General features: G+C 48.4%; 63 protein-coding genes, 1 pseudogene and 1 riboswitch (1 of these 65 running past the window's edge). Of the genes and pseudogenes, 51 read left to right on the top strand and 13 right to left on the bottom strand.

The window, feature by feature from the left end; genetic code table 11:
• Nucleotides 1–99: 99 nt before the first annotated feature.
• From ACFPYJ_RS17765 to ACFPYJ_RS17735, 7 genes are all read right to left on the bottom strand, one after another.
• Nucleotides 100–426: a hypothetical protein gene (locus ACFPYJ_RS17765; RefSeq protein ID WP_379189510.1), complete on the bottom strand. Its 327-nt coding sequence runs from the start codon at nucleotides 424–426 to the stop codon at nucleotides 100–102.
• 24 nt (nucleotides 427–450) lie between these two features.
• Nucleotides 451–768, bottom strand: coding sequence for a hypothetical protein (locus tag ACFPYJ_RS17760; protein ID WP_379189509.1), 318 nt, complete (start codon nucleotides 766–768; stop codon nucleotides 451–453).
• A 77-nt stretch (nucleotides 769–845) separates the two neighbouring features.
• Nucleotides 846–1,139: a hypothetical protein gene (locus ACFPYJ_RS17755; RefSeq protein WP_379189508.1), complete on the bottom strand. Its 294-nt coding sequence runs from the start codon at nucleotides 1,137–1,139 to the stop codon at nucleotides 846–848.
• Nucleotides 1,140–1,198: 59 nt separating this feature from the next.
• Nucleotides 1,199–1,807 carry a replication-relaxation family protein gene (locus ACFPYJ_RS17750; RefSeq protein WP_379189507.1) on the bottom strand — a complete coding sequence of 203 codons (609 nt, stop codon included), beginning with the start codon at nucleotides 1,805–1,807 and terminating at the stop codon, nucleotides 1,199–1,201.
• On the bottom strand, nucleotides 1,740–2,828 hold the full coding sequence (locus tag ACFPYJ_RS17745) for an FtsK/SpoIIIE domain-containing protein (protein ID WP_379189506.1): 1,089 nt from the start codon (nucleotides 2,826–2,828) through the stop codon (nucleotides 1,740–1,742). The genes ACFPYJ_RS17750 and ACFPYJ_RS17745 overlap by 68 nt, the downstream gene beginning before the upstream one ends.
• Nucleotides 2,829–3,243: 415 nt before the next feature.
• Nucleotides 3,244–3,432 (bottom strand): hypothetical protein, encoded by a 189-nt coding sequence (locus ACFPYJ_RS17740; RefSeq protein ID WP_379189505.1) that lies wholly within the window; start codon nucleotides 3,430–3,432, stop codon nucleotides 3,244–3,246.
• A 117-nt stretch (nucleotides 3,433–3,549) separates the two neighbouring features.
• On the bottom strand, nucleotides 3,550–3,789 hold the full coding sequence (locus ACFPYJ_RS17735) for a helix-turn-helix domain-containing protein (protein WP_379189504.1): 240 nt from the start codon (nucleotides 3,787–3,789) through the stop codon (nucleotides 3,550–3,552).
• 143 nt (nucleotides 3,790–3,932) lie between these two features.
• Here ACFPYJ_RS17735 and ACFPYJ_RS17730 point away from each other — a divergent pair, with 143 nt between their 5' ends.
• The 16 genes from ACFPYJ_RS17730 to ACFPYJ_RS17655 all read left to right on the top strand — a co-directional run bounded on the left by ACFPYJ_RS17730 (nucleotide 3,933) and on the right by ACFPYJ_RS17655 (nucleotide 13,944).
• On the top strand, nucleotides 3,933–4,265 hold the full coding sequence (locus ACFPYJ_RS17730) for a hypothetical protein (protein WP_379189503.1): 333 nt from the start codon (nucleotides 3,933–3,935) through the stop codon (nucleotides 4,263–4,265).
• A gap of 218 nt (nucleotides 4,266–4,483) precedes the next feature.
• Nucleotides 4,484–4,849: a LytTR family transcriptional regulator DNA-binding domain-containing protein gene (locus ACFPYJ_RS17725; RefSeq protein WP_379189517.1), complete on the top strand. Its 366-nt coding sequence runs from the start codon at nucleotides 4,484–4,486 to the stop codon at nucleotides 4,847–4,849.
• A gap of 325 nt (nucleotides 4,850–5,174) precedes the next feature.
• Complete coding sequence (locus ACFPYJ_RS17720; RefSeq protein ID WP_379189502.1) at nucleotides 5,175–6,041, top strand: hypothetical protein; 867 nt, start codon at nucleotides 5,175–5,177, stop codon at nucleotides 6,039–6,041.
• Between the two features lie 106 nt (nucleotides 6,042–6,147).
• Complete coding sequence (locus ACFPYJ_RS17715) at nucleotides 6,148–6,360, top strand: helix-turn-helix domain-containing protein (RefSeq protein WP_379189501.1); 213 nt, start codon at nucleotides 6,148–6,150, stop codon at nucleotides 6,358–6,360.
• 16 nt (nucleotides 6,361–6,376) lie between these two features.
• Nucleotides 6,377–6,586, top strand: a complete 210-nt coding sequence (locus tag ACFPYJ_RS17710; protein WP_379189500.1) for a hypothetical protein — start codon at nucleotides 6,377–6,379, stop codon at nucleotides 6,584–6,586.
• A gap of 439 nt (nucleotides 6,587–7,025) precedes the next feature.
• Nucleotides 7,026–7,646: a helix-turn-helix domain-containing protein gene (locus tag ACFPYJ_RS17705; RefSeq protein WP_379189499.1), complete on the top strand. Its 621-nt coding sequence runs from the start codon at nucleotides 7,026–7,028 to the stop codon at nucleotides 7,644–7,646.
• A gap of 135 nt (nucleotides 7,647–7,781) precedes the next feature.
• Nucleotides 7,782–8,051 (top strand): hypothetical protein, encoded by a 270-nt coding sequence (locus tag ACFPYJ_RS17700; RefSeq protein ID WP_379189498.1) that lies wholly within the window; start codon nucleotides 7,782–7,784, stop codon nucleotides 8,049–8,051.
• Nucleotides 8,044–8,259 (top strand): hypothetical protein, encoded by a 216-nt coding sequence (locus ACFPYJ_RS17695; RefSeq protein WP_379189497.1) that lies wholly within the window; start codon nucleotides 8,044–8,046, stop codon nucleotides 8,257–8,259. Before ACFPYJ_RS17700 ends, ACFPYJ_RS17695 begins: the two co-directional genes overlap by 8 nt.
• A 335-nt stretch (nucleotides 8,260–8,594) precedes the next feature.
• Nucleotides 8,595–8,948, top strand: coding sequence for a hypothetical protein (locus tag ACFPYJ_RS17690; protein WP_379189496.1), 354 nt, complete (start codon nucleotides 8,595–8,597; stop codon nucleotides 8,946–8,948).
• 45 nt (nucleotides 8,949–8,993) lie between these two features.
• Nucleotides 8,994–9,797: a hypothetical protein gene (locus ACFPYJ_RS17685; RefSeq protein ID WP_379189495.1), complete on the top strand. Its 804-nt coding sequence runs from the start codon at nucleotides 8,994–8,996 to the stop codon at nucleotides 9,795–9,797.
• A 34-nt stretch (nucleotides 9,798–9,831) separates the two neighbouring features.
• Complete coding sequence (locus tag ACFPYJ_RS17680; RefSeq protein ID WP_379189494.1) at nucleotides 9,832–10,131, top strand: hypothetical protein; 300 nt, start codon at nucleotides 9,832–9,834, stop codon at nucleotides 10,129–10,131.
• A gap of 65 nt (nucleotides 10,132–10,196) precedes the next feature.
• Nucleotides 10,197–10,559, top strand: a complete 363-nt coding sequence (locus ACFPYJ_RS17675; protein ID WP_379189493.1) for a hypothetical protein — start codon at nucleotides 10,197–10,199, stop codon at nucleotides 10,557–10,559.
• Nucleotides 10,549–12,090, top strand: a complete 1,542-nt coding sequence (locus tag ACFPYJ_RS17670; RefSeq protein WP_379189492.1) for a tape measure protein — start codon at nucleotides 10,549–10,551, stop codon at nucleotides 12,088–12,090. Before ACFPYJ_RS17675 ends, ACFPYJ_RS17670 begins: the two co-directional genes overlap by 11 nt.
• Nucleotides 12,083–12,481: a hypothetical protein gene (locus ACFPYJ_RS17665; protein ID WP_379189491.1), complete on the top strand. Its 399-nt coding sequence runs from the start codon at nucleotides 12,083–12,085 to the stop codon at nucleotides 12,479–12,481. The genes ACFPYJ_RS17670 and ACFPYJ_RS17665 overlap by 8 nt, the downstream gene beginning before the upstream one ends.
• On the top strand, nucleotides 12,478–12,942 hold the full coding sequence (locus ACFPYJ_RS17660) for a phBC6A51 family helix-turn-helix protein (protein WP_379189490.1): 465 nt from the start codon (nucleotides 12,478–12,480) through the stop codon (nucleotides 12,940–12,942). Before ACFPYJ_RS17665 ends, ACFPYJ_RS17660 begins: the two co-directional genes overlap by 4 nt.
• 744 nt (nucleotides 12,943–13,686) lie before the next feature.
• Nucleotides 13,687–13,944: a hypothetical protein gene (locus ACFPYJ_RS17655; protein WP_379189489.1), complete on the top strand. Its 258-nt coding sequence runs from the start codon at nucleotides 13,687–13,689 to the stop codon at nucleotides 13,942–13,944.
• 255 nt (nucleotides 13,945–14,199) lie between these two features.
• Here the strand turns inward: ACFPYJ_RS17655 and ACFPYJ_RS17650 are convergent, their stop codons facing one another.
• On the bottom strand, nucleotides 14,200–15,231 hold the full coding sequence (locus ACFPYJ_RS17650) for a tyrosine-type recombinase/integrase (protein WP_379189488.1): 1,032 nt from the start codon (nucleotides 15,229–15,231) through the stop codon (nucleotides 14,200–14,202).
• A 1,012-nt stretch (nucleotides 15,232–16,243) separates the two neighbouring features.
• Here ACFPYJ_RS17650 and ACFPYJ_RS17645 point away from each other — a divergent pair.
• Together ACFPYJ_RS17645 and clpP are read left to right on the top strand one after the other, a co-directional pair.
• Nucleotides 16,244–16,978 (top strand): RNA polymerase sigma factor, encoded by a 735-nt coding sequence (locus ACFPYJ_RS17645; RefSeq protein ID WP_379189487.1) that lies wholly within the window; start codon nucleotides 16,244–16,246, stop codon nucleotides 16,976–16,978.
• Nucleotides 16,979–17,010: 32 nt separating this feature from the next.
• On the top strand, nucleotides 17,011–17,589 hold the full coding sequence (gene clpP / locus ACFPYJ_RS17640) for an ATP-dependent Clp endopeptidase proteolytic subunit ClpP (RefSeq protein ID WP_379189486.1): 579 nt from the start codon (nucleotides 17,011–17,013) through the stop codon (nucleotides 17,587–17,589).
• Nucleotides 17,590–17,689: 100 nt separating this feature from the next.
• Here clpP and ACFPYJ_RS17635 read toward each other — a convergent pair whose 3' ends face one another.
• On the bottom strand, nucleotides 17,690–17,986 hold the full coding sequence (locus tag ACFPYJ_RS17635; RefSeq protein ID WP_379189485.1) for a DUF2627 domain-containing protein: 297 nt from the start codon (nucleotides 17,984–17,986) through the stop codon (nucleotides 17,690–17,692).
• A gap of 199 nt (nucleotides 17,987–18,185) precedes the next feature.
• Between ACFPYJ_RS17635 and lpdA the strand changes: the two genes are divergently transcribed.
• The 6 genes from lpdA to ACFPYJ_RS17605 all read left to right on the top strand — a co-directional run bounded on the left by lpdA (nucleotide 18,186) and on the right by ACFPYJ_RS17605 (nucleotide 25,199).
• Complete coding sequence (gene lpdA, locus ACFPYJ_RS17630; RefSeq protein WP_379189484.1) at nucleotides 18,186–19,616, top strand: dihydrolipoyl dehydrogenase; 1,431 nt, start codon at nucleotides 18,186–18,188, stop codon at nucleotides 19,614–19,616.
• A gap of 170 nt (nucleotides 19,617–19,786) precedes the next feature.
• Nucleotides 19,787–20,818 carry a thiamine pyrophosphate-dependent dehydrogenase E1 component subunit alpha gene (locus ACFPYJ_RS17625; protein ID WP_379189482.1) on the top strand — a complete coding sequence of 344 codons (1,032 nt, stop codon included), beginning with the start codon at nucleotides 19,787–19,789 and terminating at the stop codon, nucleotides 20,816–20,818.
• 1 nt (nucleotide 20,819) lies between these two features.
• Nucleotides 20,820–21,803 (top strand): alpha-ketoacid dehydrogenase subunit beta, encoded by a 984-nt coding sequence (locus ACFPYJ_RS17620; protein WP_379189481.1) that lies wholly within the window; start codon nucleotides 20,820–20,822, stop codon nucleotides 21,801–21,803.
• Between the two features lie 16 nt (nucleotides 21,804–21,819).
• Nucleotides 21,820–23,178, top strand: coding sequence for a dihydrolipoamide acetyltransferase family protein (locus ACFPYJ_RS17615; protein WP_379189479.1), 1,359 nt, complete (start codon nucleotides 21,820–21,822; stop codon nucleotides 23,176–23,178).
• A gap of 17 nt (nucleotides 23,179–23,195) precedes the next feature.
• Nucleotides 23,196–23,921, top strand: coding sequence for a lipoyl(octanoyl) transferase LipB (gene lipB, locus ACFPYJ_RS17610; RefSeq protein ID WP_379189478.1), 726 nt, complete (start codon nucleotides 23,196–23,198; stop codon nucleotides 23,919–23,921).
• Between the two features lie 144 nt (nucleotides 23,922–24,065).
• Nucleotides 24,066–25,199 (top strand): M20/M25/M40 family metallo-hydrolase, encoded by a 1,134-nt coding sequence (locus ACFPYJ_RS17605; RefSeq protein ID WP_379189477.1) that lies wholly within the window; start codon nucleotides 24,066–24,068, stop codon nucleotides 25,197–25,199.
• A gap of 179 nt (nucleotides 25,200–25,378) precedes the next feature.
• Here ACFPYJ_RS17605 and mciZ read toward each other — a convergent pair.
• A pseudogene (gene mciZ, locus ACFPYJ_RS17600) lies at nucleotides 25,379–25,465 on the bottom strand (Z-ring formation inhibitor MciZ); the annotation flags it as partial.
• A 151-nt stretch (nucleotides 25,466–25,616) separates the two neighbouring features.
• On the opposite strand from mciZ, the gene ACFPYJ_RS17595 reads away from it, so the two are divergent.
• The 4 genes from ACFPYJ_RS17595 to fur all read left to right on the top strand — a co-directional run bounded on the left by ACFPYJ_RS17595 (nucleotide 25,617) and on the right by fur (nucleotide 28,653).
• On the top strand, nucleotides 25,617–26,174 hold the full coding sequence (locus tag ACFPYJ_RS17595) for an NUDIX domain-containing protein (protein ID WP_379189476.1): 558 nt from the start codon (nucleotides 25,617–25,619) through the stop codon (nucleotides 26,172–26,174).
• 3 nt (nucleotides 26,175–26,177) lie between these two features.
• Nucleotides 26,178–27,407 (top strand): endonuclease Q family protein, encoded by a 1,230-nt coding sequence (locus ACFPYJ_RS17590; protein WP_379189475.1) that lies wholly within the window; start codon nucleotides 26,178–26,180, stop codon nucleotides 27,405–27,407.
• A 51-nt stretch (nucleotides 27,408–27,458) separates the two neighbouring features.
• Nucleotides 27,459–28,103: a stage II sporulation protein M gene (gene spoIIM / locus ACFPYJ_RS17585; protein ID WP_379189474.1), complete on the top strand. Its 645-nt coding sequence runs from the start codon at nucleotides 27,459–27,461 to the stop codon at nucleotides 28,101–28,103.
• A gap of 97 nt (nucleotides 28,104–28,200) precedes the next feature.
• Nucleotides 28,201–28,653, top strand: a complete 453-nt coding sequence (gene fur / locus ACFPYJ_RS17580) for a ferric iron uptake transcriptional regulator (protein ID WP_379189473.1) — start codon at nucleotides 28,201–28,203, stop codon at nucleotides 28,651–28,653.
• A 59-nt stretch (nucleotides 28,654–28,712) separates the two neighbouring features.
• Here fur and ACFPYJ_RS17575 read toward each other — a convergent pair whose 3' ends face one another.
• On the bottom strand, nucleotides 28,713–30,077 hold the full coding sequence (locus ACFPYJ_RS17575) for a S8 family peptidase (RefSeq protein ID WP_379189472.1): 1,365 nt from the start codon (nucleotides 30,075–30,077) through the stop codon (nucleotides 28,713–28,715).
• A gap of 349 nt (nucleotides 30,078–30,426) precedes the next feature.
• Here ACFPYJ_RS17575 and ald point away from each other — a divergent pair, with 349 nt between their 5' ends.
• From ald to ACFPYJ_RS17490, 17 genes are all read left to right on the top strand, one after another.
• A complete protein-coding gene (ald, locus tag ACFPYJ_RS17570) occupies nucleotides 30,427–31,542 on the top strand; it encodes an alanine dehydrogenase (protein WP_379189471.1) in 1,116 nt (371 codons plus the stop codon).
• A 126-nt stretch (nucleotides 31,543–31,668) separates the two neighbouring features.
• Nucleotides 31,669–31,902, top strand: coding sequence for a DUF4227 family protein (locus ACFPYJ_RS17565; RefSeq protein WP_379189470.1), 234 nt, complete (start codon nucleotides 31,669–31,671; stop codon nucleotides 31,900–31,902).
• A gap of 156 nt (nucleotides 31,903–32,058) precedes the next feature.
• Complete coding sequence (gene xerD, locus ACFPYJ_RS17560) at nucleotides 32,059–32,958, top strand: site-specific tyrosine recombinase XerD (protein ID WP_379189469.1); 900 nt, start codon at nucleotides 32,059–32,061, stop codon at nucleotides 32,956–32,958.
• 110 nt (nucleotides 32,959–33,068) lie between these two features.
• A complete protein-coding gene (locus tag ACFPYJ_RS17555) occupies nucleotides 33,069–34,244 on the top strand; it encodes a phosphopentomutase (RefSeq protein ID WP_379189468.1) in 1,176 nt (391 codons plus the stop codon).
• 57 nt (nucleotides 34,245–34,301) lie between these two features.
• Complete coding sequence (locus ACFPYJ_RS17550; RefSeq protein WP_379189467.1) at nucleotides 34,302–35,126, top strand: purine-nucleoside phosphorylase; 825 nt, start codon at nucleotides 34,302–34,304, stop codon at nucleotides 35,124–35,126.
• Nucleotides 35,127–35,248: 122 nt separating this feature from the next.
• Nucleotides 35,249–35,428: an aspartyl-phosphate phosphatase Spo0E family protein gene (locus ACFPYJ_RS17545; protein ID WP_379189466.1), complete on the top strand. Its 180-nt coding sequence runs from the start codon at nucleotides 35,249–35,251 to the stop codon at nucleotides 35,426–35,428.
• Nucleotides 35,429–35,464: 36 nt separating this feature from the next.
• Complete coding sequence (locus ACFPYJ_RS17540; RefSeq protein ID WP_379189465.1) at nucleotides 35,465–36,796, top strand: pyrimidine-nucleoside phosphorylase; 1,332 nt, start codon at nucleotides 35,465–35,467, stop codon at nucleotides 36,794–36,796.
• A gap of 220 nt (nucleotides 36,797–37,016) precedes the next feature.
• Nucleotides 37,017–38,201: a D-alanyl-D-alanine carboxypeptidase family protein gene (locus ACFPYJ_RS17535; protein ID WP_379189464.1), complete on the top strand. Its 1,185-nt coding sequence runs from the start codon at nucleotides 37,017–37,019 to the stop codon at nucleotides 38,199–38,201.
• Between the two features lie 375 nt (nucleotides 38,202–38,576).
• The gene (gene spoIIAA / locus ACFPYJ_RS17530; RefSeq protein WP_379189463.1) at nucleotides 38,577–38,930 is read left to right on the top strand and encodes an anti-sigma F factor antagonist; all 354 of its coding nucleotides are present in this window, start codon (nucleotides 38,577–38,579) and stop codon (nucleotides 38,928–38,930) included.
• On the top strand, nucleotides 38,927–39,373 hold the full coding sequence (gene spoIIAB / locus ACFPYJ_RS17525) for an anti-sigma F factor (RefSeq protein ID WP_379189462.1): 447 nt from the start codon (nucleotides 38,927–38,929) through the stop codon (nucleotides 39,371–39,373). The genes spoIIAA and spoIIAB overlap by 4 nt, the downstream gene beginning before the upstream one ends.
• A 20-nt stretch (nucleotides 39,374–39,393) precedes the next feature.
• Complete coding sequence (gene sigF / locus ACFPYJ_RS17520) at nucleotides 39,394–40,149, top strand: RNA polymerase sporulation sigma factor SigF (protein ID WP_379189461.1); 756 nt, start codon at nucleotides 39,394–39,396, stop codon at nucleotides 40,147–40,149.
• A 144-nt stretch (nucleotides 40,150–40,293) separates the two neighbouring features.
• On the top strand, nucleotides 40,294–41,001 hold the full coding sequence (locus ACFPYJ_RS17515) for a stage V sporulation protein AA (RefSeq protein ID WP_379189460.1): 708 nt from the start codon (nucleotides 40,294–40,296) through the stop codon (nucleotides 40,999–41,001).
• Entirely contained in the window at nucleotides 40,991–41,425 is a 435-nt protein-coding gene (locus ACFPYJ_RS17510; RefSeq protein WP_379189459.1) for a stage V sporulation protein AB, read from the top strand. The genes ACFPYJ_RS17515 and ACFPYJ_RS17510 overlap by 11 nt, the downstream gene beginning before the upstream one ends.
• 18 nt (nucleotides 41,426–41,443) lie before the next feature.
• Complete coding sequence (locus ACFPYJ_RS17505) at nucleotides 41,444–43,084, top strand: spore germination protein (protein ID WP_379189458.1); 1,641 nt, start codon at nucleotides 41,444–41,446, stop codon at nucleotides 43,082–43,084.
• A gap of 131 nt (nucleotides 43,085–43,215) precedes the next feature.
• Nucleotides 43,216–44,547, top strand: a complete 1,332-nt coding sequence (gene lysA, locus ACFPYJ_RS17500; RefSeq protein WP_379189456.1) for a diaminopimelate decarboxylase — start codon at nucleotides 43,216–43,218, stop codon at nucleotides 44,545–44,547.
• A 26-nt stretch (nucleotides 44,548–44,573) separates the two neighbouring features.
• Nucleotides 44,574–45,005 carry a peptidylprolyl isomerase gene (locus ACFPYJ_RS17495; protein ID WP_379189455.1) on the top strand — a complete coding sequence of 144 codons (432 nt, stop codon included), beginning with the start codon at nucleotides 44,574–44,576 and terminating at the stop codon, nucleotides 45,003–45,005.
• A gap of 175 nt (nucleotides 45,006–45,180) precedes the next feature.
• Nucleotides 45,181–45,522 carry a hypothetical protein gene (locus ACFPYJ_RS17490; RefSeq protein ID WP_379189454.1) on the top strand — a complete coding sequence of 114 codons (342 nt, stop codon included), beginning with the start codon at nucleotides 45,181–45,183 and terminating at the stop codon, nucleotides 45,520–45,522.
• A 62-nt stretch (nucleotides 45,523–45,584) separates the two neighbouring features.
• Here ACFPYJ_RS17490 and ACFPYJ_RS17485 read toward each other — a convergent pair whose 3' ends face one another.
• Together ACFPYJ_RS17485 and ACFPYJ_RS17480 are read right to left on the bottom strand one after the other, a co-directional pair.
• Complete coding sequence (locus ACFPYJ_RS17485) at nucleotides 45,585–45,791, bottom strand: DUF4395 family protein (RefSeq protein ID WP_379189453.1); 207 nt, start codon at nucleotides 45,789–45,791, stop codon at nucleotides 45,585–45,587.
• A complete protein-coding gene (locus ACFPYJ_RS17480; protein ID WP_379189452.1) occupies nucleotides 45,769–46,002 on the bottom strand; it encodes a DUF4395 family protein in 234 nt (77 codons plus the stop codon). The genes ACFPYJ_RS17485 and ACFPYJ_RS17480 overlap by 23 nt, the downstream gene beginning before the upstream one ends.
• 146 nt (nucleotides 46,003–46,148) lie before the next feature.
• Nucleotides 46,149–46,355, top strand: a riboswitch (FMN riboswitch).
• 154 nt (nucleotides 46,356–46,509) lie between these two features.
• On the opposite strand from ACFPYJ_RS17480, the gene ribD reads away from it, so the two are divergent.
• The 6 genes in view from ribD to scpB are tightly spaced (at most 59 nt apart) and all read left to right on the top strand, a layout consistent with a single transcriptional unit that may run on beyond the window.
• Complete coding sequence (gene ribD / locus ACFPYJ_RS17475; RefSeq protein WP_379189516.1) at nucleotides 46,510–47,634, top strand: bifunctional diaminohydroxyphosphoribosylaminopyrimidine deaminase/5-amino-6-(5-phosphoribosylamino)uracil reductase RibD; 1,125 nt, start codon at nucleotides 46,510–46,512, stop codon at nucleotides 47,632–47,634.
• 59 nt (nucleotides 47,635–47,693) lie between these two features.
• A complete protein-coding gene (ribE, locus tag ACFPYJ_RS17470) occupies nucleotides 47,694–48,377 on the top strand; it encodes a riboflavin synthase (RefSeq protein WP_379189451.1) in 684 nt (227 codons plus the stop codon).
• 39 nt (nucleotides 48,378–48,416) lie between these two features.
• Nucleotides 48,417–49,682 carry a bifunctional 3,4-dihydroxy-2-butanone-4-phosphate synthase/GTP cyclohydrolase II gene (locus ACFPYJ_RS17465; protein WP_379189449.1) on the top strand — a complete coding sequence of 422 codons (1,266 nt, stop codon included), beginning with the start codon at nucleotides 48,417–48,419 and terminating at the stop codon, nucleotides 49,680–49,682.
• 36 nt (nucleotides 49,683–49,718) lie between these two features.
• Complete coding sequence (gene ribH, locus ACFPYJ_RS17460; protein WP_379189448.1) at nucleotides 49,719–50,189, top strand: 6,7-dimethyl-8-ribityllumazine synthase; 471 nt, start codon at nucleotides 49,719–49,721, stop codon at nucleotides 50,187–50,189.
• Nucleotides 50,190–50,217: 28 nt separating this feature from the next.
• The gene (locus ACFPYJ_RS17455; RefSeq protein WP_379189447.1) at nucleotides 50,218–51,003 is read left to right on the top strand and encodes a segregation and condensation protein A; all 786 of its coding nucleotides are present in this window, start codon (nucleotides 50,218–50,220) and stop codon (nucleotides 51,001–51,003) included.
• Nucleotides 50,972–51,094, top strand: the 5' portion of a protein-coding gene (gene scpB, locus ACFPYJ_RS17450) for an SMC-Scp complex subunit ScpB (protein ID WP_379189445.1). 510 nt of this gene lie beyond the right edge of the window; the window shows 123 of its 633 coding nt (coding positions 1–123); its start codon is at nucleotides 50,972–50,974; its stop codon lies off the right edge, out of view. The genes ACFPYJ_RS17455 and scpB overlap by 32 nt, the downstream gene beginning before the upstream one ends.

Here is a 51,094-nt window from a genome sequence, read left to right as displayed (position 1 = left end):
GATTGAATACCGGTGCGCGCTGGCAGCATAGCTTTTTTCTAATGTCTACTTGACAGGGGTATGACCAAGGTGGCGGTTTTTTAAAAATAACAAAATTGATTAATTCGAAATACTACTCATGTAACTTATCTTTTTGGAGACTTCTTCAATAAATGTCTTTAAGTTCTGTTTTTTATCCTCATGGAGTTGGTAGGATTGACCTTCAATTTCTAAATTAGCAGTAGAAATATCTTGTTCTTTAAAATCGATAAACACATTTTCATTTGAAGTGCCAGTAATTCTTAAATCTTTGTAATCGCAGGTATACATCTTGTGAATTTTCCAATCTACAACTGAAAATTTAGCTGCACCAATGGCAAAAGAAATATCATTCTGCCTAAAGATGATCGTGGAAAAGCCGGCATCAAGTTGGTTCTGTATATCCATATAGGGTTACTCCTTCAATCTCGATTACTGCAATTTTGATAACTTAATTTCAATTGTTTCGATTTCTTTTTTGATCGAAGTCATATCTTTTGCGGTCAAATCTTCAAATTTTTCTTGCATTGAGTAGAGCCTCTCGTGTTTCCTAGTTATCTCATTTCTCTTGTTGTTCAAGGCTTTTTCTAATCTCATTAAGTCGGTGGAAATATCGATATCCATCTCAAGCTCCCAAATCTCTTTTTGTTTTGAATCAATATCATTATAATGTTTATCGAGCAATGAACGCTTCTCTTTTATTAAAGCCTTTAAATAATTTGCTTTTATCTCTAATTCTTCAGTTCTCAATCTAATCGCCTCCCCTCTAGTAATATTTTACCAGTGGCTTTATTCCAAGAGCAAGTTATAAGATTCGACAGAGTGCTTTACGTAGTTCTAGGCTTAGCCGCAGCAATTAACAAGAACACGGCCGTCACTATATGCAATACCATGCCTAGAAACGGTACCACGCCGAAGGCAGACGCAGCTAGACCGAGAATACTACCGGTTTTCGGATGCTTGCTCCGAACGCACAATATTAACGTGATGAGATGGAGTATGAACATAATTCCTAAGATCGACCACTGTGTAGCGATTACGATTATGCCACCAACAAGCGGAATGCCAAGTACCGCTTCTATAATGCCTGTAATAAGTATGAAAACCATTGATATGACCATGTATGACCCCCCAATATAGTTATAAAGTCCCTCAAACGTTATTATAAGGAAATTAATACCTACCGTAAATCACCGACAGTTATAACCCTCGCATTCATTCCGTCCAGCAGTGTAGCCAACCGTTTCTGCCGGTATTCACTCACTGTAACGTACAGTACTTCCGGAAACGGTCCGTTCTTCGCCTGCCAGCGTCCGGTGTCCCGCAGTTCACGATAGAGTCCGATTTTCTTTTCATTTATGGCCATCGGTTGCGTTACGTCAATCTCCAGGAGAGTATATTCCCCGTTTGAGCGATATAAAGCATCCGCGATAATAATACGATCGTCCCATTTTAACGTTTTCTCTTCGTTCCATTGATCCGGCCGATATGCAATATAGACTTCGTTTCGGATGAGCGCGTGCTGCACGTGAAGAGTACGCCGCCGCTGCGTTTGGCTGCCGATTTCCTTCCGGCCGCGGGCATTGAGATAGTATACCGTTTCTCCTTCGCGGAACGACGTTAGAAACTCGCTCATATCGTTCAATACCCGCGTCGTATTCCGGCGGCCTCCGAGGTTATGAAGCCGTTGAATCTGCGACGTTGTAAGATAACCGAACCGATCACAACTCGATAATATCTCCGTCCATCGGGTTAACTTCGCCTGCGTGCGGTTTATCGTTAGTGACATGGCGTATTTCCTCCTCAGTTTGGACGACCGTCTTCTTCGGTAAGTCCGCAATAAGCTTCCGCGCTTCATCCGCCGCCAGATACGGCGCCTGCAACGTTTCATCATACGCTGTCTGATATATAAGGCGTCCTGGCACGTCAGGTAACGAAGCGGCTCCGTCATGATCGAGTACGATGCGGGATTGTATGCCGTCACGCGTACGGAAGCAGATCGATGCTGCGATATTCGTCTTAATTAATCCGTCTATTACGTCCGCTGACGGTCGCTGTGTTGCCAATACGAGTATTATGCCGGCTGCGCGGCCCTTCGCTGATAGGCGCGTCAGAGTCGTCTTAATTTCGTTCTTTAATTTCGCCTCCGGATCGCCTGCGCGCGTCTTAAAGTCCGCCAGTTCGTCGACGACTAATATCGTTTTCTTGCCGGTCCATTGCTGCGAACCATTAGCGGCCATGATCGCATATCGACGTTTCATTTCGACGTCAACTTCGTCAGCTGCGTTCTTCACGTCCGGTAACGTAGAGGCGAAACCTTTTACACACGCTAAATCCCGAAATATGCCGAGTTCGACGCCTTCTTTGAGATCGCATAAGTACATATCCGGAGCTGGACCGGTTGCGAGTTGCGTAAGGATTGAACGCAATAATACTGATTTACCGCCACCGGATATGCCGCCAATTAATAGATGCGGGTAGCTCCCGTCGAAGTCGTAGTACCGTGGCTCGCCGCGCCTGTTAACGCCGGTAAATACACGGTACGTTGACGTCGACGAAGGACCGAACTGATACGCAAGTTTCATCGGCATCTTGAACGTGATGATATCGACGATGAGACCGTCGTTTGTATACCGCATCTCAACGTTATCTGGATCGACCCGTATAGCCTCCGCAATCGCCCGCTGATTGTCGATCATCTTCTGCGATGGTAAGCCGACCGGTAGACCGACGATAAGCCGCACGCCCCAAGGAAACGTATCCGTCTTGTTAACGCTCGGGAGGGCGAGGTCCGCCCCGTACGTTACCACCAGGTTGAGCTTCTTGCAGGCTGCGATGAATCCCTTACTTAAGGAAAAAGATGAAAAGATAGGGAGGGAGTGGAGAGAGGTAAAAAGTGACCCACAAAATAATCCAAATCCAATCTCAATCAACATGGGGCCTTCCTCCTAGAACCATTAGTTCTTTCTCAAAAACGGAAGAGAAGCGGACATCCTTTTTCGCCGGCCTAATGCGGACTTGACGTTTCCGTTTCAACGTTCGGCTGCGGCGTAGTATTCGGAATACTTAGCGGAATGTAGAGGTACGGGCAATTTCCGAATAAGTTCGGAAGAGTGGATGGAATACTGGCGCTTAGCTACACGCCCGGCCGGACTATTACAGGCGGAGAACGCCGGCCTAGCCAAACGGTAACGGTAGTAGTTACGTTTCGACCGGTAGAACCCGTTAAAGGAGAAGCAACGTTAAGATGCCGTGAATCCATTCATACGTTATCCAGGCGCTTGTAGCGAGTAGAAAGTAACGGCCGAAGCGGCGAGCAGCAAGCGCACCGTCTGTATTGCCGGCTTCGCGACTACGTTTTTCGAGTAATGACGTGGTGATGACGATAGCGCCGATCGTTACATACGTTATCAATACGAACAACTCCTTTACGGAATATTCCGTGGTTTATTGCCTCGGTACTATAATGCGTATGAACGTTTAACGATCAATATGAGTAAAATAAAAAGCCCCGATCAAATGAACGTAGGCTTATTTCGTATGTATGACTTTGAAAAGATCACTCGGAGTAACGTCAAGGTATGCACATAACCTGGCGATTAGTTGGGCTGGAATACGTTTAACATCTATGTCCTTATTATTGATTAAGTCATTTATCGTTGAACGCCTATGGTCAATATCTTTTGATAACTGCAATGCGGAAATGTCTTTTTCTTTTAATATATCCTTTAACGTACAATGCAGGCTTACCGGATGTTTTTCCCAATCCACTTACGAGTCACCCCCATAAAAATATTATACGAAAATATTTCCTATTAATCTATTGACCGTTTAACGAACAGATGGTATATTTACCCATAAATGAACGTTTAACGTTCAATTGGACAAGCTAACTTATGAGGAGGCATTATAATATGAAAACTGTGTTTAAAATCGACATTTTCAACGTAAGCACCGGTAACTTCGATCTCGGCTCCGTAAGTATCAACCGCACTCATACGATCGGCTTCGTACGCTGCGGCCGCTCCGGAAACATGATCGTAACATGTAATCTTGCATCAATTTCGCCCCGTCAGCAAATCGTTGTCCTGCCAGGCGCGTTCAATCGTATTCTTCCGGACGTCAGCCGTTACGCGGTTGCCGGTTGCACGCAAGCAACTTCGGACCAACTTCGCGCACTCGGCTTCATTCCAACGTTTGAGGAGGTGACCGAACGTGATTCTTCTCTTATCCTCGCCGCAATCTAACCGCCCAACTTCCGCACGTCGCCGTATTATTATCCAAGTTATCGCTGAACTAGCTGCGGAGTTTACTCGCGCTTTAATTGGCGGTGTTTTTCGATGAGCCAAATTAATAACGTAGCCGCTTTCTTTGTCTTTCTGAGCGTCGCGGATTCGCTTGTCCGGATTTCTATCCGGATAATATTTCGCATCCAATAAAACGAATGGAGTGATTAACGTTGAACATGATGCCCGTTGTTAAGCGCTGTGGCAAGACTTTTGAAATCGTATATATTTCTCTGGATGATGTTCTTTTCACGTTTATGCAGGGCGGTACTATCTGTTATCAGACGGCCTACGATGTTTTTTCCCAGATTTCCACGGTCGAGGAGCAAGAGCGGTTTCTTGCGGATTACGGCTTCAGTCGCATTGAGCGTGGCTACCTTGCGCGACTCGACCGCGCCCAGGAATACGATTCTCAATACGGGTTACTGATGTTTGACGGAGGTTTGAGCGCTCCCGTCTCTAAGCCGAAGGAAACGATTCTGCGTGACCGGTTACTTCGTTTGAAGCGTAATACGGCGGACAAGCCGCGATACATGTTCGCCTGACTCGACGTTTTTTTATTGAATGTGCGCTCGGCTGCGGCTGTAACCGATGGTCGAGCGTTCCTTTTGTTTATAAATACGAACATTTGTACGTATGGTTTCAAAATATTTTAAGAGAATATCCGGGAGATTATTCCGTTCACACAACGTTCACAATTTCGGAGAAATCCACTACCAAAATACCGAAAATAAGTACTTACGTTAAAGAAGCACTGTGCGAAACGTCCCCGGCCAACGACAGTTATTATATAGGCGCAAATATTTTCCGTAGAAGCATGTGCGGTATTACGATTTACTGTTGTCACAGTTTATATAAGGGAGGGTTAACATGAACGTGCTAATTAACGAAGCGATCCGCGCATACCAGGCGGACAGCAACCAAGCTATTCTCGACGAAATCAAAGCGGCAATGCATTACGATTACCTTAATCACGGAGTACACGGTTTACCCGACGTTAACTATATCGCGTTGCGGTGCCTCCGCTTACTCAGCGGCCGCCTATCAACGATAAAATACGGAATGCCGGATACTGGCGGTTATGCCGAGGATAGTCCGCGCTCAACGTTTAATTACTACGTCGGGGAGTATAACAAATTATTCGAACGCAATTGTACGTTGGAAAATTACATCGAACACGCGCCGTATCTCTGCCGATACTACGAAGGCGCATACGGGTACTTGTGGCAGGCGTATAAGGCGCTGACCGGACGCCTACAGTCCGAACGTGCAAAGGCAGCGGCCGCCATTATCGCGGAACACTGGCCGGACATAGAGGCGGCGCTACTATACGCACTCGACCGTGTCGATACGGGACGCACACCGCGCGAAGTGGTCCGTTACATTAACCGCGCGACGAAGACGGCATATATTCGCCAGCAATTCGCTGATAAGCGGAGAGTACGGATAGGCGGTCAGACGCGTTACGTTGATCCATACGTTTATACGGTCGATTACGTCATATTCGGCGTCGGGGAAGCGAAACGGGAGCGCTTATCTAGGCGGCAAACAGCGCTGTTAGGACGTATCGAGGCAGTAGTAACGGCGGATATGGCGGCGGGCTTCGATATGGCGGATTATCGGACGGATATTAATGGAAAGGTTACGATTAAGGTCCGCTATATTGCCGGTAAATTGGGGATACGCGAAGACAGTTTAAGCCGGGCGCTTCGTACGATGACTGCAAAAGTGTCATAGTATGGCGTATTACTATACGTAAGTGAGGAAGAAGGCAGAGGCGAGGTGCTTCGGCCGTCTATTTTTTATCGGCAATAGTTAATTTTTTATAAGGAGGTCGAACCTAGTGAACGGAAGTACAATTAAAGCTATTCGGATTAAAAACCGATTGTCTCAACGTCAACTAGCCGCGCAGCTCGGAATTACGCCGTCATATCTTTGCCAAATAGAGAGAAACAAAAAATCAATCTCCGATACGATCCGAATCAAACTTGCGCAATTATTCGAAGTTAACGACGAACTTATAGAAGCTATTCGACGGTCTAAACTGGCGCTATGAGAAAGGAGGCGTCAATATGGGCGCATTAAAGTATGTAACGGTATCAATCGACCGTATCGCAAAGGATAGCGGCGTTAACGTCATGTCTGTTCGTAAATCATTTGCTAATCTGAAACGCGCTGGACTCGTTGATTTCGATATCGTGGCGGGCAATCGCATTAGGTACGCGGTAATAAACGAAATACACCCGACAATTTGTCTATACACCCCCGACAATTTGTCGTAGTACCCCCGTCAATTTGTCGGTGTATATAAATCTACGTATACAGATTTACGATAAATACTTACTTATTACGGGATCAAAACCGCAAAAGACTTCGTTATTTCACTAACGTTCAATAACGTGATAATAGGATATTCAATTAACATATCTGAGACGTTCAGAGAACTAAACCAAACCTACAAGGATTGCGCCGCAAAAACACCCGACAAATTGTCGGAGGTATACCAACGAGAAGGGGGGCGCTGAGATTGGAAATGAAAATTATCCATAACCAACGGCTCGCGGGATGGCTTATGTTAAATGGGCATAAGTTGGTCCGCACAAATCCGAATAAAGATCGACCGCAGTATAACGTATTCGTGTTTAACGCTTCAGAATCATTAGAGCACGGTATCACGGAATTTCTTTCTAAATACAAAAAAACCTAAGGGGTTGGTTACTAATGAGTTTTACAAAATACGAGCACGATCTTAGACGGTACAGCCGCGCCGGCCTTACATCACCGACGGACATTATCGTTTACCTCACGATCAAAGGTTACTATAACGAGGATTACGGATACGCCTTTCCGACGGTAAAAACGATCGCGTATGATTCGGGAGTGAGCGATAAGACGGTCGAGCGGAGTATTACCAGGTTAAAAACCGTCGGACTATTAAACGTGAAAAAGACACCGCAGGATAATAAGGTAAACAATATATACGTACCGCTCGAGCCGATCGCGGACGAGGGCCGGTTTAACGCGAGATTCAATGGCGCGGAGGATGATGCTAAGAAACGTCTGGAGACGATTGCAGCGCGTAGGAATAAGCCTACGAAGAGTGAACGGGAAGCCCCGCAAATTAGCGCATCTAAGCCGCCCGAACCGCCAGACGTACCAATTATACTGGTAGAGGCTAGCGCGCCTAAAACGCCGCTAAAACCGGCGATAACTGTGACGCGAACCGAACCGCCTGTGGACGGGTTTTATCCGGAGATGGTGACGGAGGCAGACGACGACGAATGCGTTCCGATAATTGACGACGGTACTGACCCATATGAAAACATAAAAGATTGGTTTTAAAGCGCCGACGGCAACCACGCCCGAAGCGCTATTTTTATGTCTTCTATACGTCCTACGAGCTGACGTTAAACGGTCGGGAATACGCGGGAAAACTAATCGGAGGTTACCGCACGCTCCAATAAGAGGACGATACGAATGGAAACGAAGTTTAACCGCTGTATGGTCGTAAATCACACGATCGAGGACGGGGAACACGTAGTAAGAATATACCCGCCGAGCAGTAAATACGAGCATAAAATCGGACGTTGGGCGGTAAGTGACGCCGATACGAGCCTTGAAGCGATGTGGTCGGGGTTCTTCGAAGCGAAGGACGCCTGTGACTTGTTCAACGCGACCGGTATCGCCGTTCATTCTACGGATGCGGAAGCGTTCGCGGCATATTGCGCGGAGGTCGGCGATGAGTAATAACGCACTGTGGCGCCTCAATAGCGATACACTGGCCGCTTACGTAGAAGATCCCGAAGTCATACGAAAGATACGCCGCAGCTATCCGGACTTCGTTGAGACAGCGCAGTATCACCGAGACGGCGTGTTAATAGGACGTCAGTATAACGTGCCGTCTAATCGAAAGCGATCCGCGCGCAATCTGCTCGATGTAGACGTTGCTCGCTAAACGTTAAAATACCGTCATATTAGACGTTCTAAGGTGTGGGAGGTGTATTAACCTTCGAGCTTGTTTAGCGCGCCTAATTTGCGGTAGAAATCAAGGAACCGTACCTAATACGTAGGTAAAAGCGAGGGGGCCGCCGGATTGGTAATCGTTACTGCGATACGGCCGTACGACAACGGTCATAAAAAGCGGGTCCATCTTCTCAATACTGAAACTAACGCGGAATATACGCTCGTTTACGGTGATTCCATTACGGAAGAACAAATCCGTATGCGAGCGCCCAGCATAGTCAATAAAGCGATGAAACAAAAAAAGAAACCAAGGGGAGCCAAATCAATATGAGTAAATTTTTCGAAAGTAAGATGTTCGAGTATCGTCCGGTAGATGCGGAAGCCTACGCGGAGTTAATGGCACGAATTGGTCCGTCTATCTCGCGGTCGCCTCGCCTACCACGTAAAGACCGGGCTCAGCCGGAATTGTTGCCGGTAGCGGATGATATGCTGACCGGGGAAATCTTATTTTACGATTCGGAACGCGGTTTCGGCCGACTCGGTAGCGAGCGCCTCTTCTTCCATATAGCGGACGTTGTGCCGCAGCATAGCGCTTATATCTGCGAGGGCGTAGAGGTAGCGTACCGCGTGGGTAATGGGCGCGATGGACGGACCAAAGCGGTTAATATTCAACTGGTGTAGATATCGACATATCCGAAAAAAAACTAATTTAAAGGGGATCATTCAATGAGTAAACTACAATCTGCAAAAGGATATTTTCAAAAAGCGCGTGAAATCCAAGAAAGCGGCACTAAGTTGATGCTCGAATATCGGCAGCAATATGTCGCAGCGTCCGGTGAAATTAATAGCAACAAGAACCTTTCGGAAGCCGGCAAATTTGAGGCTAAGAAGGAGGTGAAAAGAAAACTCGGCGTGGAGTTTCTGCAAAAATCGCATACGCGAAAACAGGAATTTCTTGTGAACATCAAAAAGGCGATTCGTGACGCTGATTCAGTTGTTTACGGCACCGTTAAGAGACCGGATGACGAGAAGGTACGCCGTTTTGAAGCTGACTTCCGCGCACTCAAGACGGAGCTAACGTTCTCACCGACTGCTAAACGTAGCTTCGAAAAGCTCACCGCATTCGTTGACCGTATCGATGACCCGTACTTGGCCGGTATTGTGCGCGATCAGTTCGGAGATATCACGTCGGGAATCTTAGCAGCACCGGAAGGCGTTCAACTAAAACTGCAGCTAGCGCGGATGTTCGAAGGGCTTAAAACGAACCATGAAACGGACGAGATTCGTGAAGCTAGGGAAATCCTTGAGGTAGCGAAGGCCAACGAGGAGCGTCCGACGCTTTATACTGCTGGGGTTGTCCATGAAACTGCGGTTGATATCTTCGGAGCGGAGTACGGCCGGTTTATTGACAAAACGGAGGTATTCTTCGAGTCCAATGCGGACGTTAAACCAGCTGATTACGATGATCCGGAAAATCCTTCAATGAAAAAAACCGTTTACTACCCATTTGCTGATAAGTCCGCACAATAGGCCGAACAAATTATAAACCAGGGAGGAATATCAAATGAGTGAAGAATCGATTGCGTCAAACTTTTTCAGCGGTACGGGTACGAAAACGTTTGTGTTCCCAATCGTATGCAATGAGCTCGTTATCGTAAATGACGGATACGCGACACTTACGTTCGCAGCCGGAGACAAATTTACACCCAGCCGTTTCGCACTGCCGTTATCGCCTGGTGACGCGTTTGACGAGCGGATTGAGGCGTTCGACCGTGTGACTGTCACGGCGACGGGAGACTATCACGGTTATATTCGAAGATCCCCGAATGAATATCGGTGGAGTTCCGAGTACTTATACAAATAGACGAATAGGTTGCGGGGGCCGGCGAGAAATTGCCGGTCTATTTTATTTGAGGAAGTGATGGACGAATGATAGACGATATTGCGTCCGCCAAGCTCGGGCGCATTGTTCACCTGGTAGCGGAGATTCACGCCGCAATCGAAACGTTGCCGCTCGGAGAATGGGCGATTGAGAGACGTAAAGAATACGCGGAGCTTAAGCAACTAGCGGAATCCCTACGCACACATGCGGATAAGGACGTAGCGGCGCTATCCTTCCGGCTGCGTGCGTACCTAGTCGAATTGGCGGAGTCGGACCGTTTAGTTCGTGAAGATAGGCCGGCACGTTCGATTAGGCGTCAGGCCGATTTGCACCGAAAGACAATGGAGCGGTTCAATGCGCTCCTACTAAAGCTGGTTCATCGAAAGGAGGCGGAGCAAATTGGCGTTTAATCTCGAGGCCATAATTAGTGTAGTCGACAGGTCTTCGGCGAAATTAGGCCGTATTGCGCGCAGCATGGACATTACGGGCCGAAGCGTCTCGGCTTTAGGCGGAACGGTTAGCATGTTAAATGCCGGACTAGCGGCCGTCGGAGGTACGTATGCTGCGGTCGTAAAGCCGTTACAACTCGCTTCAGATGCGGAACAGGCGTCGATAGCGTTCGAAACGATGCTAGGATCAGCGACGAAAGCTCAAAAGTTCCTTACGGAATTAACGGATTATGCAAACTCTACGCCGTTCGAGCTTCCGGAATTACGTGACTCGTCTAAACGGTTATTAGCGTTCGGATTTGCGGCTGATAAGATCCTGCCAATCTTGACGGGCGTAGGTAATGCCGCTGCAGGCCTCGGTCTTGGCGGTGAAGGCGTAGACCGCATTACGATGGCACTCGGTCAGATGCGTGCTAAATCGAAGGTTTCGGGCGAGGAAATGATGCAATTAACGGAAGCCGGTATACCAGCGTGGGAAATATTAGCGAAGAAGATGAACGTATCGACCGCCGAGGTTATGAAAATGTCGGAGAAGGGACTTATTCCCGCGAATGCCGCCATTAACGCGTTAATTGAGGGAATGAATGAAAAGTTTCCCGACATGATGCAAAAGCAAAGTAAATCACTCGCCGGCCTTTACTCCACGATGAAGGATACGTTTAACAGTAAGATCCTGACGAAATGGGGTCAGGGGTTAGCGACCGCTTTGAAGCCGCGGTTTGACCGGCTCGTAACGTGGATCGATAACAACAAAGCGACTATTGACCAATGGGGCGCGAGTCTTAAGTACGCAGCTAATGAAGGTATGGACGCGGTTATCCGTAAGTTCGAGAGCGGATTTTCATACATCAAAACGCATTTTCTCGATAATCCCGCATTTCAGAAGCTCAAAACGTTTGAAAGTAAAATTAACTTCATATTTAACGATGTTATGAAGACGTTTAATACGTGGTGGGCTGCGGAGGGTAAGTCAAAGCTAGAGTCAATTGCCTCGGTTGCTACAAAAACGTTGGTCGACGCTATTTCAACGAAGTCTGACGATTTTGCTGCGGCCGGCCTTAAGATCGGAGCCGCAATCGGATCGGGAATGTGGACCGGTATCTCCGATTCTAAAGCCGGAAAACTTATGCGTAAAATATCTCCGGATTGGGCCGAAAACCTAATGTCGGGGAATACAAATATCGGAGATGCAGCGGTCGACTATCTCGTACCCGATTGGACCCCGTTCATTGGAGACGCGGGCAAGCCGAAGAATAAACACGCCGGCGGCCTATCGAGCGTTCCGTATAACGGTTACGCGGCGGAGCTACACAAAGGCGAACGTGTTCTAACGAAAGCGGAAGCTGACGGATACTCAGGACGTAGCAGTAACGGCGTCACAGTAAACGTATACGGAGGCATGCAAGTTCGCCAGGAGTCGGATATCGCCGCAGTAGCGAAACAATTGGCGCATCTTATTACGGCTAACGAGGGGGCGAGGTCCGTTGGCTAGAACGATGAATAGCGACGATTTAGCAACGTTTATCAACGATTTCAACGCGCAGAAGCGGACCGATCGCGCCGTACCATTCGTCGAGCTGCCGGAATCTATCGAGCTTGCCGAGCGTGTGCGGCCGTTTACACGCATCGCGGTTAAATACTTCGCGTTGGTCGCGGAAGGGACGGTCCCTCCGTTAGATACGTCGAAACTGGCACATTACCGGACCGATTCGGAGTTATTACGGATGTCTGTTAATCCCGCTTATGCGAGAAAAGGCGCTTTCGTTACGACTGTACTTCAGCAAATTGACGATATAAACGCGGGAATGGATGGCGCCGATATTACGCGTATTCTGCGCATATTCCCGTTACTATTAAAGCTAAACGGAGGTCACAACGTATGAGTAGACGAAGAAAGGCGCTTGAGGCGCAACTAACGCCGCAGCAACGTAAGGCAGCGTCACTTATCGTAGATAACGAATGGGGCGAAGTGCTTAACGAAGACGGCAAAAAGAAGACCGGTCAGGAGCTGGCGGATGAAATCGGCATAGCGCGGAGTACCCTATACGAATGGAAATCGCAGGAGGCGTTCAATGATTACGTTAACTATTTGACGGATCTTAACCTCGAAGCCATGCGCACAGAAGCAAACATAGCGTTAATGAAGCTTATACGTGGCGGTAACAACGGAGTGCCGAGCGTTAAGGCACTCGATCTATATTACCGGAGACACGGACTATTAACGAATGTATCGGTAATCGAGGACCGCCGGGAACCCGATGAGTCTAAACGTAAGACGGACGATGAGGTGCGGGACGATATCGCAGCGCTTGACGCGTTGGTGAACGGTACAACGAAGGAATAACGTGTAATACGGGGCGTGATCGCTACTTAACGTAGTGGTTACGCCCCTTTTTTTCGTTTAGAGTGTCCGAATGGTATAAAACGAGGCAATACGTTGGAAATACGATGAAAAGAGGACGATAAACGTACGACTATAGCGGACAAAAGGGCGAAATATCAGCACGCGGCGCCTGGCGTAGGGCTGCCGTTAAACTCACCCGTTGAAATGTCTAGACGTCTGGACATATGCCACGTAGCACAATTTGCTTTATCATAGTAAAGCGAGTTACACGAAATCGAAAATAGTTTCTGCGATACTTTAACGTGGTAAAGCAAACATTATTTTCACGCTGATTTATGAATAATTTACGTATATTTATGCAAAAACGGCTTATATCGTAGTCACACGTACGCATCGATCCGCAGGAATGGCGTACCTATGCGGTTTTGGACGATTTTACTACCGTATAAAATCCGCATTTTGCGCATATGTACTATGCTTTAACGCGGTAAAGTGACGAAGAAACTATTTCCGAAATCTTGTAGCTCATACGTAAATCCTTTAGCGGAGTAAAGCGCGATCGTCGTCGTTTACTTGGCGTATAGCAGCGTGTAAGTACGATCGGCGACCCCCAAGGCGGTACGTCTGCGCTCCGAAATCAGGTCCGCGGAAAATCTGCGTATCAAATTTTATCTCGAGGATTTACGTATAAAGACCGTTATTTCGTAATAATGTACGATTAGGAAAAACGAGGGGGAAGCGCGAATGAAAATCGACGGTGAAGTGAAAACAGAAACGTGGAAAGAACGTAACGAAAGAGAAGACGCAGAATTGGCCGAAAACGCCGAGAGGTCCGCGATAAACTTTTACAGTATTTTCGGAATCGCCATCGTTGTTATCGGTATACTCGTTGGACTATTTGCGGAAATGTACTCGGGAATCAATACGGCAGCACTCGGCGTTATCATTATGGGAATCGGAGAGATACTTCGGTTTTTACGTAAGATTGCGAAACATCGTTAACCTCGTAAAAAAATGAACGAAGACAAATTAAAGTAATTCTGGTAAAATTAATTCGCTGGCTACCTATTAGGATGTGAAGCATACGAATGAAGATTACAAAAAATTCATTCGAAATCACGCCGCGAGCTATCGGGTTAATTCTCGGGTTCGTTGCGTGGGCAATACGCTCCCTTTAAGGGGGCTTTTTGTTTTGAGCGGGCGCCCATAAATAAACGCTATACCCCCCGTATATAGAGGATATAGCGTCGTTCCTAATCAGCTAAAACGTAATTTGCCGCGTTTCTTCTCGTTACCTTGATCGAGTAGACTCGTTACTGGCGATGCTTTATCGTGCTGCTCACGTAAATCCGTTCCGGTATAGCGGACGTAAACTTGCGTCATATTTAACGATGTGTGACCGAGAATGCGCGCTAACGCCATAGGATCGCCGCCACCGCGCAGGAATTTGACGGCCATATAATGACGGAACGTATGCGCTGAAACGCGAGCGCCGGTTACGCCTTTTCTCTTCGCATATAGCTTCAACATCTTCCCAAACGTATCCCCGAAGTAGCGTTCGCCAAACTGCGTAAGCCACAGATAATCGGATTCCTCAATGTTCATATAAGCGATTAGCTTTTCGAGTTCCTTCACAGTGAGTTGAGAGACGGGAATAACACGCGTGGTTCTCGTTTTGGATACTTCCGCTCTAATCGTAATCTGGCGCAGTTTAAAATCGATATCCGATATCTTAAGGCTTGTCAGCTCTTTTATACGTAAGCCGCCGTCACACAAAACGAGCATCATACAGTAATCGCGAAGCCCCGTATAAACACGTTTATTAGGCGCAGAAAGCAGCTTTAAAACGTCGTTGTCCGTGAATACTTCGAAAGTATCCTTATCCTCCGTCTGATAGTTCAACGATTCAACCGGAGAGTGTGTAATGACGCGTTCCTTCACTAAATACTTAAAGAATATCTTTAAATTTCGCGTTACGTTGTTCACGGTGCGTGCGGATAGTCCGACTTTACCGTTTGGACTCGTCGGATGATCGTCCCAACGCGTTTTCTCGAACGTAAGGTATTCGATATACTCGCGCATTAATTCGGCAGACAATTCGCTATCTGGACGTAAGGCGTACCATTTACGGAACTGAGATAAAACTTGCTCGTATGCTCCGACGGTTCTCGGCGACCGTTTCTCAAGGCGTTTTGACTGCAAAAATCGTTCAATTTGGGCCTCTAAATCGATACTGATATTTCGTTTACGTTTAGATACGAACGTGAATTTCGGATTAACTTTTGACATGCTTTATCGGACTCCTCAATAGCGTTAAATTTACGCTAACCGTTCCGACAAATATACGCAAAGTTTATCGCAATTGCGAAATGCTGACGTCTGAATTTCCGCACCATTATGCGGATTCCGACCGAAGTCGAAACCAACCAACTCGGAATTCATCGCGATGGTGGCGGACAAACTGCGGATTGAGCATAAGGTTTCATGAAAAGATCAAGATTAACGATAAAAAAATAATCATGTATTTATAAATGTAAACGCTGCATGTTGTTTGGGAGTTATTAACCAAGCAGCAACTTGCGGCGTTTTTAATTTTCATCTTTTATAAAAAAAGCCAATCTATGAGTAACAGATTGACTTTTGTAGGGATGATTCATGCTATTTTTTAGTTTTTGTATTTCTATTTCTTTTAGCTTTTGCTTTTGTCTTGGTTTTCGGTACACTATTTGTGTTCATGTAAGTCGCAGTGTCATGAGAGTGATTATGTGTTGGCGATTCGAATTCGTCACGAACCGAAAATTGAAAGCAATGTTTGAAAATAGGGACACAGTGATGACGGTTAACAACCTCAATTTGGTGAATGACGTTAACTAACTGAGGGTCAAAGATATCATTTACCACCTGTGTTGGAGGATCATATACAGTAGCTGTCGGACAGTGCGGACGACAATGATGAGGATGACGAGACATTTAGATAACTCCTTCCTAATGTGGTCTACTATATTGTACGGAAAGTTAAGAAAGTTGCGTGTGCATCAGCCTTGCATGACATCTACCTGTTTGCCCAACATTGCTTGCATAAACGTTAAACTTTTTATTTTGGCTGCGTATCTTTTAGAGAGCTCCAATCGTTTACCAAGTATCAAAACAAACATCCAGCTATCTTGCAGAGCTGGCTTATAGCTCAGAGCAGAATCACCAAGAGGTACAGCTAAACACGTAACTTGAGCTTACGAAGGGGCTTATAGCTCAGAGTAGAATCATAAGAGGTTACAGCTAATAACTTTTAGGAGGGAGCCTTTTGAACAAGAGCTTTGTTGGTGAGCACATGGAACAGGCTGTGAGCAATGAGATCGGGGAGTGGCTTAGTGCTCTTAATCGTTATTGTTTGGCGATAACCGGTTCCAAATGGGATGCGGAGGATCTGGTTCAGGAAACATGTCTGCGAGCGCTGCCGGTGCTGACCGGTCTTCAAAAGCATGCCAATCCGACTGCTCTTCTGCTGCGTACAGCTAAAAATTTATCCATTGATCACTCCCGCCGTAAAAAGTCACAAGCAGACGGATTAGACAAATGTGAGCTGCTTCAAAAGCATGAGCACGAGGATTCATCTGGTATGGAGCAGGTGTTGAGCTTGCTTGTACAATATTTGTCGCCGCTTCAATGCTCGATCTTCCTTTTAAGGGAGCTGTACGGATACAGAGCATCTGAAGTAGCCGCCGCGCTTCGTTCCACGGAAGGAGCAGTGAAAGCTGCTTTATTCCGGGCTAGAACAGCTATGAGTCAAATAAAACGCGATATGCTTAAAGAGGACCGGGTGGAGCACGCTCCTTCTGAGCTTCAGCAGCGCTTGCTTCTGGCTTATATGACGGCTATTCGGCAAATAAATCCTCAGGCAATCGTATTGTTGGCCATGTCGCAAAGTGACCAAGTTGATCCTGTTCAGGCAATTGCAACTATCATTCAAATGCCCAATCTGCCGCGCAAGAAAAAGTTACACGCTTCACAATCCTCTTTATTGCGAGCAGCGGCGTAGGCGTAAAATAGCAGAAGGTAGGGGAGAAGGTTATGAATTTAACACCTTATGTTGTTGAACAAACGAATCGAGGGGAAAGAAGCTACGATATTTATTCGAGGCTGCTGAAAGACCGCATCATTATGGTGAGCGGTGAAATTGAGGATCATATGGCAAATTCGATTGTCGCACAGCTTCTCTTTCTGGCAGCTGATGATCCGGAAAAAGATATTCAGCTCTACATCAATAGTCCAGGGGGTTCGGTTACGGCTGGATTCTCCATCTTTGATACGATGCAGTTCATTAAACCTGATGTGTCGACGATATGTACGGGGTTTGCGGCAAGTTTCGGAGCGATCCTATTGACGGGTGGAGCGCGAGGTAAACGATTTGTTCTGCCAAATAGCGAAGTCATGATTCACCAGCCGCTTGGCGGAGCCAGAGGTCAAGCTTCGGACATTGCGATCCATGCGAACTGGATACTGAAAACAAGAGGAAAAATCAATCAACTTCTTGCGAGCAGCACGGGTCAATCGGTCGAACAAATCGAGATTGATTCGGACCGGGACCGGTATATGAGCGCCGAAGAGGCTGTTGCTTACGGGCTTGTAGATAAAATAATTGCTTCTTAACCGATCGTAATGTTCCCGATTATCGAGCATCCAGATAACAAAGAAAGAGCCATGGCATTTATGCTGGGGCTCTTTCTTTGTTATCTGCATACTAAACCGACTACTTGGATTCCGGACGGGCTGGACGAGGGCGTTTCTCGCGAAAACGAGAGGAAACATAATTGCGTTTGCGGTCACGGAAGAAAGTCCAACCTCCGATAAAAGCGACCCCGGCGCCAAATAAAAGAAAACCGCCAAGAAACAACCACCATTCGAATTGATGTGAGGCTTGTTCTTCCCCAAAAGAATAAAAGTAATTGAATGCCGCATCCTTCATCAGCAGAAATCCGTAAGTTGCTGCAAGACCGGGAATAACAAGCAGCAAGACGGCTATAAATCGAGGTATGACCTGTTTCATGTGAAAGAATCCTCCTGTAAAGACAAAGACAAATATATAGTAATCATACCTTTTTCGCGGGGGGCTGTCCATTTGCAGCGGCGATGTTTTCCCAAAGGCAGAAAAAAGGTACAATAGTATTGGGATAGGTAAATCGGAGAAACGCATACATAACCATTTGCCGCCGCAAAGGATTGCTATTCTTGAAAGGGGAAAGACCATGACGACGATACCATGCGATGTGGCCATCATTGGCGGAGGCATCGCAGGATATACAGCGGCAATTAAAGCTGCTCAGGCTGGAAAGAAAGTCATTATTATAGAGAAAGAAAAGCTGGGTGGAACGTGTTTACATAAAGGCTGTATCCCGAGCAAAGCCTTACTGCGCAGTGCTGAGGTATTTGCTGCGCTTAAGAATGCATCGACCTATGGCATAAAGGTTGCGGAAGGCGCGGTTGCCCTTGATTTTGAAGGTGTGCAGAATCGTAAAACGCAAACGGTGGAACAGCTCTACAAAGGCTTGCAGTATTTGATGCGTAAGCATGATATTACAATCATGACTGGCAACGGCCGGGTTATCGGGCCATCTATTTTCTCTCCAAGAAGCGGAAGCGTTGCTGTTGAACTGCCGGATGGTGAAATGGAGACGATCGTTCCGGCCAATTTAATCATTGCCACGGGTTCACGCCCGCGGGTGCTTCAAGGTCTGGAGCCTGATGGGCAGTATATTATGTCAAGTGATGATGCTCTTCGAATGGAAGAGCTCCCAGCTTCTATACTAATTGTAGGGGGTGGCGTCATTGGCGTAGAATGGGCGTCCATGCTTATTGATTTCGGCGTTCAGGTAACACTGGTGGAGACGGCTTCGAGGCTTCTTCCAGGAGAAGATGCTGAATCATCGGCTGAACTGTCCAAGCAGCTTAGGCGCAGAGGGGTTCGCATATTAACGGGGATCCAGCTTAGGGTGGACAGCTTCTTCAAGCAGGATGGACAAATCACCATTGAAGCAGACACAGCAGATGGCAGTGTTATTTTGAATGCTGAACGGATGCTCATATCTGTAGGCCGCCAAGCGAATGTGGAGAATATCGGCTTAGAGAATACGGATGTTCGGGTAGACAAGGGCAATATCCGCGTCAATTCCTTTTATCAGACGACTGAGCCGCATATCTATGCGGTTGGTGATGTCAACGGCGGTCTTCAGCTTGCACATGCCGCAGCGCATGAAGCTATTATTGCAATCCAGCACCTGATCGGAGGCAAACCACATCCTCTTGATGGTGCTCATGTTCCAAGAGCGATCTATTCGCATCCGGAAGTAGCATCGATCGGCTTGACTGAAGATGAAGCCCGCAAGCGCGGACATGATATCAAGATTGGAAAAGTGCCGTTCCAAGCGATAGGCAAAGCATTGGTGCTCGGCCAGCCGGAAGGATTTGCGAAGGTTATAGCCGATGCCAAAACAAGCGATGTTCTTGGCGTACATTTGATTGGTCCCCATGCAACGGACTTGCTCTCAGAAGCATCGCTTGCTATGCTCCTGAATGCCGCTCCATGGGAAGTTGGGCAGCTGATCCATCCACATCCGACTCTCTCGGAGGTCATCGGAGAGGCTATGCTTGCGGTAGACGGGCAATCCACTGTCTTCTAAAATGAATAAAGAGAACATAGAAGCAGTGTTATCCCGGCGCATATCCGATGCGAAAAGAGACATTCATGAGCTCTCTTTTCGCATTTCCTTTTAATCAAAAGTCGGTTATAATAGGTATAGTCAAGTCTTAGTACCAGGTTATAATAGTAGCTAAAAGGAGGGCATCCCTCATGACCAAATCCGAATCTGCCACTCAGCAGTCTAGGCATACTATGCTTGGACTTTCGGACGAACAAGCGATTGAAATTTATGAATTGATGCTGACATCACGCCGTTATGACGAACGCTGTCTGCTGCTTCAACGAGCAGGGAAAATCAATTTTCACGTATCCGGTATCGGCCAAGAAGCGACGCAAGTAGGTGCTGCATTTGCACTAAACCGAGATATCGATTACTACTTACCTTATTACCGTGATTATGCTTTTGTGCTTTCTGTAGGTATGACGCTGCGTGAGTTAATGTTATCGGTATTTGCTAAAGCGGATGATCCGAACAGCGGCGGGCGTCAAATGCCGGGTCACTTTGGATCAAAGCGGCTGCGCATTGTTACGGGCTCAAGTCCGGTAACAACACAGGTCCCTCATGCGGTGGGCATCGCGCTCGCTGCGAAGATGAAGAAGAAGGATTTCGTAACCTTTGTTACTTTTGGCGAAGGCTCCAGCAACCAAGGCGATTTCCATGAAGGCTGCAACTTTGCCGGCGTTCATAAGCTTCCCGTTATTTTTATGTGCGAAAATAATCAATATGCGATTTCCGTCCCTCTGCATAAGCAGGTAGCTGGAAAAATATCCGATCGGGCACTTGGCTATGGATTCCCTGGCGTTCGTGTAGACGGTAATGATCCGCTTGAAGTTTATCAAGCTGTGAAGGAAGCGCGCGCGCGTGCTGCAGCCGGAGAAGGACCGACTCTTATCGAGACCATGACATACCGCCTCTCGCCGCATACGACCTCGGACAATGATCTGGCTTACCGGACGAAAGAAGAGATTGAAGCGAACAGGGATAAAGACGGTATTATGAAATATAAGCAGTATCTGATCGACTGCGGGATTTGGGATGAACAGAAGGAAGAAGCTCTCCTGATCAAGCTCAAAGCGCTGCTGGATGACGCTACCAGCTTCGGCGATAATGCACCTTTCCCTAAGCCGGAAGATATTCTTCTGCATGTCTATGCCGATGATAATGACATAGGAGGACGCTAATATGCCAATGATGGAGTACATTGATGCGATCCGCCTTGCCATGAAAGAGGAAATGGAACGCGATGAAGATGTTTTTGTGCTTGGAGAAGATGTAGGCCTTAAGGGCGGCGTGTTTACGACGACCAAAGGGCTGATAGAGCAGTTTGGCGAGGAACGGGTTATGGATACTCCTTTAGCTGAGTCTGCAATTGTCGGGACGGCTATCGGGGCAGCGATGTACGGGATGAAGCCGATCGCAGAGATGCAGTATTCAGACTTCATGTTCCCTGCAACGAATCAAATCATCAGCGAAGCGGCTAAAATTCGTTATCGCTCGAATAATGACTGGACTTGTCCGCTTGTTATCCGCGCACCTATCGGCGGCGGTATATTCGGCGGCTTGTACCATTCACAATGTCCAGAATCGGTGTTTCTTGGAACGCCCGGGCTGAAGATCGTTGTACCATTCACCGCTTATGACGCAAAGGGTCTGCTGAAAGCCGCAGTCCGTGATCCGGATCCTGTTATTTTCTTTGAGAATAAGAAATGTTATAAACTCGTTGTCGGCGATGTTCCTGAAGAGGATTACACGGTTCCTATCGGTGTGGCTAACGTGCTGCGGGAAGGTGATGATATTACGGTAATCAGCTACAGCTTACCGCTTCACTTTGCTCTGGAAGCAGCGGAAGAGTTGGCTCAAGAAGGCATTAACGCTCATATTCTTGATCTTCGGACGCTCCAGCCGCTGGACAAGGAAGGCGTCCTTGCTGCCGCACGCCGTACCGGCAAAGTGCTGATTATTCACGAAGATAACAAGTTTGGCGGAGTAGGCGCGGAGGTTTCGGCGATTATAGCCGAAGAAATGCTGTTCGAGCTTGATGCGCCGATTATGCGGTTATGTGGTCCTGACGTACCGGCAATGCCAATAAATCCACCGGGTGAGAAGTTCTTCATGCTCAATAAAGAGAAAGTCAAAGAAGCAATGAGGAATCTTGCCCTTTATTAAATGAGGAGTGGTTGGAATGAAAACATTGACGGAAGTCGTCATGCCGCAGCTTGCAGAATCACTTGTTTCTGCAACGATTGAGAAATGGCTTAAGCAGCCGGGCGATGCAGTTGATATGTACGAACCTTTATGCGAGATCATTACGGATAAAGTAAATGCTGAGCTGCCTTCTACTCTGAAGGGAACGCTGGTTAAGATACTGGTCGAGGCTGGTGTGAATGTTCCTGTAGGTACACCGGTTTGTATCGTTGAGATCGAATCTGCCGGTGCCGCTTCACCAAGCGGTATGGGAGCAGCAAGCGGATCCGCGGGCGGTGATGCTCGCTCTGCTGTTAGGGACCAAGGTTCGAATACGGCAAGCGCAGGCGAAGAAGGCGATAACAGCATGAGAAATCGCTTCTCTCCGGCTGTGCAGCAGCTTGCAGCAGAGCACGGTTTGAATCTGTCGAGCATTAACGGCACTGGTCTTGGCGGACGCATCACCCGCAAGGATGTGCTTGCAGCTGTTGCTTCAGGCCAAGCGGGCAAGTCATCCGCTTCATCAGGAGCAGGAGCTGCCGCTGCTCAAGCTGGGAATATGAATACACAGGAAACGGTCCGTTCATCGGGCTTGCATTTGTCCGAGACGCCTCGGATTCCGATTAATATTGAAGTAGAAGGCCAGTCGCTTCCGGGTCGAAGCGAATATTTCGTTGATGTAACGCCTGTTCGCAATGCGATTGCCCGGAATATGAGACAAAGTGTTACTGAAATTCCGCATGCTTGGATGATGATGGAAGTGGATGTGACGAATCTCGTCGTCCTTCGCAACAAGCTGAAAGACGAGTTCAAGAAACGCGAAGGTGTCAACCTCACTTACCTGGCTTTCTGGGTTAAAGCTGTCGTCAACGCAATTAAGGATTTCCCGATCATGAACTCGGTTTGGGCTGTAGACAAAATCATCGTCAAACGAGATATTCATCTTGGCCTGGCAGTCGGTACGGAAGATGCCGTTAAAGTTCCGGTTATCAAGAATGCCGATCAGAAAAACATCGCGGGTCTGGCTCGCGAAATTGAAGATTTGGCCCGTAAGACAAGGGAAGGCAAGCTGACGCTGGCTGATATGGACGGCGGTACATTCACGGTTAATAATACCGGGTCTTTCGGCTCGATTCTGTCCTACCCGATTATTAATTACCCGCAGGCAGCTATCGTAACGTTCGAATCCATCGTTAAACGTCCTGTCGTTATTAACGATATGATTGCGGTGCGTTCAATGGCTAACATCTGTTTGTCGCTTGATCATCGGATACTTGACGGTGTGATTTGCGGTCGATTCCTGCAGCGTGTGAAAGAGAATCTGGAAGGCTTCAATTTAGACACGAAATTGTATTAAGGCGAGGAATGATCGTAATGAGTACAACGAACGTGAATATAATTGACGTAACCTATACACCGATGATCGGATATGCCGAAGCTTGGGATTTGCAAAAACAATATGTGAAGCAAATTGACAAGGAGGAGCGGCAGCAAACGCTGCTCCTCCTTCAGCATCCGCCGACCTATACGATCGGTTCGCAGAAGCATCCCGAACATTTGCTGTATTCGGAGGAAGAGCTGGCTGAGCGTGGGATAGGGGTTTTTCAAATTGACCGCGGCGGAGATATTACGTACCACGGTCCAGGTCAGCTGGTCGGTTACCCGCTGATTTATTTAGATGCGGCAGGTTTGGATTTACACGGTTATTTGCGTCAATTGGAGCAGGTAATTATCGACTGGTTGGCGAATTATGGTATTGAGGGCGGACGCAAGCCGGAGTATACCGGTGTGTGGGTCGGGGATAAGAAGATCGCAGCAATCGGCGTAAAATTCAACAAAGCAAGGACCCGCCGCGGATTCGTGACGAGTCATGGTTTTGCTTTGAATGTGAAAGCGGGTATTGAGCAGGATGGGTTCCGCGGCATTATCCCATGCGGGATTCAGGAATATGCAGTTACCTCATTTGCTGATTTAACCGGTCAGCATATAACCGTTGAGCAGGTTGCTGAGGAGCTGACACCGCACTTCTGCAAACAATTCGGGTTCGAGCAAGCGGAAGTTAAAGCACTATTCGAAGATCCATCCGATACTGATAAATAGGGTGGATAACAGCATTACAGCGATAAGCAGCCAAATAAATATCTTTGTAAATCGATTCGTACGCATGCCATGATGCTCCTTTCGCACAGAATAAGAGGTAGTACTTGTCTATTGTAAACGATTTTGATGGATGGAGGAAAGAATATGGTCTCGGAAAAACGACTAATTGAAGAATTTATGGAGCTTGTACGCGTTGATAGTGAAACGAAGAATGAACGTCAAATTTGTGATGTTCTGACATCCAAATTCTCTGCACTTGGTCTATCGGTTGAAGAAGATGGCGCAGCTGCTTTAACTGGCCATGGAGCGGGTAACCTCATCGTCAAGCTGGAAGCAAACGGCACCGATGGAGCGCCGACGATCTTTTTTACCTCTCATATGGACACCGTTACTCCGGGTAACGGTATTAAACCGCAGTTAGATGCAGATGGTTACATAAGAAGCGACGGGACCACTATACTGGGGAGCGATGACAAAGCAGGACTTGCTGCGATGCTGGAAGCCATTCGCGTTTTGAAGGAAACAGGCGTGAAGCATGGACCGGTCCAGTTTGTCATAACGGTTGGTGAAGAAAGCGGTCTTGTAGGTGCATCCGTCCTTGATAAATCAAAGCTGGAAGCGAAGTTCGGTTATGCCTTGGATTCTAACGGCGTAATCGGCGACATTGCTGTGGCTGCGCCGACTCAGGCTAAGATCACAATCGTTATCCATGGCAAGTCTGCACATGCGGGCGTTAATCCTGAAGATGGAATAAGCGCAATTCAAGTGGCGAGTAAAGCAATCGCCCGTATGCCGCTTGGCCGGATCGATCATGAGACGACAGCGAATATCGGAAAATTCGAGGGCGGCGGAGCTACCAATATCGTGTGTGATTACGTGAAGCTCGATGCGGAAGCCAGAAGTATTGTCCAATCGAAGCTGGATCTCCAAGTTGCAGCGATGCGTGAGGCCGTTGAGAGCACGGTTGCGGATTACGGGGCGAAGGCGGATTTCGAAAGCAAGCTGATTTATCCGGCTTATTCCTATGATGATGGAGATCCTGTCGTAGAGCTCGCGAAAGCGGCAATTACGAAGATTGGCGCTACGCCGCGGACCTTCCATTCCGGTGGAGGCAGCGATGCCAATATTTTCAACGGACTCGGCGTACCGACTGTTAACCTCGCGGTTGGCTATGAACATATTCATACGACAAAGGAACAAATTAAAGCCGCTGATCTGGTGAAAACAACCGAGCTGGTCGTTGAGATCATCGCTCAGGCAGCAGATCTCCAAGGATAATCCCGCGCATCAAATAAGGGCCGTGACTACAAAGTAGATGTTCTACTTGGTCACAGCCCTTTTGTTTAGTTATCACGAAACCTTCAGCGGCATATTCAACGGCTGACAGGACGCTTACTCTCCAGATATTCGCCAAGTGTTGGGACTGATTTGAAGGAGGAGCTTCGTCTCTCACCGCTCTGCTGGGTCATAAGTTTAAGCTGATGACGGATTTCCCAAGCTTTTCCTACAAGCGTTAACTGACTGGTGACGGAATATTGTTTCATTATCTCATACTCCCCTTTACATCCTAGGAATGAGCAAACATGAGCCGAATATTCTTATCTCTAAGTCATTACCCATTAGTTTGCTATAATAATACTTATGTTAGTAAAGGACGGGTTATGCTGCCTATTTATGAAGGAGTGGAGAACCAAGATGTTAGAGAAAACAGATGAGTTTCGCGAATTAACGGTGAAGTCTGAGCCGATTTTTCAAGGCAAAGTTATTACCCTGCAGGTAGATACCATACAGCTGCCAAATGGCGGAACTGCTACGCGGGAGATCGTAAGGCATCCCGGAGCGGCTGCGGTTCTGGCACTTATAGATGGCAAAATACTCGTTGTGGAGCAATACCGCAAGGCCATGGAGAAGTTTCAAATTGAAATTCCGGCCGGCAAGCTGGATGCAGGAGAAGACCCGATTGCTGCAGCGGCAAGGGAGCTGGAAGAGGAAACAGGTTATCGTGCAGGAAAGCTGCGGCCGGTCAGCGCTTTTTACACATCGCCGGGCTTTGCCGATGAGAAGCTGTATTTATATGTAGCAGAGGATCTGGTTAAAGGGGACAGCCGTCCCGATGAGGATGAGTTTCTGGCGGTAGAGGCGATCACGTTCGAAGAGGCGCAGCAGTTCATCAAAGAAGAGCGGATCAGCGATGCGAAGACGATTCTAGCTGTTTATGCATGGCACCTCTACCGTTTAACGGGAGAAATTTAAGCAGTGAATGCTCATTCATTTCCATTGAAGCGGGTATTCGCAGATCTGCACCTTCATATCGGGCGCACCGAGCGCGGCGAACCGGTCAAGATCAGCGGGAGCCGGGATCTGACCTTCCGCAATATCGCGCATGAAGCGGCTGTTCGCAAAGGTATCGGGCTGCTCGGTATTATTGATTGTCATTCACCGGGTGTCCAAATGGATATTGCCAAGCTTCTTGACAACGGTGAAATGTCAGAGGCAGCAGGTGGAGGAATTCGTTATCTGGATACAACGATCTTATTAGGAGCCGAGATCGAGGTGAGAGACGCCGGCTTTGGGCCGGCCCATCATCTTGTTTATTTGCCGACATTCGCAGAAATGCAGCAGTTCACGAAGTGGATGGCAAGCCATATGCGTAATGTTCAGCTGAGCTCTCAGCGGATCTATGTTCCGACCAACGTCCTGCAGGAGGAAGTGAAGGGACGCGGCGGCTTATTTATCCCGGCCCATATCTTCACACCTCACAAAAGCGTATTTGGCAGCAGCTCGGATCATATGGCGGACACGGTTAATATGGAGCAAATTGATGCGGTGGAGCTTGGCTTAAGTGCAGACAGCGTGATGGCAGGATACATTCCAGAGCTGGATGACCTGCCTTTTCTGACGAATTCCGATGCTCATTCGCTAGCCAAGATTGGGCGGGAGTACAATGAACTCCAGCTCGCGGAGCCGTCTTTTGAAGAGTTCAAGCTTGCCCTGCGCGGGCTGGAAGGTCGAGAAATTACGGCCAATTATGGCTTGAATCCTGTATTGGGCAAATACCATCGGACCTATTGCCTGAACTGCGGTTCAATTGCAGATGAAGGTGCCGCGGCAGTAAGATGTCTGCTCTGCGGGAGTCCGAAGCTTGTGCGCGGCGTAATGGATCGAATCCAGCAGCTGGCGTTTCAAGCAGGCAGACAATATCCCTATGTCCCGGAGAATCGTCCGCCATATATCTATCAAGTGCCTCTTGAGTTTGTCCCTGGAATTGGCAGACGAACGGTAGAAAAGCTGCTCGGGCAGTTCAATACCGAGATGAATGTGCTGCATGATGTGCAAGAAGAAGAGCTTGCAGCCCTAGTTGGTGACAAGGCGGCAGCTGTTATAGCCGGCGCAAGAGCAGGCACGCTCCAGCTTCAAGCAGGCGGTGGAGGCAAATACGGCAAAATTGTTTCTGCTTCCGATGATGTCAACAAGCCTTCGTCATAGCGGTACAAGCGGGGGCATACACTTTACCATCTAGGTTTGGGGGAGTGTGCCATGCGTTCGCCAATGCAGCAATCGCTTCTGAAGGATCAAATGACGCTTTATGTTTTTGTTTCTGTCCTGTTCGTTGTCGGGGTGGTGTTCGGTGCGCTGCTGGTGAATGCACTGACGCTTGACCAGCAGCAGGATCTGGCAGGTGATGTGCAGCTTTTCGTGCAGCATGTTCAGGAGGGCGTGCTGCAAGCGGGAGACACAACGTTCTGGGAGAGGACACTGTTTCACGCGAAGTGGATTCTTCTCATTTGGGTGCTGGGACTGACTGTTGTCGGTATGCCGCTAGTGCTTGCGCTTGATTTTATGAAGGGGGTGCTGGTTGGTTTTGCAGTGGGAACATTAGTCAGTCAGCATGCTTGGAAAGGCCTGTTATTCTCTCTGGTTTCCGTTGCCCCTCCGAATATGATTATCGTGCCTGCACTGCTGATTGCAAGTGTCTCCTCGGTTTCATTTACTTTTTACATTGTGAAAAATCGTTTTCTGAGCAGGTACGGGTCGCTTAGCCAGCCCTTTCTCTCCCACACCACTACCGCAATGGTTATGCTGCTCATTATCCTGGGAGCTGCACTAATTGAATCATTTGTATCTCCCATGCTTGTCAAGTGGGCAGCGCCATTGATAGCAGGCATTAGTAATGAATTGTAATGATTCTAAATAGTTGACTTTCCTCGCAAATTGACCCTATAATAAATTAAACGTTTCCGGCGATAGGGCACGAAAGCGAAGTGCGAGGGGGGAAACCATGGAATCCCGGATTGACAAAATTAAGCAGCAGCTACAATCGCAGGGGTACAAGCTAACTCCGCAGCGTGAAGCTACGGTACGAGTTCTTCTTGAGAATGAAGAAGATCATTTAAGTGCAGAAGATGTGTTTATGCTCGTCAAGGATAAAGCACCGGAGATTGGTTTAGCTACGGTTTACCGGACACTTGAGCTGCTTAGCGAGCTTCACGTGGTAGAGAAGATGAATTTCGGCGATGGAGTAGCTCGTTATGACTTACGGACTGATAATAATAAACATCATCATCATCATTTGATCTGCGTACAATGTGGAACAATGAGCGAGATTCTGGAAGACTGGCTTGGACCGCTGGAAGAGCGGCTTGAGAAGGAATATGGATTTACTGTGATTGATCATCGGCTGGATTTTCAAGGTATTTGCAGCAAATGCCGGGCCAAGAACGAACAACAATAACTCTCTAGAGCGGCATCCTCTCCAATTGGAAGAGATCATGCCGCCCACGGGGAGTTTTTTTATTTGTTTTTTCGATTAGCGCTTTTGCCGGTTTTGCAAATGCAGCTATTCGTAAGAGGCCTGCCGGTCTTTCTGCACTTGCAGACGGAGCTGACACGCGTACGATTTGTACTTGACTTCTTGTTAATAGCACGATCAACCTGTATCAAACCGGAGCCTTGTGACAGATTAGAACTGCCGGATAGCTCCTTCGCAGTAGATCGTAAGCGGCTGGACACCTGGGAGGGCTTAAGCGTCGGCTCATGAGCAAGGAGCAGTGCGGCCCCTCCTGCAACATGAGGACTGGCCATGCTGGTGCCGGATAGAGTGGTGTAACCATTATGGAGCCAGGTGGAGCGAATGTTGTCGCCTGGAGCAGTTATGATGATTCCCTTGCCGCGGCTGCTGTAGGATGCGATTTTATTCGCTTTCGTAGATGCTGCAACAGCGATAGTCTCCGGATAACTGGCAGGCTCGTCAATTCCGCCGCTGTTTGGGCCGCTGTTTCCTGCGGAGGCGACTATAACGATTCCATTGCTGCGTGCGCGTTGAATCGCCTCGCGAAGTGCTTCACTTGAAGCCCCCTGCAGACCGATGCTCATATTGATAACAGGAATTTTTTTGGCTATGCACCAGTCAATGCCCTTAATGATATCCGATACATATCCTTCTCCATTAGCATCGAGAGCCTTCACTGCATACAGTTTAGCCTTAGGGGCGACTCCGGGAATTTGATTGTTCGTGCCGCGGGCGGCTGCTACGCCTGCAACATGCGTGCCATGCCCGTTGTCATCTAAGAAGGAGGAGCCGTCGATGGTGTTGACTCCACCGGAAATACGTAAATCAGGGTGCTTGGCGATTCCTGTATCGATGATGCCGATCCCAACCCCGTTACCTCGTGTGTCCGACCAAACATCAGGAGCTTGAACTCGGCACACATTCCAGGTTACTCCTGCTGGACAAGCTGCGGACGGTTTGTAGATATTTCCTTTCAATAAGGGCTTGGATTTCTGTGATACTCGAGTGGTTGAAGTTGCAGCAGGTAAACCCATTCTGCGCGTCGAAGGGACATGAGTGGTTATACGTTTGGGAGCGGAGCGGGCGACCCCTAATCCGTGTGCGCTTATTTTAAAATCGGGCTCAACATATTTAACAGACGGATGCTCAGTCAGTGATTGAAGCTGCTTCATTCGGCGTTTATCAATGTGACAGCAGATTACGTGTCCTCCAGGCATTTTTTTGGACGGTTTAATTCCGTGTTTGGATAACTCTTGAATGCAGCTTTTGTAATGCGACCGATGCTTCAAGCCAATCAGTCTTCGCGTCGTAAGATTAGACGCGCTGCTCACCGAACAGCTCCGAAGCAACCGTTCTAACTTTGGCAAATGAGTTCCTCCTAAAAGTTTTTGCGAGCTTCGCCCAGGCACACCCGGCTAAGGTACCTAAGCAAGAACGAAACGACATCGAATGCATAAGCTGAACGTTGTTGCGAGCTTCGCAGCTAGGCATGATCGCGAGGGCAGAATTCCAGCGTGGTTAATGTAGTGTATGGAGGCTTACGTATACAGGCATGGGTAGATGCCGTCCCCGCACATAATTTATGACAACACTGGAAAACGTATCGTCGAGGACTGTCAACCCGTCCTTTCTTTGCATATGTAAAGAACATGAAGGATGAAGCTGCTTTCAAATTTAGCTTGGAGCTTTCCAAATAATGTGTAGAGGAAGATGACTATGATCATCGGTGTGCCAAAGGAAATTAAGTCCAGCGAATACCGGGTAGCACTTACGCCAGCCGGTGCCGGCATGCTGAAGGCGGCAGGGCATGAGGTCGTGGTCGAGCCTGGAGCGGGCGAGGGAAGCAGCTTTCCGGACGAAGCTTATCAAGCCGAAGGCGCATCCATCGCGAGTGGTACAAAGGATGTTTGGGAACGTGCGGAAATGATAATGAAGGTCAAGGAACCGCTGCCGGAGGAATTCAGATACTTCCGCGAAGGGTTGCTTTTGTTCACTTATTTGCATCTTGCTGCAGCACAGGAGCTTACACTTGCGCTCATGGATAAAGGCGTCTCCGGCGTTGCTTATGAAACCATTCAGCTGCCAAACGGGAGTCTGCCGCTGCTTACCCCGATGAGCGAAGTTGCCGGGCGGATGTCGGTTCAGGTGGGATCACAGTTTTTGGAGGCCTTTTATGGAGGGCGAGGCATACTGCTGGGAGGTGTACCGGGAGTCCCTCCTGCGGAGGTTATTATTTTGGGTGGAGGCGTTGTAGGCACGAACGCGGCCAAGATTGCACTTGGCATGGGTGCGAATGTCGTTATTCTGGAGAGAAGCGCTGATCGGATGCGCTACATTGACGATGTGTTTAACGGCCGGATCCGGACGTTAATGTCCAACCCTTATAATATTGCCAATGCCGTCCGTAAAGCAGATTTGCTCATTGGCGCCGTATTGATTCCTGGAGCAAGAGCCCCTCATCTGGTTACGGAAGAAATGGTCAAGTCAATGAAAAAAGGTGCAGTAATCGTTGATGTGGCAGTCGATCAAGGCGGAACGATAGCTACAATCGATCGTGTGACCACGCATAAAGATCCGGTTTACGAGAAGCACGGCGTCCTGCACTATGCAGTTGCCAACATGCCAGGCGCAGTGCCTCGTACATCTACCTTTGCTTTGACCAATGTTACCATGCCTTATGCGCTGGAGCTCGCCAATAAGGGGCTTAAGACAGCCGTGAATCAGAACGAATCACTGCGTAAAGGCGTGAATACCTACAAGGGTCATATCACGCATCCGCAGGTTGCTGCCGCTGCGGATTTGCCTTATACCGCGCTCGATCAGCTTTTGTAATGCCGTAAATAGGGCTCAACGGGGAGAAGACATGAATATGGCTTTCCGCTCATAAGGTGTGTAAAGGACAACCGTTAACGATATACAGCGGGCTGTTTCCTCCTTATGAAAGGGGCGTACGTACAAATGGTCGTTTCCGCTCGCAGATGGTTAAAAAGGCTTTTCTTTCTGGTGCTGCTTAGTTTCTTCACGATAGCGATGTACGGCGGCTGCCGATTTATTGCTGCTTATATAACACCAACCGATCCATATCGTGTCCCGCAGGGTAATGCATTGAAGGTCTTTAACCAAGAGATGCTCCATAGGGACAATTCGACCTTTTCCGAACGATTGAAGCTCTTTTATTGGTATGGGGAATAGAGAAGGGGTTAACCTTCCGTTATCCGATTAAGAACGGATTCGACAAATAGTGCGGAATATGGCAGGATATTCATCATCGTTGTGGAATACTAAAGTGAAATAAAGCAGTACTAACGGTTTGCTCCATTGGTAGTAAGATCGGGAAAGGAACGACCGATGAAAGCTCAATTACAGGCATTTATTCAGTATTTGCAGGAACATAAGAGACTCTCTTCCAACACGCTTTATTCTTACGAGAGGGATTTGTCCTTCTTCATTCATTTTGTCCAGGAGCAAGGGCTGAGCAGCTTGCGTGACGTTCAGAAGCATCATTTGTCGCGATATATTCTGCAGCTCCGGCAGGACGGACGAGCGGTTGCTACTGTTTCCCGTCACACGGTTTCAATTCGGTCCTTTTTCCATTACTTATTGGAGGAGCGGCAGGTGCTGCAGGACCCGACGACTCATCTGGAGACGCCCAAGCAGGAAAAACGAGTTCCTAAGGTGCTTACAGTTCATGAGATGGAGCAGCTGTTAGCCTGCCCAAGCGGAACGACGAATGCCGGAATCCGTGATCGCGCCATGTTAGAGGTGCTGTATGCGACCGGCATTCGCGTAACAGAGCTTATCAGCTTAGATGTGGAGCATGTGAATCTCTCGATGGGTTTCCTTCAATGCTTGGGAGCCGGTGCCAAAGAGAGGATTGTTCCGCTTGGCGGCGTAGCATGTGATACATTGGGTGCCTATATGAATGAGGTCAGGCCGAAGTTAGCCAGAGAGGACCGTTCCGGACAAGCCCTTTTCCTTAATCAACTGGGTGCACGTATGACCAGACAAGGCTTTTGGAAAATCATTAAGAAATATGCGGCAGAGGCCCAAATAGAAAGTGAGCTCACACCGCATACGCTGCGGCATTCCTTTGCTACACATTTACTTGAGAACGGCGCGGATTTGCGTTCTGTCCAGGAAATGCTCGGCCACGCCGATATTTCCACAACGCAGGTATACGCGCAGGTGTCCAAGACGCGAATCATGGATGTCTATAAACAAGCTCATCCGAGAGCGAAAATGAAGTAAGGCGAAGCCTGCAAAACCGAAGCCTATGCTTACGAAGTGAGTTTTTGCTTCATGATCCGAATACTCGTATCATTAGGCGAAGCCTGCAAAAACTTTTAGGAGCTGTTACCATGAAATTCAACCGAATTGCGGTTATTGTACTGGATAGTGTGGGGATCGGGGAGCTGCCTGATGCCGCTTCGTTTGGTGATACGGGAGCGCACACGCTTGGACATATTTTAGAACAAAGGCCTCAGCTGCATCTGCCTCATATGCGTGCCATGGGACTCGACCGGATCATTGACTTTCCAGGGTGGACCCCGGCAGGCGAAGCGAAGGCTTATTATGGTAAAATGGCAGAGGTATCCGCTGGCAAGGATACGATGACGGGGCACTGGGAGCTGGCAGGCCTTAAGGTGACGGTGCCATTCCAGACGTTCCAAGACGGGTTTCCGCCGGAGCTGCTGCAGGCTTTCGAAGAACGAACCGGCCGAGGGGTGCTCGGGAACAAGCCGGCTAGCGGTACCGATATCATGGCGGAGCTTGGCGAAGAGCAGATGAAGACAGGCAAATGGATCGTATATACTTCCGCAGACAGCGTCTTTCAGATCGCAGCACATGAAGGAGTTATCCCGCTCGAGGAGCTTTATGCCGCGTGTAAAATCGCTCGCGAGTTAACGCTGGATGAGCGTTATGCCGTCGGACGGGTTATTGCCAGACCTTTCATCGGCGAACCGGGTGCCTTCACAAGGACACCGAATCGGCATGATTATGCGGTTAAGCCTCCTGAGCCTACGGTGTTGAACACTTTGAAGGACAGCGGCTTTGATGTCGTCGCTGTAGGCAAAATCGATGATATTTTTAGCAGTGAGGGCATTACAGAGGCGCTCCCTACCAAAAGCAATGCAGACGGTATAGAAAAGACCATCAGCGCCCTTTCACAGCCATTCCAGGGCATGCTGTTTACCAATTTGGTTGATTTTGATTCCCTGTTTGGCCATAGGCGGGATCCTCAAGGATACGCAGAGGCATTAGAAGCTTTCGACGAGGCGATCCCCCGGTTGATCAATCAGCTTGGCGATGATGATTTATTGATTCTTACTGCTGACCACGGGAATGACCCTACCTACGCGGGAACGGATCATACGAGAGAATACGTTCCGCTGCTCATCTATTCGCCATCGCTCCAATCGCCGAAATCCATTGGTGTACGCGCCACTTTTGCTGATGTAGCGGCCACAATTGCAGATAATTTCGGAGTTAAGCTGCCGGAAACCGGACAATCCTTTCTGCAGGAATTGATTTAAGCAGCGGAAGTAAAGCGAACTAATTGCCATGACTACATAATTTCGGGAGGAAAATCAATGACTATATCAAAAGCTTCTCACATCCGCGAAGCTGCGGAATATATTTCGGGACGTACGGCGATTAAGCCGGAAGTTGGCCTTATTCTGGGCTCTGGCCTCGGTATTTTGGGTGATCATATTGTGGATGCGGTCACGATTCCTTATCATGAGATTCCTCACTTTCCGGTTTCGACCGTCGAAGGTCATGCCGGGGAGCTGATGATAGGTACATTGTCGGGGCGTACGGTCGTTCTGATGCGCGGCCGGTTTCACATGTATGAAGGTTATGGTCCGGAATTGACATCTTTTCCGGTACGGGTAATGAAGGCACTTGGTGTGAGTAAGCTGGTGGTTACGAATGCTGCCGGAGGTATTAATACGGAATTCGAACCTGGAGATCTGATGCTTATCAGCGATCATATCAACTTGACCGGCCGCAATCCTTTGACAGGTCCTAACGATGACGAGCTGGGCGTGCGTTTCCCTGATATGTCGCAGCCTTACAGCAGCAGATTGCGTGATATTGCCCGCAAAACAGCACAGGAACAAGGCTTTTCCGTTCGTGAAGGGGTATATATCGGAGTTCTTGGACCTTCCTATGAAACACCTGCGGAAATTAGAATGATGCGGATCTTGGGAGCAGATGCTGTCGGCATGTCCACCGTAGCGGAAGTAATTGCTGCCCGTCATTCCGACATCGAGGTGATCGGAATTTCTTGTATAAGCAATATGGCTTCGGGTATATTGGATCAGCCGCTTTCGCATGTAGAGGTCATGGAGACTACGGAGCGGGTTAAAAATCGGTTCCTCGGCCTAGTAAACGGTATCGTTCCACTGTTATAAATTTAACAAATCCTGTAACAAAAATGTAACATTAGCCTCGACCGATTGTGACATTTTTTGTTCGGTGATCGTCGTATAATGTCCGTGTTAAATATAAAACAGAGGGTAAAGTGGGGAAAGACATGGACAATCAAACGTATCACCGAATGGAGCGTTTGCGCGGTCAATTGGTGGCAGCGGCAATGGGAAAACAAACTTTTCTGCATACCGAGGTTTTGCTCCTAAGTCAGAAACTTGATCAGCTCATTATTAAAGTGCAGACTGAGAAGGGCAAGCTGGATGAACCTGAGGACAACGAGTAAGCTGCTTGTACACAAACACCTAGGAGGGCTCATACGATGCGTGCGGTCGATATCATACATAAAAAACGAAATGGCGGTTCTCTTACTTCAGAAGAGCTGTCGTATCTCATACGAGGCTATTGCCATGGCGATATTCCGGACTATCAAATGTCAGCCTGGGCGATGGCTGTTTTTTTTCGCGGCATGAATGCGCGTGAAACCGCGGATTTGACCTTGGCGATGGCACAGTCTGGGGACCAAGTTGACTTATCGGCTATTCAGGGCATCAAGGTGGACAAGCATAGTACAGGCGGTGTTGGCGATAAGACAACACTTATTGTAGGACCGCTTGTTGCAGCGTGCGGTATCCCGGTTGCCAAGATGTCAGGTAAAGGTCTCGGTCATACAGGCGGTACAATTGACAAGCTGGAGTCCATTGCAGGCTTTCAAACGGAGCTGACGAAGGAGCAGTTTTTCTCGCAGGTGAATACGAACGGCTTAGCGGTAGTCGGACAGAGCGGCAATATGACCCCTGCAGACAAGAAGCTGTACGCTCTGCGCGATGTAACTGCGACAGTGGAGTCCATACCGCTTATCGCAAGCTCCATTATGAGCAAGAAAATAGCCGCTGGCGCAGATGCCATTGTTTTGGACGTGAAAACAGGCAGCGGCGCGTTTATGAAAACGGTTGATGAAGCTGAGGTTCTGGCGCAAGCTATGGTCGATATTGGAACAGAGGTAGGACGCCAAACGGCTGCACTGATCAGCGATATGGATCAGCCGCTCGGATATGCAATTGGGAATGCACTCGAAGTACAAGAAGCGATTGATACCCTGCATGGACGAGGTCCCGAAGATCTTACAAGACTATGCGTCGCATTAAGCGCACATATGGTTGTGCTTGGCGGAAAGGCGGACAGCTTGGAAGAAGCGGAACTGCTGCTTCGGGATAAACTGGCTTCGGGTGAAGCGCTGGACAAGTTCCGCGCTTTAGTAGCCGCACAAGGGGGGAACCCGGCTGTAGCGGATGATCCGGGCCTGCTGCCTCAGGCTCCTGTTGTCATCCCGGTCGTCGCTAAACAGGGCGGCTATGTCCAGCGAATCGACGCCGAGAAGCTTGGCCTTGCTGCTATGGTGCTGGGGGCAGGGCGTGCAACAAAGGATGCCGCTATTGACTATGCGGTGGGGTTGACGCTTCGGTTAAAAGTAGGCGACCGGGTACATGCAGGTGACACGCTTGCTGCCGTACATGCAAGAAGTGATGGTGACATCGCTTCACAGGTCGTATCGCGTATCCTGGAAGCCTATACGATTAGCGATCAGGAAGTATCCGTTTCACCTTTGCTTCTATCAGTTGTAACGGCTGATGGTGTGAAACGGCTCGAGTAGCGGCTTAAGCCATATCATTATAATCAAAGCCTCGTATTTTTCCGTTTTCGGAAGAATACGAGGCTTTTTAATATGAATCGGGCAGAAGAAGGGAGTTCTGATATATTCTCAACCTATTTTGGAATATTTTAACGCGTATCGGTCGACACTAAAGAAGAGATTTTAGCTGAACTGCGGTAGTCCTATAGCCGCAGGCATCATTCAGGAGGGGACCTTACGCATGAATCGTACATGGAAGAAAATGATTGTCCTATGCTGTACCGCAGTTCTTACACTCGCCGCTCCTGCAGCCGTTATGGCACAAGAGGAGCCGCCTGCTAAATCAACGGATCAATCCGGTTTAGCTGCCTCAGCCCGTTCAGCCATTCTAATGGATGCCGACAGCGGAACAATTATTTATGAGAAGAACAGCCATGATCGGCTTCCGCCAGCGAGCATTACGAAGGTAATGACGATGCTGCTCATTATGGAGGCGCTCGATGAAGGCAAAATTAAACTGACCGATAAAGTTTCAACGAGTGAATATGCAGCTTCTATGGGAGGATCGCAGATCTTTCTTGAGCCAGGCGAACAAATGAGCGTGGATGAGATGCTCAAAGGGATTGCTCTTGCTTCCGGTAATGACGCATCGGTTGCGATGGCCGAGAAGCTTGCCGGTACGGAAACGGAGTTTGTGAACATGATGAACAAACGGGCGGAGGAGCTGGGACTCAAAAACACGCATTTCTCCAACTGCAATGGACTTCCAGCTGCTGATCACTACTCGTCAGCTCATGATATCGCAGTCATGTCTCGTGAACTTCTCAAGCATAATGAGATTACCAGATATACCGGACTCTATCAGGATTACCTGCGCAAATCGAGCGAGAAGCCGTTTTGGCTCGTGAATACGAATAAGCTGGTTCGTTTCTACTCCGGGGCGGACGGACTCAAAACAGGCTTCACAAGCGAAGCGAAATTTTGTTTGACTGCAACTGCCCGCAGGGATAATTTGCGCATGATCGCGGTCGTAATGGGAGAACCGAATACCAAAACCCGGAACGCGGAAGTCTCGCAAATGTTTGATTTTTCTTTTGCTCAATATATGAACCATACGATTTTTAAGAAAGACGAAGTTATGGGAACCGTCAATGTGGAAAAAGGCAACATTCCGCAGATTGAACTCAAGGCGAAGCATTCCTACAGCGTTCTGCTCAAAAAAGGCAGCTCCGTGAAAGATATCCGCTATGAGCTGAAGCTGGATGCGTTAAAGGCACCGGTAACCATCAATGCGCCGATTGGAAAACTCATTGTCTATCAAGGGGATCAGGTGCTGAACGAATTCAACGTGGATGCTCCTGTATCGGTAGAACGTGCAGGCTGGTGGAAGCTGTTTAAACGCTCCTGCGGAAGCTTGTTCTCATAGCGCCGGGCCGGCTCTAAACTTCCGGCGAATTCTGCATGAGCTGCGCAATTTGTCTGCTCTTAGCGCTCTGCTTCTAGTTTTGTCGTGAGGCAGGAAACGGAAGCAGCGTTGTAGAAATGCTTGTTCAACACCAGCTAAACCAAGTCACCTCTGAGAGTCTGACTGATGCTACCTGTGAGGAAGTTTCACAGAGGGGACAGTTGATGCTTCCGAAGTCGTTTGCTTGATTGTTCCGCAGCAGCTAAAACTTCAGGCAAGGCCTCGCAACAGCAGCAAAAACTTGGTTGATGCTTCCGAAGTCGTTTTTGCCGGATATTCCGATATTCGAAATATCAGGCAGAGCCACGCAAAAACTTTTAGGAGTTGAACAACATTATGAGCTTGCAGGTTGAATTGGAGCATTACCGCAATGTGCTTATCGTTCGGCTTCACGGTGAGCTTGATCATCACACGGCTGATGTTGTGCGCATCAAGATGGAAGACGCGATTTTGCGAGGCAGCGCGCTGCATGTCATTCTCAGCTTGAAGGATCTCCAGTTTATGGATAGTTCCGGTCTTGGTGTCGTTCTCGGTCGGTACAAGCAGCTCAAGGCTAAGGGTGGAAAAATGGTTGTATGTGACGTGAATCAGAGCGTTTACCGGCTGTTTGAGTTATCGGGATTGTTTAAAATATTACCGATTCACGAGAACGAGCGGATTGCGCTCACAAGTCTGGAGGTCGTTTCATGAACGTAACGAATGAGATGACACTTTCATTCTCCGCACGTTCGGAGAATGAAGCATTTGCCCGTGTTGCTGTTGCTGCTTTCGTCTCTCAGCTGGATCCGACAATGGAGGAGCTGAATGATTTGAAGACGGTCATATCCGAGGCTGTTACAAATGCGATTATTCATGGATATGACAGTGATCCAAGCGGTAAGGTTACCATAGAAGCGATCATTACCGGCGATGTAGTCAAGTTGATCGTGAAGGATAACGGCAATGGCATTGACGATCTGGATCTGGCCCGCCAGCCCCTGTATACGTCCAAGCCGGAGCTTGAGCGTTCAGGAATGGGCTTTACGATTATGGAAAATTTCATGGATGGGTTCGATATTACCAGCGAGCCTGGCCAAGGAACATCCATTGCCATGACAAAGCGCATCGAATCGAAAAAAGCGCTATTTAACTAGGCGCATAGGGGTTGGACCGCATGGAAGTCGATATGAAACAAACGGCGCAGCCATTTTTGGACGATTCCGAAGTAAAGCGGTTGATCGCGCTTAGTCAATCCGGCGATACGGTTGCTCGCGATACCCTTGTTCAGTGTAATATTCGTCTTGTCTGGTCCGTCGTGCAAAGGTTTATGGGACGCGGCTACGAACCGGAAGACTTGTTTCAGATCGGTTGCATTGGCCTGCTAAAATCCGTTGATAAGTTCGATTTATCTTATGAAGTCAAATTCTCTACTTATGCGGTTCCGATGATCATTGGAGAGATCCAGCGATTCCTGCGGGATGATGGCACGCTCAAGGTCAGCCGCTCGCTTAAGGAAACCGCTAACAAGGTGCGCAAGACGAAGGACGAGCTCTCCAAAGTGCTTGGCCGGCTGCCGACAATCAAAGAGGTCGCGGAGCAGCTCGGTATCACGCCCGAGGATGTTGTTTTCGCTCAGGAAGCGAACAAGCCGCCGACATCCATACATGAGACCGTTTTCGAGAACGATGGCGATCCAATCACACTGATGGATCAAATTGCGGATGAGTCTCAGGAACGTTGGTTCGACAAGCTCGCATTGAATGAAGCAATCGGAGGGTTATCGGAGCGGGAGCGCTTAATTGTGTTTCTGCGTTATTTCCGGGACCAAACCCAATCAGAAGTGGCGGCGAGACTCGGTATATCGCAAGTTCAAGTATCGCGGCTGGAGAAGAAAATCCTGCTTTCCATTCGAAATCAAATTGCCCAGTGAGCAAGCGGGCCGCAAAAACCAAATTGCCGTCAAAGGCGATTTGGTTTTTTTTGTTTTTGCTGATCCGATTATCCTTCGCGTCCTTTAATCATACTAAGAAGGGAGGGCTGCCCTTATGCTTGCGAAGGATGGAGGAGGTAGCAAATGGATTCCAATACGGAAATAGCACCAAGACTGTACTTGCGCCTGCGTAAAAGGATAGGTATTAAACCAGGTCAAACTGTCAATTTACGTCAAGCAGCCCGGCTGTCATCCGCTGATTCAGCACTGGAAGAACGGCTGGGTCTGCTGGTCCTGCATGAGCATAAAATCAATGAAGGCAACCGGGTAGTCATTGACCTGATGCAGATCGTCCAAGCCATCCGTGAAGCCGAGCCTGAGGTGATCATCGAACCATTTGGAGATCCTGAAGTATTGGTCATCGTGTCCGATACACCCAAACAACCGCGTATAGCTGTACTTGTCGTTACCTGGCTGCTGCTTTTTTTCGGATCAGGACTTGCCATAATGAACTTTCATACCGATGTCAGCATGAAGGAAGTACATATGCGGATTACGGAGCTGGTAACGGGTAAACGGACGGAGCATCCCTTATGGTTCCAAATTCCCTATTCCCTCGGTATAGGTCTTGGCATGCTGGTGTTCTTTAATCATTTGTTCCGTAAACGATTCAACGAAGAACCAAACCCGCTTGAAGTCGAGCTATATATGTACGAAGAGAATGTGAATGCCTATGTTATTGCAGATGAGATGCGCCGCAAGAGTGAACAAACCGATAACCCCAGCAGCACAGCCGCTATTCGTGGCGCTAATAGAGACGACAGTCCGGAGGGCGACAGGCATGATCGTTAACGGGGCAGCGCATGTCTTTGTCGCTCTGCTCGGCCTTGCAGGAGGTCTGGCGGTCGGCAGCGGTCTTGTAGCACTGCTTATCGTGCTTGACTTAATTCCAAGGCTGGCTCAAATAGCTTTTGGGTTTCGCAAATCCTTATGGTTTGAGACTGCTGTCATATGCGGTGCTGTTTATTGGTCGCTGGCAGATTTCCTTGAATGGAGAATATGGCTGCCCAGAGAGGTTACGCTCCTGAGCATCGGTTTATTGGACGGCTTGTTCGTCGGAATGCTGGCCGCTGCGCTGACCGAGGTCATGAATGTGCTCCCGATCCTGGCGAAAAGACTGCGGCTCAGCCGGTATCTGGTTAGCTTTATTATGGCTATGGCACTGGGTAAGGTAGCGGGATCATTATTTGACTGGCTTTGGTTTCAATGGAAATAAACATTAGGAGGGTTTCTAGTGACAGATCATGAACACGATAGCAAAGATGGATTGGAAAGCGAAATCCCAAAGCCCATACATGTTTATTGGAATGAACCAGGTGAAGCCGCTCCGTTTGGGTCTGAGGAGGCCTTGAAGTCGCCGATCATAAGTCATCGTAAGAAAAACGAGATATCCGATGACCAGCCAAAGCCGGTTCCGATCCCTGAAGAGATCGATCAATTTACGCAAAAGCTGGAGGAAGAGATCGGCTTTAAGAAAAGCTTTGATGTCGTCGTAAGAGAAATGACCTTCGGCGATAAACGGACCGCTTTATTCTTTCTTAATGGATTCGCAAAGGATACGATTCTTACTGAGATTCTGAAGCGTCTTACGTATTTGGAGCCGGGGGATGTGTCCTCGCATGCCATTCACTCTTTTCTGGATCTCTACGTCCCTGCCATCCAAGTGTCGATGGAATCGGATTGGAACAAGATGATGACTAATGTACTTTCCGGAGGAACGGCATTATATCTGGATGGGGAAAGCACGCTGCTGCTGATTGATGCCAAAAATTTTCCCGGCCGTAATCCGGAGGAGCCGTCACTTGAGAAAGTTGTCCGCGGTTCGCGGGATGGGTTCGTCGAAACGATGCTTGTGAATGTTACACTCGTTCGCCGCCGGCTGCGGGACAAGCAGCTTCGTTATGAAATTATGCGGGTCGGCCAGCGGACGCAGACCGACGTTTGTGTAGCTTATATTGATGATATTGTCGATAAAGAACTGCTGGAATCGATTCGCGATAAGATACAGAAGGTGAAGCTTGACGGACTTCCTCTTGCGGATAAACAGCTGGAAGAAGCGACTGTGAAGCATGGCTGGAATCCATTTCCGCTTGTAAGGTATTCAGAACGGCCGGATACAGTCGCTGTTCATCTGCTGGAAGGGCATGTAGCGCTGTTCGTGGATACGACACCAAGCGTTATGATTCTGCCGACGACCTTCTTTGATCTGATCCAGCATGCCGAAGAGAACCGCCAGACGCCATTCATCGGCACCTATTTGAGATGGGTGAGGTTCTTTGGCATATTTGCATCGTTATTTCTGCTGCCGCTTTGGTTTCTGTTTACGCTGAAGCCGGAGCTCAAACCGCCCGCACTGGATTTCATCGGCGCCCAGAAACCGGGACGTTTGCCAATGGTCTCCCAATTTCTATTGGCGGAGCTCGGAGTGGATATGCTGCGGTTGGCAGCTATTCATACACCGGCTCCCCTGGCTACGGCGATGTCGCTGATATCAGCGATATTGATTGGCGATATTGCGGTTAAGACGGGGCTGTTCGTCAATGAGGTTGTATTATATATGGCGGTTGCCGCCATCGGGATGTTTGCTACTCCAAGCTATGAACTGGGGCTGGCAAACCGCATTGTCAGGCTGATCCTTATTATTGCCGTTGCCTCCTTTAAGGTGGAAGGATTCATGATCGGCATCACTGTGCTGTTTATTATGCTGGTCGTTTCCCGGTCCTTTAACCGTCCCTATATGTGGCCGCTGATTCCATTTGACCTTCGCGGTCTGTGTAATCTTCTCATTCGTCCGCCTGTATTGCAAAACCGCGCTCGCCCCAATATCCTTAAGCCGCAGCAGCTCGATAAGATGCCCAGCAATGACAAGGAGTGACCGCCCTTTTGCAAAAAATGCAAATCAAATGCGAATTAATCCATTTCTGCAGGCTGGAGAATACGGTATACTGATGTTAATTGATGCAAACAGCAGAAGTGGATTAATCGGATTAGCGGAGGGGAAATAATATGTATTTACATGGAACTGCTAAAGTGAATGGACAAGGACATTTAGAAATCGGGGGCTGCGATGTTGCGGACCTGGCGCAAGAATTCGGAACGCCGCTTTATATCGTGGATGAGGCGCTTGTTCGCCAGCGCGCACGTGAATACGTGGAATCGTTCCGCGCATCCGGCTTGAAATTCCAAGTCGCTTATGCGAGCAAAGCGTTCAGCGTTATGGCTATGTGCTCGATTGCTGAGCAAGAGGATCTTTCCCTCGATGTTGTTTCCGATGGAGAGCTGTATACGGCACTGAAAGCTGGCTTTCCGGCACAGCGGATTCATTTCCACGGCAACAATAAAACACCGGATGAAATCAATATGGCGCTTGATGCCAACATCGGCTGTTTCGTCGTTGATAACTTCAACGAGCTGCATTTGCTGAATGCCCTCGCTGCTGACAAAGGCAAGAAGGTTAACGTGCTGCTTCGTATTACACCGGGTGTTGAAGCGCATACGCATGAGTATATTTCGACAGGCCAAACCGATTCCAAATTCGGGTTCGACCTTGGCAACGGTACGGCTTACCGCGCCATCCAAGAGGCAGCTTCACAGTCCAACTTGGATCTTCTAGGCGTACATTCTCATATCGGTTCGCAAATCTTTGAAGTTGAAGGATTCGCAATGGCTGTTGATAAAGTGGCTGGATTTGCTGTGAAAGTACGTGAAGAGCTGAATATTACGTTCCGCGTCATCAACCTTGGCGGCGGTATCGGTATTCGTTACGTTGAAGGCGATACGCCGCTCCCAATTGCAGCGTATGTGAAGGCCATAACAGATTCGATCATTACTAACTTCACGAATGCCAGCTACCCGCTGCCTGAAATTTGGGTTGAGCCTGGCCGCAGTATGGTTGGCGATGCTGGAACAACGCTGTACACGGTAGGGACAAGCAAAGACATTCCAGGCGTCCGCAAATATATTGCGGTTGACGGCGGGATGACAGATAACCCGCGTCCGGCTCTTTACGAGTCCAAATATGAAGCCGTGCTTGCTAACCGTATCAATGAGCCGGTTTCTGAAACAGTATCCGTAGCAGGCAAATGCTGTGAAAGCGGAGATATGCTCATCTGGGATTTGGAGCTTCCTAAAGTGAACTCAGGTGATTTACTTGCTGTTTTCTGTACGGGCGCTTACAATTATGCTATGGCTAGTAATTATAACCGGATTCGCCGTCCGGCAGTTGTGTTTGTTAAAGACGGTGCTGCGGACCTGGCTGTTAAACGGGAGTCTCTGGACGATATCGTTGGCAATGATGTAATCCCAGCTCGTTTGAAGCAAACATCAGCTGCAAAATAACAAGCGTTAAGGAGCGAATAATACAAATGGCAAAGCAAGCAAAGATCACGATGTCCAATGGGGCAGAAGTCGTTCTTGATCTATTCGATCAAGACGCACCGAACACTGTAGCAAACTTTGAGAAATTAGCTAACGAAGGCTTTTACAACGGCCTTGTTTTCCATCGTGTAATCCCTGGTTTTGTCGCACAAGGCGGATGCCCGACTGGGACTGGCAGCGGCGGTCCAGGCTACACGATCAACTGCGAAATCAACCCGAACAAGCATGAGCGCGGAACGCTTGCTATGGCGCATGCAGGCCGTAACACAGGTGGAAGCCAGTTCTACATATGCTTCCAGCCGCAGCCGCATCTTGATGGCGGGCACACTGTGTTTGGCAAAGTCGTGAAAGGCATGGAGCATGTAGATGCCTTCCAAGGCCGTGACAAAATGGAGAAAGTTGAAATCGTAGAAGTCTAAGCATTTCTGTGATCTCGATCATTTATGATAGCAGGAAATAACCCGCAGCCTGACGAACCCGGCTGCGGGTTATTTGTTTTGTTGTGATCGGCGGACGGCTGTAATTGTTTCAGGGCAAAAAAGACCGTGTAATGAGTGGTAGCTTGAACAAGCCAATAAGAAGGAGTGACTTCTAATGCCACAAACCTATTATGTGTCAATATCATCGCGGACGATTGAGTCCAATCCGTCTAGAGCGGAGCAGCTAACCGTAGAAGCGACAGAAGAAGAGCTTCAGATCCTAAGGCGTAAGCTCGACCGGGTAGAACAAGATTTGGACAAGACGTCAGGGCGAGCCATGGTTCCATATAAATCAGCTGAGCGTGACGCAGCAGAAGGCGCGTACGGGGATGATTTGATTGACCTTTACGCCTACGTCTATCGCATCGGAACGCCGCAGACGAGAAGTCATATTGACTCTATGAGCATTTTACCGAAGTTAACCGGTCAGAACACGGATCTGCCTGGTTATCAATAGTAACGGGGAAGGAATCAGAAGCAGGCTCGTTTTGAGGCTGCTTCTGTTGTCTATCTTGTGGATTAGCCGATGCGCCTACGTGCAGCAAATTGCTTATATTGAAAGTAAATCGTGCATCCAACACAATACCCAAGGAGAGCCGCGCCGGATGCTGCCAAGAGCATAAGCGCAAACACGCTGCCTGCGACGCTCCAGCTTAGCGCAAAGGCGCCGAGTGACAGGGTGAGGAATATGACGGCCAATATATTATTGAACCGCTGGAGCTCCAACGCTTGCGTCTGAGAGCCGGTTGAAGGTTTTACCAGTTTTTTTGGCAATAGCAACGAACAAATTACCTTTTCCTTGCGATGCAAGACCTAATACTTGAACAGCCCAAAGCACCGCGAGCAGAACAGGCTGCTGCAGCAGCAGCGACAATAGTACAAATGTGACGATACCGAGCTGATTGGCTTTTACATAAATTATCGGGACTTCTTTCAATTCGAACACCCCGTTTCACAATTTTCCGACTTAACCGGTAAGAATAGTATAAAACAAAACTTGCAACTTGAGTAGTCTTATGTATAAAATGAAAACAGGTTGCAATTCTCATGTTGAAGTGGTAACATTTGCTCAAAGTATTTGCGACTTTCCTTCGGGGTCGGGTGAAATTCCCAACCGGCGGTGATCAGAGCGGCAGCTGCACGGTTTGATTTATAATGGTGTACGCTAATGCTTTGTCAGTCCGTGACCCGGTCTGCTCCCGTTATCTTCAACAGATGCGGTTCTTGCAGGGCGGTGGACCTGGTGTAAATCCGGGACCGACAGTATAGTCTGGATGGGAGAAGGAGACAGTTGCGGATTTCATTTTTTCATTCCTTGATTTTCTTTGTTCTTTTTTTCACAAAGATACGAGGCTTGTTTAAATGTGTCTTCAAACTCGTCCCTTTCACGAATGATTCGATTCCATCACCCCGTTGGCATAAAGCCTAGGGGTGATTTTTTGTGTTGCTCGACGTGTTGAACGATGAAACATACATGCGGTTAGCCCTCGATATGGCGGCTAAGGCAAAAGGTCAAACCGATATAAATCCTGTTGTTGGCTGTGTTGTAGTTAATGAAGGTCGCATTGTCGGTCTGGGCGCTCACCTGAAAAGAGGCGAAGGCCACGCTGAAGTGCATGCTCTTGCGATGGCCGGTCCTGCTGCGGAGGGTGCGACGGTATATGTCACGCTTGAGCCATGCAGCCATCATGGTCGAACGCCGCCTTGCTGTGATCGCATTATTGCTGCCAAGGCTGCCCGTGTTGTTGTAGCCAGCACGGATCCGAATCCGCTTGTCGCGGGACGCGGGATAGCCAAGTTAAGAGAAGCTGGAATTACAGTTGAGGTTGGACTGCTCGGTTCCGAGTCACAGAAGATGAACGAAGCTTTCAATAAGTTCATTACATCAGGACTTCCCTACGTAACTGTAAAATCAGCCATGACTATGGACGGAAAGCTTGCAGCCAAGACCGGCGATAGCCGTTATGTCAGCGGACCCGAGTCTCGTGAGCTGACTCATACGCTCAGACATCAGCATATGGCGATTATGGTTGGGGTACAGACTCTGCTGGCAGATGATCCAGAGCTTACGACCCGGCTTCAAGTCCCGGCAGCTCATCCGATTCGGATAATCGTCGATTCTAAGCTCCGAATGCCGCTTCATGCCAAGCTTCTGCAGGATAAGATCTCGCCTGTCCTCATTCTAACGACAGAACATGCGGATCCGTCCAAGTGTGCAGCTTTAGTAGCTGCAGGCGCTCAGGTCGTTAGATGCGGCAGCGGGGAGAAAGTTGACTTATCGGTAGGGATGCAATTGCTGGGTGAACGCGGAATCGGTTCGATTTTGCTGGAGGGCGGGGGCAAGCTCAATGGCTCCATGCTCGAGCAGGGTTTAATCGATAAGATCGTCCTCTTTATTGCCCCGAAGTTGATCGGTGGCGCTGCATCGCCCAGCGCATTCGAGTTTGAAGGGTTCGACCGGATGTCCGAGGCGATAAAGATTAAGGATATTCAAGTTCAGAAAGTCGGCCCGGATGTTTGTCTCATCGGCTATCCCGAATATGGTGACCGTGTGAACGGAGCCACTTAGAGCTGACCGATGCTCGTGCAAGGCGGTTAGCGTCACACGTTCAAGGGAGGAGGAAAGCGTTGTTTACAGGACTAATCGAAGAAATCGGAGCGCTCAAACGCTCCTATAAGCAAGGGGAAGCAATGATGCTTTCCATCGAGGCATCCAAGGTATTGTCCGATGCGGAAATCGGTGACAGTATTTCGGTGAATGGCGTTTGTTTAACCGTAACCGAGCTCAGCGGATCTGCCTTCACGGTTGATGTTATGCCGCAGACTTACCGGCATACCAACCTTAAAGATATCCGTCCCGGCGAGCGCGTCAATCTGGAACGGGCGATGAAAGCTGGCGGCCGGTTTGGAGGACATATCGTACAAGGACATGTAGATGGAACAGGCGCTATCCTATCTAGAGTTTCCGATGCGAATGCAGTTGTATTCACAATCAGTCCCCATGATCCCGCCCTTATGAGATACGTTATCCCACAGGGCTCTGTTACCTTGGATGGTATCAGTTTAACGGTAATTGAAGCGGACAAACAAACCTTCAGCGTCTCTATCATTCCGCATACGCTTCGTGAGACAGCGCTGCAGCTCAAGCAATCAGGAAGCGTCATTAACATCGAATGTGACGTTCTTGGTAAATACGTGGATCATTTGCTTCACTTCAAGGGTGATGCATCCGGGGCTGGTCCGGCCGGGAAGAATTCGAAGGAAGCGGGAGGCTTAACGGCTGCTTTTCTGGCGGAGAACGGTTTTTTCTAATGGTTCAGGAAAATGGAAATTCAGGGGAGGAAGGATCGCATGAAAGAGCATAATGAAACCTTGTCAGACGAGCAGAAAGTAACGTTTGACAGCATTGAGGACGCGATCTATGATCTGATCCTAGGGAAACCGGTCATAGTCGTTGATGATGAGGACCGTGAGAATGAAGGGGATCTTATCGCGCTCGCCGATAAAGCGACACCTGAAGTCATTAATTTCATGATTTCGGAAGCTAGAGGTCTTGTATGTACACCCATTTCGCAGGAACGTGCGGAGGAGCTTGATCTTCCGCCGATGGTCACGCACAATACAGATTATCACGGGACAGCCTTTACCGTGTCCGTCGACTATATTTCGACGACAACCGGTATTTCCGCCCATGAGCGTTCGCAAACGATTAAAGCGCTCATTGATCCGACGACCAAAGCATCGGATTTCCGTCGTCCTGGACATGTATTCCCGCTGATTGCCAAGAAGGGCGGCGTCCTGCGGCGCGCAGGACACACCGAAGCGGCAATTGATTTGGCTCGTATGTGCGGAGCATCGCCTGGAGCAGTTATTTGTGAAATCATTAACGAAGACGGTTCTATGGCAAGACTCGGGGACCTCATCGAATTCAAGGTTAAGCATGACTTGAAGCTCATTTCTATTCAAGAAATGATCCATTACCGCAATGAGAAAGAGAAGCTAGTTGAGCGTGTGGTCGAAGTGAATATGCCGACTGATTTTGGCGTCTTCCATGCGGTTGCTTATACCAATGAGGTGGATAATAAGGAGCATGTTGCCCTTGTTAAAGGGGAGATTGACTCCGATCAGCCTATCCTTGTCCGTGTCCATTCCGAATGCTTGACCGGGGATGTCTTCCATTCTCACCGCTGTGATTGCGGGCCTCAGCTGGAAGCGGCGCTTAGGCAGATCGATGAAGCGGGCGGCGGTATTCTGCTCTATATGCGCCAAGAAGGCCGGGGAATCGGTTTAATTAACAAATTAAAGGCTTATAAGCTGCAGGAGCAGGGATTCGACACGGTCGACGCGAATATTAAATTGGGTTTTGCACCTGATTTGCGCGATTACGGGATCGGAGCTCAAATTCTGAAGGACCTCGGCGTTCGGAAAATGCGTCTGCTAACGAATAACCCTCGTAAAATTCGCGGCCTTGAGGGCTATGGCATTGAGGTTGTAGAGCGTGTCTCTATTCAGATGGACTCTAACGAGGATAATAACGCCTACCTGCGTACCAAAAAGTTAAAGCTTGGACATATGCTCCGGTTTGACGATATAAAAGAAACCGATTATACAATCTAAACTAATCAGATGGATAAATGAAAGGATGACGACAGAATGCCACATGTTTACGAAGGAAATTTAATTTCACAAGGATTGCGATATGGGGTCGTAGTAGGGCGGTTTAACGAGTTTATTTCGAGTAAGCTTCTTGGAGGCGCACTTGATGCATTTAAGCGTCATGGGGCAGAGGATCATGAAGTTGAGATTGCTTGGGTTCCTGGCGCTTTTGAAATTCCGCTGATCGCACAGAAGATGGCTGAGAGCGGCAAGTATGATGCAGTTATTACACTCGGCGCGGTAATACGCGGATCAACGCCGCATTTTGACTATGTGTGCAACGAAGCTGCTAAAGGCGTTTCCGCTGTCGCGCTCAAAACAGGCGTGCCTACAGTTTTCGGAGTTCTGACGGTGGATACCATTGAACAAGCCATTGAGCGTGCTGGAACGAAAGCCGGCAATAAAGGCTGGGAAGCTGCGGCAACAGCTATCGAGATGGCGAATCTGACAAGAGCCTTTAAAAACTAAGTATCGCAAAAACGTTGAGGAGGGCACCATGACGATAGTTACCTATAAACTGGAATCGTTCGAAGGGCCGCTTGATCTTCTCCTTCACCTGATTGATAAGGCGGAAATCGATATTCATGAAGTGTCCATAAGTGAAATAACGGATCAATATATGGACTATCTGGATGCGATGCAGGAGCTAGAGCTTGAGGTTACGAGCGAATTCCTCGTCATGGCTGCCACTTTGCTGGCTATCAAGAGCAAGCAGCTGCTTCCAAAGCCACCTATCATTGAGAGCGATGATTATGAGGAATGGCCGGAGGACGGTTTAGACCCGCAGGATGAACTTATTGCGAAGCTGATTGAGTACCGTAAGTTCAAGCAAATTGCGGAACAGCTTCGGGAGCAGGAGTTTGAGAGAAGCCTTGTGTATACGAAGGAGCCCGAGGATCTTACGCCCTTCATGAAGGTCGTTCAGGAAAATCCCGTTAAGGGGCTTCATGTGAATGACCTCATTAAGGCGTTCCAAAAAGCGCTTCGCAAAGCATCAAGAAGGAATATAGTGGCGACCATTCATCGTGACGAAATATCGGTTAAGGATCGAATTCGTGATGTGATAGAAGTACTGCGTGAATATGAAACGGTCCGTTTCTCCAAGCTCATCCGTGATGACATGAGTCGGCATGAAGTTGTTGTGACGTTTCTTGCTCTGCTTGAGCTAATGAAGATGAAGCATATCAAATGTCATCAGCATCAATTATTTGACGACATCGTCATTCAATGGAGAGGAGAAGCGGTACAAGGTGGAATATTCGAAGCTGAAATCGATTATTGAAGGCCTGCTCTTCATGGCAGGAGATGAAGGTCTGACGAAGAAGCAGCTGTCCGACATTTTAGAATTGGATGCTGCAGTCGCTGTCGATCTG

This window comes from Paenibacillus solisilvae (genome assembly GCF_042656405.1).
GTDB classification, from domain to species: Bacteria; Bacillota; Bacilli; order Paenibacillales; family Paenibacillaceae; genus Paenibacillus_Z; species Paenibacillus_Z solisilvae.
Note: the sequence above shows the minus strand (reverse complement) of the source record. Positions and strands in the feature narration are given on the sequence as shown.

Coding starts and splice junctions, on each gene's coding strand:
- ACFPYJ_RS17615 (WP_379189479.1), top strand. CDS start 21,820: ATGAAAACATTGACGGAAGTCGTCATGCCGCAGCTTGCAGAATCACTT.
- ACFPYJ_RS17655 (WP_379189489.1), top strand. CDS start 13,687: ATGAAAATCGACGGTGAAGTGAAAACAGAAACGTGGAAAGAACGTAAC.
- ACFPYJ_RS17675 (WP_379189493.1), top strand. CDS start 10,197: ATGATAGACGATATTGCGTCCGCCAAGCTCGGGCGCATTGTTCACCTG.
- ACFPYJ_RS17750 (WP_379189507.1), bottom strand. CDS start 1,807: ATGTCACTAACGATAAACCGCACGCAGGCGAAGTTAACCCGATGGACG.
- ACFPYJ_RS17535 (WP_379189464.1), top strand. CDS start 37,017: ATGAATCGTACATGGAAGAAAATGATTGTCCTATGCTGTACCGCAGTT.
- ACFPYJ_RS17695 (WP_379189497.1), top strand. CDS start 8,044: ATGAGTAATAACGCACTGTGGCGCCTCAATAGCGATACACTGGCCGCT.
- ACFPYJ_RS17650 (WP_379189488.1), bottom strand. CDS start 15,231: ATGTCAAAAGTTAATCCGAAATTCACGTTCGTATCTAAACGTAAACGA.
- ACFPYJ_RS17515 (WP_379189460.1), top strand. CDS start 40,294: ATGGATTCCAATACGGAAATAGCACCAAGACTGTACTTGCGCCTGCGT.
- ACFPYJ_RS17685 (WP_379189495.1), top strand. CDS start 8,994: ATGAGTAAACTACAATCTGCAAAAGGATATTTTCAAAAAGCGCGTGAA.
- ACFPYJ_RS17495 (WP_379189455.1), top strand. CDS start 44,574: ATGGCAAAGCAAGCAAAGATCACGATGTCCAATGGGGCAGAAGTCGTT.
- xerD (WP_379189469.1), top strand. CDS start 32,059: ATGAAAGCTCAATTACAGGCATTTATTCAGTATTTGCAGGAACATAAG.
- ACFPYJ_RS17545 (WP_379189466.1), top strand. CDS start 35,249: ATGGACAATCAAACGTATCACCGAATGGAGCGTTTGCGCGGTCAATTG.
- ACFPYJ_RS17490 (WP_379189454.1), top strand. CDS start 45,181: ATGCCACAAACCTATTATGTGTCAATATCATCGCGGACGATTGAGTCC.
- ACFPYJ_RS17730 (WP_379189503.1), top strand. CDS start 3,933: ATGAAAACTGTGTTTAAAATCGACATTTTCAACGTAAGCACCGGTAAC.
- ACFPYJ_RS17540 (WP_379189465.1), top strand. CDS start 35,465: ATGCGTGCGGTCGATATCATACATAAAAAACGAAATGGCGGTTCTCTT.
- ACFPYJ_RS17510 (WP_379189459.1), top strand. CDS start 40,991: ATGATCGTTAACGGGGCAGCGCATGTCTTTGTCGCTCTGCTCGGCCTT.
- spoIIAA (WP_379189463.1), top strand. CDS start 38,577: ATGAGCTTGCAGGTTGAATTGGAGCATTACCGCAATGTGCTTATCGTT.
- sigF (WP_379189461.1), top strand. CDS start 39,394: ATGGAAGTCGATATGAAACAAACGGCGCAGCCATTTTTGGACGATTCC.
- clpP (WP_379189486.1), top strand. CDS start 17,011: ATGAATTTAACACCTTATGTTGTTGAACAAACGAATCGAGGGGAAAGA.
- ACFPYJ_RS17465 (WP_379189449.1), top strand. CDS start 48,417: ATGAAAGAGCATAATGAAACCTTGTCAGACGAGCAGAAAGTAACGTTT.
- lysA (WP_379189456.1), top strand. CDS start 43,216: ATGTATTTACATGGAACTGCTAAAGTGAATGGACAAGGACATTTAGAA.
- ACFPYJ_RS17555 (WP_379189468.1), top strand. CDS start 33,069: ATGAAATTCAACCGAATTGCGGTTATTGTACTGGATAGTGTGGGGATC.
- ACFPYJ_RS17755 (WP_379189508.1), bottom strand. CDS start 1,139: ATGGTCATATCAATGGTTTTCATACTTATTACAGGCATTATAGAAGCG.
- ACFPYJ_RS17620 (WP_379189481.1), top strand. CDS start 20,820: ATGCCAATGATGGAGTACATTGATGCGATCCGCCTTGCCATGAAAGAG.
- ACFPYJ_RS17690 (WP_379189496.1), top strand. CDS start 8,595: ATGAGTAAATTTTTCGAAAGTAAGATGTTCGAGTATCGTCCGGTAGAT.
- ACFPYJ_RS17660 (WP_379189490.1), top strand. CDS start 12,478: ATGAGTAGACGAAGAAAGGCGCTTGAGGCGCAACTAACGCCGCAGCAA.
- lipB (WP_379189478.1), top strand. CDS start 23,196: ATGAGTACAACGAACGTGAATATAATTGACGTAACCTATACACCGATG.
- fur (WP_379189473.1), top strand. CDS start 28,201: ATGGAATCCCGGATTGACAAAATTAAGCAGCAGCTACAATCGCAGGGG.
- ACFPYJ_RS17550 (WP_379189467.1), top strand. CDS start 34,302: ATGACTATATCAAAAGCTTCTCACATCCGCGAAGCTGCGGAATATATT.
- ACFPYJ_RS17625 (WP_379189482.1), top strand. CDS start 19,787: ATGACCAAATCCGAATCTGCCACTCAGCAGTCTAGGCATACTATGCTT.
- ACFPYJ_RS17765 (WP_379189510.1), bottom strand. CDS start 426: ATGGATATACAGAACCAACTTGATGCCGGCTTTTCCACGATCATCTTT.
- ACFPYJ_RS17455 (WP_379189447.1), top strand. CDS start 50,218: ATGACGATAGTTACCTATAAACTGGAATCGTTCGAAGGGCCGCTTGAT.
- ACFPYJ_RS17700 (WP_379189498.1), top strand. CDS start 7,782: ATGGAAACGAAGTTTAACCGCTGTATGGTCGTAAATCACACGATCGAG.
- spoIIAB (WP_379189462.1), top strand. CDS start 38,927: ATGAACGTAACGAATGAGATGACACTTTCATTCTCCGCACGTTCGGAG.
- ACFPYJ_RS17720 (WP_379189502.1), top strand. CDS start 5,175: ATGAACGTGCTAATTAACGAAGCGATCCGCGCATACCAGGCGGACAGC.
- lpdA (WP_379189484.1), top strand. CDS start 18,186: ATGACGACGATACCATGCGATGTGGCCATCATTGGCGGAGGCATCGCA.
- ribH (WP_379189448.1), top strand. CDS start 49,719: ATGCCACATGTTTACGAAGGAAATTTAATTTCACAAGGATTGCGATAT.
- ACFPYJ_RS17595 (WP_379189476.1), top strand. CDS start 25,617: ATGTTAGAGAAAACAGATGAGTTTCGCGAATTAACGGTGAAGTCTGAG.
- ACFPYJ_RS17680 (WP_379189494.1), top strand. CDS start 9,832: ATGAGTGAAGAATCGATTGCGTCAAACTTTTTCAGCGGTACGGGTACG.
- ACFPYJ_RS17605 (WP_379189477.1), top strand. CDS start 24,066: ATGGTCTCGGAAAAACGACTAATTGAAGAATTTATGGAGCTTGTACGC.
- ACFPYJ_RS17725 (WP_379189517.1), top strand. CDS start 4,484: ATGATGCCCGTTGTTAAGCGCTGTGGCAAGACTTTTGAAATCGTATAT.
- spoIIM (WP_379189474.1), top strand. CDS start 27,459: ATGCGTTCGCCAATGCAGCAATCGCTTCTGAAGGATCAAATGACGCTT.
- ald (WP_379189471.1), top strand. CDS start 30,427: ATGATCATCGGTGTGCCAAAGGAAATTAAGTCCAGCGAATACCGGGTA.
- ACFPYJ_RS17710 (WP_379189500.1), top strand. CDS start 6,377: ATGGGCGCATTAAAGTATGTAACGGTATCAATCGACCGTATCGCAAAG.
- ACFPYJ_RS17705 (WP_379189499.1), top strand. CDS start 7,026: ATGAGTTTTACAAAATACGAGCACGATCTTAGACGGTACAGCCGCGCC.
- ACFPYJ_RS17565 (WP_379189470.1), top strand. CDS start 31,669: ATGGTCGTTTCCGCTCGCAGATGGTTAAAAAGGCTTTTCTTTCTGGTG.
- ACFPYJ_RS17635 (WP_379189485.1), bottom strand. CDS start 17,986: ATGAAACAGGTCATACCTCGATTTATAGCCGTCTTGCTGCTTGTTATT.